Origin of the sequence: Anaerozeibacter quisquiliarum (assembly GCF_051162045.1) — a bacterium.
GTDB lineage: Bacteria > Bacillota > Clostridia > Christensenellales > Aristaeellaceae > Anaerozeibacter > Anaerozeibacter quisquiliarum.
Map to the genome: position 1 here is coordinate 1 of NZ_JBISDI010000033.1, position 42,112 is coordinate 42,112.

A 42,112-nucleotide genomic window follows, 5' to 3' on the forward strand; every position below is an offset into this window, starting at 1 on the left:
CCCAATGGATCAGCACGGATGACTTCTACAACGAGGACTTCCGCACCACCATCCCACCGCTGATCACCGAGGTGGCCATCGCGGGTGAGAACGTGAAACTGAAGGACTTCGGTCCCATCGTCGACCAGACCATTGCGCCCATCCTGGACAACCTGTGGCTAGGCAGCATGACGGTGGATCAGGCGATCCAAGAGTGCTACACCAAGACGGAAGGCATGTTCAAGGGATTCTAGTCTCCGACAATTTGACGGCCAGGGCAGCGCGCTGGACGGCGCTCTGCCCTGGTATCTGGATGGAGGAATGGACATGGCGGGTGCAAGACCTGCGCGGCGGGGAGGACGCATGTCCGCATCCGAGTGGCGGGCGGCGCGGTGGGGCTTTTTGTTCATCGCGCCCGCGCTGATCGGGCTGCTGGTGTTCTACGTGGGGCCGATGCTGTTCAGCCTGGTCATCGGCTTCTTTGAGTGGGATATGATCCGCGAGCCGGCGTTTGTGGGCGCGGCCAACTATATGAACATGTTCACGCAGGTGAACTCGCTTGTGCCCCAGGCGCTCAGGGTCACCCTGAGCTATTCGTTTCTGACGGTGCCGCTGATCACCTGCGTGTCGCTGTTTCTGGCGGTGCTGCTCAACACGAAGGTGCGCTGCATGTCGCTGTTTCGTACTATCTTTTACATCCCGTCCATCGTGCCCGCAGTGGCCAACGCCGCGCTGTGGATGTTTCTGTGCAACCCCATGTTTGGGCTGCTGAACACGGTGCTGAAGGCGTGCGGGCTGCCGCCCAGCAACTGGATCTACGACGCGAATGCGGTCATTCCCACACTGTCGCTGATGGCGGTGTGGGGATCGGGCAACACTGTGATCATCTATCTCGCCGGGCTGCAGGGCATCTCGCGCAGCCTGTATGAGTCCGTGGAAATCGACGGCGGCAACGCGCTGCACAAGTTCAAGAACGTCACCGTGCCCATGATCAGCCCGGTAATCTTCTACAATATGATTATGGCGATCATCAACTGCATGCAGACATTCACCCAAGCCTACATCATGACCGACGGCGGGCCCAGCAACGCCAGTCTGTTCTATGTGCTGCTGCTGTACCGGACCGCGTTCAACAACCAGCAGATGGGCTACGCGTCGGCGATGGCCTGGATTCTGTTCATCTTGGTTGCGCTGCTGACGATGATGGCGTTCAAGCTGTCGGGCAAGTGGGTGTTCTATGAAGGGGGGAGCGGGCAATGACGGGCGCGCACCGCCAAAAATACCGGGCCTCCTACATGCTGACCTACGCAATGTTGATCTTCATGATTCTCGTGTGCGTGTTTCCGTTCTTCTGGCTGCTGAGGAGCGCGTTCATGAGCTCGGGCGAGATCTTTGCGATGCCCATGCGCTGGCTGCCGGAGCGGATGCGCTGGGAGAATTTCTCGGACGCGCTCACATCGTTTCCGTTCGCGAGTTATTTTGGCAACACGCTGGTGCTGGTGGCGCTGAACATGGCGGGCAATATCTTTAGCTCCAGCTTCGCGGCGTTCGGATTCTCTAGGATCAGTTTCAAAGGCAGGGACCTATGCTTCGCACTGGTGATCGCTACGATGATGATTCCATCGTCGGTGATCCAGATCCCGCAGTTCCTGATCTGGCTGAATCTGGGGCTGTACGACACGCTGGTGCCGCTGTGGCTGCCCTCGTTCTTCCTGAACGCGTTCTTCATCTTCATGGTGCGCCAGTTCTACATGACAATACCGCGCGACTACGACGAGGCCGCCACGATCGACGGTGCGGGCTACCTGCGGATCTACGCGCAGATCGTGATGCCGCTCAGTAAGCCCGTGATGGCCACGGTGGGTGTGTTCACGTTCATGTGGACCTGGAACGACTTCTTCGGGCCGCTGATCTACCTCAAGAGCAAGACCAACTACACGCTGGCGTTGGGGCTGCAGTCGTTCCTGGACCGTTACGTGAACCAGTGGCACTACCTGATGGCCGCGTCTTCCGTGGTCATCCTGCCGATGATCCTGCTGTTCTTCTTTGCGCAGAGGTTCTTCATCGAGGGCATCACATTTTCGGGGATCAAAGGATAAGGAGACAACTGCATGCAGTGCTACCTGAAGGCAACATCGGGCAGGATCTCGCCATTTTTCCGCGCGACGGCCGCAGACGCCACCGAGCCGGGCAACTGCCGGCTGTCGGAGGAGCTGATGTACACCCAGTCCAACGCGCGCGTGCTGCTGGGTCACACGCCAGGGGGCCAGATGCGGTTCCTTTCGCTGCCCACGGTGGTGTATCCCGTGCCCGTGATGCACAGCGAGCGAACCGTGGCCATTGACTACTACCCGGGCACCTACTATCAGTGCGACCAAGTGCTGTTTCTGGGCAACTTGCGCTACGAGTTGGAACTGGAGGATGGCGAGCGCGTGTCCGCCATCGAGCGCGGTTGGTCAAACCATACCGGCTACATATCGGACGCACTACCGGTGTCGTTTGCCGGACACCACGGTCTGGAGATTCGCGTGAGCAGCTGCGCACCGGTGGCGCGCGAGGGCAAGGCGATGATGGCCTCCGCGCCTCTGCCGGGCCCCACGGGCGCGCTGTTCACGATGCATGTCAAAAACACTTCGAGCGAGCGGCGCGTACTGCGCGTGCACCTGCGGTGCGATCCTATAATGATCGACACCTACCGTTTTGAGGACAAGCCGCTGCCGCCCCACCCGGGCGAGCCCCAGCGGTACATCCGACAGGAGACGATGATCTTCGTCAAGCCGGAGGGCTGCGCGGGCATCCACATGCGCCACGGGCAATGGACGGGGACCGAGGGGCAGCCCGACTGCGTGCGTCCGCTGGCGCTGGAGTCCGGGGAGGAGGCGCTGGTGGAGGCACAGGTGGCGCTGGCGAAGGAGTACCACGAGCTGATGCCCGCAATCTACGAGCTGAGCATGCGCGGCAGCGGCGAATGGCTGCTGGATACAGTGGATTTTTGGGCCTCGCTGTTGGGCGAGCTGAGCCTGGGCGCGGACCCACTGATGCAAAAGGCGTGCGACTTGTATGTGCGCTGCGTGATCGACAATTTCAACTGCCTGCAGTTGAATGGCAAGGGCGATTTGATCAGCCACTGGCAGGGTGCACCCGCGCACAACTGCGGCACGATCTGGGGTATCGACATCGAACCCACGGCGCTGAGCGTGCTGCCTGTGTGCCCGGAGCTGTGCTTTAAGGTGCTGGAGTTCTTCGCAGAGCGTAGCCGCTGCCCCGCGCCGCGCTATCCGGATCACTCTACGCCCATCCTGATCGCGCCGCTGCTGCTAGCAGGCGCGTACTACCGTGCGACTGGAGACGCGGAGGCGTTTGTGCGGCGGCCGGCGCTGGTGCGCGCGCTGGATTCGGTGTTGGAGGAGCTACTGTCGTTCCAGGCGGCGGACTGCGTGCTGTTCTCGTCCCACTATTCCAGTGACGCGCATGTGTTCCGAAAGTACGATCACGGCACGAATGTGAAGGTGCAGGGTGCGCTGAGCCTGTACGCCGGGCTGCTGGAGGCGCTGGGGCAAAAGGAGCGTGCCGGGGCGCTGCTGTCGCTGGCCGCCGACGTGCGCACGGCGCTGTTCGACAAGATGAGCGCTGAAGGTCCATTCGGCACGCAGTTCAGTGGCGGCACGAATCTGGGCGGCGGCGACGAGGACGGGTTCTACCTGCCCGATGGCACGCTGTACTACGACGGTGAGGATTCGGCCAGCTGCATGGCCCCGGTGTATGGCGCGTATGGCTGGAATCAATCCGAATGGATCAACTACCATCGGTTTGCTCGCTCGCTGTGGTGCCCCAACTTCGACGCCGAGTTTTCGGCGGACCGGTGGTTCCACGACGGTGGCCCGTTGGACGGCACTGCGTTTATCTCCCGTGTGGGCGGCAGCCACACGCGGCGCGAGATGCGCGAGGCGCTGGAGGCGCTGTTCGCGCAGGATTGCGACGAGACCGGCAGCGTATATTGGTGGCCGTTGGGCAGCGACGCGTGTCGCGGCATCACGCGATGCAGCCAGGGACAGGGCTCCTGGGCGCAACAGTTTGTGTGGCAGTGGGTGGGCGTATCGCTGGATGTGCCCGCGCGCCGGCTGAGCGTCGCGCCCGCCGGACTGCCTGAAGTGGTGGTGTGGCGCGGTATGAACCTTGGTGGACACCGGTTTGACCTGAAGTGGGAGCAGGCGGGCGGCGAGATACACCTGGAACTTCGTAACCTGGGCGGGTTCGAATGGACGGTGGAGTTGATGGGTGCCGCTCCCGCCGTACTCGCGCCGGGCGGTTCGCTGTCGCTCAGCGCGCCGCTGCCCGTTGTGGAATATGACGGCATCGACGGCGAGGCGGACATCGTGGCGCGTGAGCTAGGCTCGTTCGCGTGTGAGCATGGCATCCTGTTCGACAGCTTCGACAAAAAGCTGGTGCGCCAGCGCATGTGGGACGGCGAGATGTGGTCGCTGGTGCGGCTGGTCGTGGCCTCGGGAGAACCCATCGCGGACGCAAAGGTGTCGCTCGCACTGCCCGAGGGATGGCAGGTAGTGGCAAAGCCCGCGCGGCTGTGGGTGCTGCCCGAGAGGCTGATGGAAACGCGCGCAGAGACCGAATTGGGCGATGTCGAACCCAATCGGCGCGCCGTGGCCGCGTTCTGGGTACGCCCGCCAAAGGCAAGCGGTTTCGAGCCGCGATTCGACGCGCACAGCTTCGCCGAGCGGCCGTCCACGGTGCTCGTGGTCGGCGCTGGTAAAGGCGAGATGCGCGCTGTGCTCAGCAGCACGATGGGCGAAAACCCCATTGTGGGTGAGAAGCTGTGGGCGCTTCAATAATGTGGGAGGATCAGGCGGATGGCAGCATAGCCATCCGCCGTCGATATGTTTTGGAATTGCGATTGTGGCGGGATGCGCCTATAATGGAAGGCCAGAGGGAAGGTGGCGCCAATGGTCGAACGATTCCGGGAGGCGGTACCGCTAGCGCACGAGCGCGTGCGCAGCATGAAGATCCGCGACCGCATCTTTCTGGCGCTCCTGGGTGTGCTGCTGCTGGTGCTGCTGGTTGCGTACACGATGACGCGCCATGCGATGCGCGTGTACGCCGACCGCATCGACGCTGATTTCTCGCGCACGCTGGATATGGTCTCGCTGCAGGTGGACCGCGATCTGCGCGAGCTGGAGCAGCTCTCACTGAGGGTGTTCGGCAACCAGAAGCTGCAGGATGAGCTGTGCGCCATGCGCGAGTTGCAGAACCCGCTGGTCAGACTGTCCCGCGTCAACAAGCTCACCCAGACTATCATGGACAGCGCGCTGGAGTATGACTTCATCAAGAGCGCGGGGCTGATCGACGGGTTCTACCAACTGTCGCGCAGCGGGCTGTACTTGGACAACAATATCTCCGCCGCGCGCATCCGCCAGATTGCTGACGTGGCGCGCGCGGGAAGAGGCAGTTCAGTGTGGTTCGCGCCCGTGAATGGTGAGCGCTATGCGGTGTTCGCACGCCAGATCCGTAAGATCAAGGACCTAGAGCTGACAAACCTGGCCACACTGGTGTTCTTCATCGACATGGACAGCCTCCTACTCAAGACCGGCGTGGAGCGCTTCGCGCGCGAGGACATCCGGCTGCTGGTATTTCAGGGGGACGAGCTGCTTTTTTCATCCGACAACGCCATCGCCGCGCAGGATGCTACCATTGGCGGCAACGGTGCGCGCGGCGAGCAGGTGATCGACGGGCAACGATGGCTGTATACCGTGCGCCGCTCGCAGTACACCGGCTGGCGCTACAAAATGGCGGTGCCCAGGGACTCAGTGTACCGCGAGTTTGACCAGATGAACGCAATGTACGCAGGCATGTTTGTGGCGCTGGCGCTGCTGGCGCTGGCGCTTGGGCGCTGGTTCGCGGGCACGCTGACCAGGCCGCTGGAGGCGCTCGCGCGGCGCATGCAGCGCGTTCAGGGCGGCGACTTTACTGTGGACTCCGACGCCATGGCGCGCGCGGGCGGCGGCGAGGTGGGCAACCTGCAGCGGAGCTTCGAGGTGATGATCCGCGCCATCGACAGCCTAGTGATCAAGGACCTGAAGCAGCAAGCCATCACGAAGGACGCGCAGTACCGCGCGCTGCAGGCGCAGATCAACCCTCACTTTCTGTACAACACGCTGGATTCGGTATATTGGCTGGCTCAGGGCGCTGGCGAGACACAGATCGCGCAAATGGTGCACTCGTTGGGCGCGCTACTGCGTGCTACGATTCGCGCCGACGGGCGTGCCGTACCGCTACCGGATGAGCTTCAGGTGCTCGGCCAGTATGTGACGATTCAGAAGATCCGCTATCAGGAGCGGCTGGATGTGGAGATGCGCGTCGATGATAGCTTTGCATTGGCGGGCTGGAAGGTGCCGGGACTGATGCTGCAGCCGCTGGTGGAGAACGCCATCCGGCACGGCATCGACAGCGCGGGTGGCGTGGGACGCATCGTGGTCAGCATCGAAGAGCGATCCGGGCGGCTGCACATCACCGTGGAGGACGGCGGCGCGGGCATGGATGAGGCGCTGGCGCAGAAGCTGCAGCGCGGTGAGGTGGTCCCGAAAGAGGGCGGGCTGGGACTCAAGAACATCATTGAGCGCCTTCAGATCCTGTACGGTGGCGGGTTCTCGCTGGAGATCGGCAGCCGCAGGGGCGAGGGCACGCGGGTGCACATCATTCTGGAACGCTTGGAGGGCGAAACATGATTCAGGTGCTGCTGGCAGATGATGAGCGCATCATGCGCGAGGGCATCGCGAACAACATCGACTGGGCGGCGCTGGGCATGGAGCTGGTGTTTTCGGCGGAGAACGGTCGCGACGCCATCGAGTACCTGAGCGCGCACGAGGCGGACCTGATCATCACTGATGTGTGCATGCCGCGCGTGAACGGGCTGGAGCTGATCGAGGCCGCATCGGATCTGCGTCCGCACGCCGAGTTCGTCATCCTGTCGGGCTACGATGAGTTTGAATACGCGTCGCAGGCGATGCGCATGGGGGTCAGACACTATTTGCTCAAGCCTTGCAGCGTGGAGGAGATGACGCGCGTGCTGTCCCAGGTGAGCGAGAACATCCGCCGCCTGTCGGACGAGCGCGCGGTGCAGACATGCAACGAACAGGAACTCAAGCGGCTGCTGCCCCAGGCGCGCATGAGCTACCTGCGCGACCTGTGCCTACGCCAGCTGGACTTCCGCGAAATCGAGGTCGACGACCGCCGCTTGATGCGGCTCGGCGAGGGGCTGTGCCGCGTTGCGCTGGTAGAGGCGGAGAGTTCGCTCGACGTGGCGCGCGTGGCTGCGCTGAAGGCGCTGCTGCAGGATCATATGACCTGCCCGCTGGAACTGCTGACGCGGATCTCCGGCCGGGCGTTGCTGGTGCTGGGCTGTGAGGCACAGCAGCAGGACGAGCTGATCTCTGAGCTGCACGCTGTACAGCAGCGCTGGTACTCGTTCCGCTGCGAACGCATCACCGTGGCGCTCAGCGGCGTTGGCGGCTATGACGAGTTGTCCACGCTGTATGACATCGCCAGTCGCTGCATGGATCACCGGTTCTACTTGGGCGACGGAGTCATCATCACGCCCGATCTGCTTCCCAGTGGCGTGCCGCTGAACGGACGCATCGCGTTCGACATGTCGCGCGTGCTCAGCGCGGTCAGCAGCGGGGATACCGCCACGCTGAGTACGTTGCTGGACCAGTTTCGAGTCCGACTCAGCGATGGGCGATTGGATGCTGCTGCCGCGCGCGGATACTGCCTGGAACTGCTGATCGACATTCTGCGGCAGGAGGATCCTGGTCGGCTGGGCGAGGCGGTCGTGAAGTGGGCGCAGGGCGGCGCGTCCACGCTGGAGCAAATGGTGGCAGACATCCACCAACTGGCTGAATCCGCCGCCGAGCGCCACTATCAGGCGGCCAGCGAGTGCTACGGCGCGATCGTGGAGCGCATGATCGAACTGACTGAGCAGATGCTGGGCCGCGAGGACTTTTCGCTGACGCTGCTGGCGAGGGACGTCATGTTCATGAACGAGGACTACTTGGGGCGGCTGTTCCGCAAAAGGACGGATACCAAGTTCTCCCACTATGTGATGAACCTGAGGATCGAGCACGCCAAACAGTTACTGCTGGCGAACGCGGACGCGCGCGTGTTTGAGGTAGCGGAATCAGTGGGCATGGGCAATAATCCCCAATACTTCTCACAGCTGTTCAAGCGCATTACCGGCCAGACCCCGCAAGAATACCGCCAAAGTGCCAGTTCCAGCACGTTGTGATGTGAAGATGCCTTTTTGACGGGAGGCTTCGTCGATCTTGCCAGCAGTCTCTCGATTAGGAAACGGATGCGGGATTTCTTATCGAGCAACTCTCTTCATTTCAAAAGGTGGCTCGCCTTCACACACTTCGTTCACGCCCCGACCGCCTGCCGGAGGGTGTCGTCTAGGTCGCCCTCGAATAGGCTGATGTACCTGTCGAGCGTAACCTGCGTGCTGCAATGGCCCAACAATCTCGAGATTGCCTTAACAGAAACGCTCCGAGCAAACAAGTTGGAGGCAAAGGAATGCCTCAATGCGTGCAGGCCTCGGTGCTCGCCCCCTGTTGCCTCGCCAGGCCTTCTCCATCATGGCCAGAAGATTCCGGTAGCTCAGGTGCTTGCCGGTCTGGGTGGCGAATACGCAGGGGCATCCCGCTAGGCTACCTTCAGTCCTATGTAATGTCAATACTTGTGATAAGGCTTTTCCTCTACAAGCTTATCAACGAATTCCACAAGGTAATTATTAAATATTGAAACGGCGAATTGACGCGAGGATCGAATTAGACGAGGTACGATCAAGTGGCAGATAAAGTCCGGGGCGGGATCGGTCAGCGATTGGATGACGAGATCGGAATCGTTTGAGACAAAGCGTTCCGCCACGGACGCTGGCGCCATCAACCAGAAATTTGGGTTCCTGATAAAGCTAAAGCAAAGCGATACCGAGAAATCACAGGTGATACGCGGCTGTATATCCGGATTCCACCAGTGATTGTGCCACATGCGATAGTCGGACAGGTGATTCCATTCGACCTCGTAAGCGGGATCGAGCACCGCGGGTGATATGGGCTTGTCGCTCACCCATTCGGAGCTTCGCTCGCAGACCAGCCGAAGGGGATCCCGAAGAATGGGCGTCGTCTCGATGCCCTTGAATGCCTGAGGATTGCAGACAAACCCCACGTCGACCTCCGCGTTATTCATCAATTCGTATGTAGAATAGGAAGGGCCGGACTTTACCGTGATCGAGAGGTCCTTCTCATTCCGCATAATATTCCGGTAGAACGGAAGGAAAAGATAGGAATTGAACCATTCTGTACAGCCGATCGCCAGTTGCATGCTGGCGTTTGAATTGATGAATTGCTGCGTTTCATGCCAAACGGACAGCCATTTTTCCGCAATCAACACGAACTGCGCGCCACGGGCTGTGAGCTCGATGGATCGCTGACCTTTGCCACGGCTGATCAACTCGTAGCCGAGGTACGCCTCGAGGTTTTTCAGGCGCCGGCTGATCGTCGACTGTGAGAAGAACAGGAGTTCCGAGGCCTTCAGAAAGCTCCGGGTCTCCACAATCGCCATAAACGCCTGAATATCGCAGAAATTCAAAACGGATTCCCCCACACACATCGCTGCGCACATTGTACCACGGCCCGGCAAATAACGTCAACGCTCTGGGAGAGCGCCAAAACAAAGGGGGAGAAGGCGTCGCCCCCTCCCCCCCTGGCCGCGTCCGAAAGCGAATAACCTACTGCTTCACGTAAGCCTGGCGGAGCAGGTAGCATGAATTATAAGTCGATCCGTTGGGCATGTTGCGGAAGTTCTGAACCGCGGTCTTGTAGGCGAACGCCTGCGGGCGCCAGAGGATGTAGCAGTGCGGGGACTCCTCGATCAGGATTCTCTGGCACTCCTCATAGATCGCCTGGCGCGCCTCGCGGTCGTTGGTCTTCCGGCCTTCGACGAGCAGTTGCTCAAAGCGCTCATTGAAGAAGTGGCCGGTGTTGTAGTTCGCGCCGTCGGCGTACAGCGCGGAGATCCAGTCGGGGTCGGCGACGTTGGCGAGGTAGCCGTTGATCAGGCAGTCGTAATCGCCGGAGCGGAGCCTGGCATTGTAGGTGGACCAGTCGGGCGCCTCGAGCGTCACGTTGATGCCGCATTCCTTCAGGCTCGCCTGGACCGCGATGGCCGACTGTTCAAAGAAAGCGTAGGTCGAGGAGGTCAGCAGCTTGAACTCGATGCCGTCGGGATAGCCGGCCTCGGCGAGCATCGCCTTCGCCTTCTCGGGGTTGTATTCGAAATAACTGGCGTACTCCTCCTTGTAGCCGATCTGGCCGGCGACGAAGGGCGTGCCGAACATGATCGTGCCGCCGCCGCTGAACGCGGTGTCGCGCACATCCTCCCGCCTGAGCGCGTAGGAAATCGCCTGGCGCACGGTCGGGTTGCTCAGCGCTTCACACTCGAGGTTGAAGTTGAGGTACATGAACGGCCCTTCACGGATGTCGCACACGACATTGGGGTTGGCCTCCAACTGGGCGAATGCCGAGTAGTCGACGTATTCGATGATGTCCACGACGCCGGTCTGAAGCGCGTTGACCCGGGCCTGGCCATCGGGATAGAACTTAAAATTGATCTCGTCGGCCATCGGATACTTGGGATCGTGGTAGCCTTCGAAACGCTCGACAACGATCTCCTGGCCGGACAGCCATTCGCCGAACTGGAACGGGCCGCAGCCCATCGGATCCATCGAGATGTCCCCGTTGTGGGCTTCGCACCAACCCTTGGACACGATGACCATGAACTTGTTGGCGAGGTAGTTCACGAATGGCGCCAGCGGGTTCTTGAGCCTGATTTCCAGCGTCTTGTCGTCGATGACGTTCATCTGGTCGATGACTTGCATGTTCTTGTACTCAAACGCGCCCATGTCGGGATCCATAACCCGTTCGAAGGAGTACTTCACGTCCTCGGCGGTTACGGGATCGCCGTTGTGAAATTGCGCGTCGATCAGCTTGAAGGTGTACGCGAGGCCGTCGTCGCTCACGGTGTAGCTGTCGCAGAGGACGTTCGTAACCCGGCCTTCCCAATCATAAGCGAAAAGTCCTTCGTACATGGTCCAGACGACGGCGCGGGCGGCCGTGCCATTGTCAACAGCGGGTTCGAGGTGCGTGGGTTCCGCGGACAGGCCAAAGGTGACCGTTCCGCCGGGGTGTTCGGCTTCCTCTGCTCTGCCAACCGCAAAACAGGAGAAGGCCAGCGTGAAAACCAGCAAGATGGCGAGAAAGTTCCGGCTCTTCATGGTTTATCCCTCCCTATTCTTATGCTTGCAACCCGCGCGTGGCGGGATTACAACGCTCAGTCCCGGTTCAGCCTTGGATCGAGGATGTCGCGGAGGCTGTCGCCCATGACGTTGATCAAAAGGATCAGCACGACGAGCAGCGCGGCCGGATACAGGAGATAGGAGGCGTTGGAGTAGAGAAAGCTCTGTGCGTCTCCGATCATCTTGCCCAGCGACGGCGTCGGCGGGATGATGCCAAGGCCCAGATAACTCAGGCCCGATTCGAGCAAAATGGCGTTTCCGAAGGTTAAGCTCATCTGCACCAGAATGCTCGAGGAGATATTGGGCAGCACGCCCGTAAACAGGATCCTGAAAAGCCCCGCGCCGGCAGAAATCTGCGCGTCAATGTATTCAAGCTTCCTGACCTTCAGCGTGGATGCATAGGCAAGCCGCGCGAAGGTCGGCATGTAGACGATTGCGATGGTGACGATCAGCGTGGGGATGCCGGAACTGAAGAAGCACACGATCATAATGGCCAGCAGCATGGAGGGAAAGCATTGAACGATATCGGACGTGCGCATCAGAAGCTGCTCGCCAATCTTCCCGGAAAACCCCGCGACCATACCGGCCATCGTGCCGACAACCATCGCGATCAGCGTCGCGAAAAGCGCAATCGTCAGCGTAGGCCTGAGCCCGTAGAGCATGCGGCTCAGAATGTCCCGGCCAAAGTTGTCCGTACCCAGCGGGTGGCCGGACGACGCCGATTGCATGACTTGGGTGGAATCTATGACGAGCGGGTCGTAGGGCGCGATTTGCTCCGCGAAAACCGCAAGCAGAACAATGACCACAAGCCCGGCGAGGCTGATCGCAAAAGATGGACTGTAAAAAAGTTTTCTCATCATCCGCACCCTCCTTACCGCCGTACCCTTGGATCGATCACGCGGTAGATGAGATCGACCAAGAGATTGATCAGGATGTACGTCGCGGCGATGACGACCACGCAGCCTTGCAGCATCCGGTAATCGCGGTGATTGACGGCGGTGATCAAAAGCGTGCTGAGCCCCGGCCAGCTGAATATGTTCTCTATGACCACCATGCCGCCGATCAGGCTGCCCAATTGAAGCCCGATGACCGTTACGGTCGGAATCAGCGAGTTTCGAAGCCCATGCTGATAGATGACGCGGCCCTCCCCGAGACCCTTCGCGCGCAGCGTCTGTACGTACTCGCGGTTGATCTCCTCGAGCATCGACGAACGGGTGATGCGCGCAACCGTCGCGGCAAAGCCGAGCGCAAGCGTAAGCGAGGGAAGGATCGCGCCCTGCAGATGCTTGATCGGGCTCCGGGCAAACGACGTAAAGCCGCTCGACGGGAGCCACCCAAGGTTGAGCGAAAACAGGATAATCAGCAGCGCGCCCATCACATAGCTTGGAATCGAAACCCCCAAGACCGTAATGCCTGAAAACAGTCTGTCGATCAGCGTGCCCCGGGCGCGCGAACAGGCGACGCCCACGAGGATGCCCAGGAGCGACGCGACCACGACCGCCACGACCGCCAACTCAAGCGTGTTCACAAACCGTTGCGCGATCAGCCTGGAGACGGGCTGTTTATAGTAGTAGGACTCACCGAAATCCAGCGAAAACAAGCGCGCGACCCACTCTGCGTACTGCGCGGTCACCGGCCGATTGAGGCCCAGGTTTTCCCGAAGCGCCATGACGGCCGCCTCATCCGGCTGCGTGCCGTTGGCCTCCAACATCAGCACGGCCGGATCGCCCGGCATGATCTGGAGGATCAGGAACACAATGGTCGCGACCACAAAGATCTGAAGGATGGCCGTGGCAAGCCGCTTGAGGATGTACAGAATCATGATTCCGGCCTCCTTTCGGCGGGCGAGCCGCAAAAATGGCAGGCAGCCCGATGCGCGGGCGACAGCGCCCCGAGTTCAGGACGCTCGCGCCGGCAAACGGCTTCGGCGTAGGGGCACCGGCTTGCGAACAGGCAGCCGGGCGTGACCGATATAGGGCTTGGCGGATCGCCGGAAAGCACGATGCGCTTTTTGCGATCGCCGCCCAGCTCCGGAATCGACGAGAGCAGCGCTTGTGTGTACGGATGCGCCGGATGATTGTAGAGTTCCTCCGCCTCGGCGACTTCCATGATACGCCCCATGTACATGACCGCGATAAAATGGCTCATATACCGGACGACCGACAGGTTGTGCGAAATAAACAGGTAAGTAAGGTTGAGATCCTGCTGGAGTTCCTTCAGCAGATTCAGGATCTGCGCCTGGATGGAGACATCCAGCGCCGACACCGGTTCGTCGCAGATGACCAGCTTCGGGTTGAGCGCCAGCGCGCGCGCGATGCCGATGCGCTGGCGCTGCCCGCCTGAGAATTCGTGCGGGAAACGCGCGCCCGCGGAGGCGTTGAGGCCGACGCGCTCGAGAAGCTCCGCGACCCGCCGCTCGCGGGATGCCGTGTCGCCAAAGCCGTGAATCGTCATCGGTTCCGCGATCAGCGCGCGGACACGCATCCGGGGGTTGAGGGATTCGAATGGGTTTTGGAAGACCATCTGTACTTCGCGGCGCAATGCCTTGAGTTCCCGTCCCTGCGCCTTGTGGATGTCGTTACCCTGTATGCGGATGCTTCCGTCAGTCACATGCTCAAGGCGCATGATGCAGCGCGAGAGCGTGCTCTTCCCGCATCCGGACTCGCCGACAAGCCCGAATGACGCGCCGCAGGGGACGGCGAGGGACACGCCGTCGACGGCGCGCAACCAAGCCTGCCGCCCGAGCGGGCCGCCCTGCTTGACGGGAAAGTACTTCCTGACGTCGTTGAGCTCGAGGATCGCTTCACGCATTGTCTTCACCCCGATCTTCGAAGCGGTGGCAATAGACGATGTGGCCGCCGGCTATATCCGCACGGGCGGGCGACGCCCTGTGACACGGCGGCTGCGCGTCCGGACAGCGCGTCGCGAAACGGCAGCCTTCGGGCATGTCCTTAAACTCGGGCACCGTTCCGCGGATTGTCGGAAGCGGCCTGTCCTTGTCCATGCCGCTTTGCACCACCGAGCGCAAAAGCCCGCGCGTGTAGGGATGCGCGGGTGAACGCATCAGCTCGGCGGTCGGCGCTTGCTCCATCAGCTTTCCGGCGTACAGGATGACCACGCGGTCGGTGATCTCCGATACGACGCCGAGGTCATGCGTGATCAGCACAATGCTCATGTTCCGCTCCTCGCGGATTTTCAGCAGCAGCTCAAGGATCTGAGCCTGCACGGTCACATCCAGCGCGGTGGTCGGTTCGTCTGCGATCAAAAGCTCCGGCGAGCAGACCAGCGACATGGCGATCATCACGCGCTGGCACATGCCGCCCGACAATTCAAACGGATAGGAGCGCATGATCTTTTTGGGATCAGGAAGGCCGACCGACCGAAGCATCTCCATGCCGCGTTCGGCCGCTTCCTTCTTTCTGCAGCGCTCGTGCCTCAGGATGGTCTCCGTGATCTGAAAGCCGCAGGTATAGATCGGATCCAATGCCGCCATGGGATCCTGAAAGATCATGGAGATCTTCTTGCCCCGGATGGCGCGCATGGCCGCATCGCTTTTTTGCAAGAGATCCTCACCCTGGAAAGTCACGCTCCCGGAGCAGATTCTCCCAGGCGGTTGCGTAAGTCGCATGACCGCAAGCATCGCCTGGGATTTCCCGCTGCCGCTTTCGCCGACTATGCCCAGGATTTCGCGCCGACCGACCTTCAGGCTGATTCTGTCGACCGCCGTGAGCACCTGGTTTTTGAGAAAAAACCCGACGGATAGATCCCGTACGTCAAGTATGTTTCCGGCATAGCTCATTTCTCAGCCTCCTTCGGTTCAGCGTTTGGGGTTACAAGGAGTATCCGTAGAGCGCGCGAGCCTGGTCAGAGGATACCTTGCCATCATCCAAGTCGCGCGCGACGAGCGCTTTGGCGCGCTCCAGCGGATTTCCGAATCCGCCGCCACCCGGCGTACGCACGCATATCCTGTCATCTCGGCCAACGACGACCTGATCACACATCGATGGAAGCCGCTCGGGCGCCCGGCCTTCGGACAGCAGGAAGAATCCGCCAACCGCCCCGGGAAGACCGTTTGCCTGTCCCCAGGCGCCCATACGCATCCGGCCGCCGTGGCCGGTGAAGGTGACGCCGTCCGCCAGGAAACCAAACACGCGCTCAATCCCAAGACCGCCTCGATGTTTTCCGGCCCCGCCGGAATCCCGGATCAGGGAATAGCTTTCGATGAGGATCGGATTTTCGGCCTCGAGCGCTTCGATGGGCTGGTTGGAGGTGTTCGTCATGTGCACCTGAATGCCGCTCATACCGTCGCGATACGAGAAAGCGCCTTCGCCGCCCGCAATACCCTCCGGATAAATAAACAGATCGTTTGTGCGAGGGTTTATGCCCGACAGGTTGACGGATGTACCGCCGTCGTGGCTGCAAGCCGGCACTCTCCCCGGCATCGCAGGGTATAGCGCCCCGAAGATCGCTTCGACGACGCGCTGACAGGCACTCATGCGCTCGCCCAGCGGCGCGGGCGATAGGGAGCTTACGATGGTCCCGGGTGTTGCGATTACATCAAAGACCCGGAAAATACCTGCGTTGGAAGGGATTTTCGGCCCAATCAATGCTTTGAGCGCATAGAACACCGTCGTCATGAGTGCGCCATAGGTGATGTTGATGTTCTTTTCCACCTGGCGGCTAGACCGGCTGAAATCAAGCGTCATATGCCCTTTTTCGACCGTAATCTCGACGTCGATCGTGATTTCACCGTCCGCCGGCGGCTGGGGCGGGTCGTCCACATACTCCGTAAAATGATAGGTACCCTCCGGAATTCTGGCAATACCGGCCCGCAATGCGTTTTCCGCGTAATCCTGAAGATCGCTCGAGGCGTCGAGCAGCACGTCCGCGTACTTTGCGTAGGCCTCTTTGACGCGCTTGATGCCGGTGATGTTCGCGGCAACCTGCGCATTGAGGTCGCCTGTGCGCTGCGCGGGCGTGCGGCAATTCCCGACGATAATGTCAAAGATGTCCGGAATGATCCGCCCATCCCGACAGGCGTAGATGGGCGGCAGCCGCAATCCCTCCTGGAAGATCGTGGTCACTTCTCCGGAGGTGCTGCCCGGTACGATGCCGCCGATATCGGAATGATGGGCGATATTGGCCACCCACATGATCAGTTTCCCATCCGCGAAAACCGGCGCGGCAAACACAATGTCCGGGAGATGGGACCCGCCGCCGTTGTAGGAATCGTTGGCAATGAACATATCGCCCTCGCGGATATTTCCGACGCCGAATTTGTCGATGATCGAAAGGATGCTGTCGGACATGGAACCCAGATGCATCGGAATGTGCTCCGCCTGCGCGACGAGATTGCCCGACGCGTCAAACACGGCGGTAGAGCAATCCTTACGCTCCTTGATGTTGCTGGAATAGGAGCTCTTGATGAGCGCCACACCCATCTCTTCCGCGATGGAAAGCAGCAGATTTCCGACGATCTCCACGGTAATCGAATCGATCGCTTTTCTTTTTATCATATGGCGTTTCCCTCGCTATCCTCGGAATGCATGACGATGTTGCCCCATTCGTCGATTTCGCAGCGCCAGCACGGCGCGATGACCACGGTGGTATCCATTTGTTCGACGACCGCGGGCCCGCGGAACACAGCGCGCAGAGGCAGTGAATCCTTGTCGTAAATCGGGCAGTCCTGAAAGCCCTCGCGCGTGAAATAGACTTCGCGCCGTGCCTTGGGCGCAAGGCGATGTGCCGCTCGGTTCGAACGCGTAAGCGCGGGTTTATCGCGAAGGCCGATGGCGGACAGTCTAAAGTTGACCAACTCAATCTCCTGTGTCCTGTCGCAGTGCCCGTAGTTCTTTTCGTGCTCCTCATGGAATGTCCGGCAGATATCTGCAAGCGACGCCTCATCCAGCTTTTCATCGGACGCCGGGACGGTGAGCTCGTAATTCTGCATCCGATAGCGCGCGTCGATCCGGCGAATATAGCGGCGGCTTTGCGCGGGGACGCGCTCGTTCGCGAGAAACGCTTCGCCTTCCCGCTCCAGTTCCTCAAAGACCCGGTTGATCGCGTCGAGGTTTTCCGGCGAGGCCTTTACGATGTTGGTTTTGACATAGTCGTATTTCACGTCGGCAACGAGCAGTCCGAGCGAACAAAACGTACCTGGCGACGAAGGGATGATGATACGACGCACGCCCAACTCCTCGGCGATATCGCAGGCATGCAGCGGGCCGGCGCCACCGAAAGCCACCAATGCGAATTCGCGGATGTCAAAGCCGCGCTCGACGGATACGACCCGTGCAATGCGCACCATGTTGGCGTTTATCACACTGACGATGCCCTTCGCGGCTTCAAGAACGTCAAGACCTGTCTTTGCACAGATTTCGCGCTCGATTGCGAGCTTCGCAAGGGAGGCGTCGATGCTCATCCGGCCGCTCAGCAGCTTTTCAGGATTGAGCCGGCCCAGCAGGATATTGGCGTCGGTCAAAGTGGGTTTCGTTCCGCCGCGCATGTATGCGGCCGGGCCGGGTACGGCGCCGGCGCTTTCGGGACCAACTTTTAACGCCCCGCCGTCATCGATATGGGCGATGCTCCCGCCGCCCGCGCCGATCGTCTTGATGTCGATCATCGGAATACGGACCGTGTAGCCCTCGATCTCCTTTTCGGACGCGAAGCTCGGCGCATCCTTTGACAGCAGGCAGATGTCGGCGCTGGTGCCGCCCATGTCGAAAGTGATGATCTGCTCGACGCCACAGAGCCTGGCGACGTATTGTGCGGCAACCACCCCGGAACTCGGCCCCGACAGCGCTGTGCGGACAGGCGCCTCGACCGTTTCCGAAATGGAAATGATGCTGCCGTTGGATTGGGTGATATAGGGTTGCGTCGCGATGTCAAGGCTGCGAACGGCGCGTTGGAAATTGTTTACGTACGTTTTCATGACCGGACCGAGGAACGCGTTGACAACGGTGGTGCTCATGCGGGGCACTTCGCGAAACTCCGGCGTTATACGATGGGAAACGGAGACGAAGGCGCCGGGGAACCGCTCGTGGATAACTTGCTCGATTCTGCGTTCATGCTCAGGATTGACGTAGGAAAACAGCGTACACACCGCGATGCCGTCTACGCCCTCCGCCTTCAGAAAATCGACGACCGCTTCCACATTTTCGACATCCAGTTCGCGGCGGACTTCTCCGTCGTACAGAATGCGCTCGTCCACTTCGCAGAGGTACTTGCCGCGGACGATCGGGGAGGGCTTCTCCTGCGTGGAGTCGTATAGGCTGGGGCGGGTCTGGCGGCTGATCTCGAGCAGATCCTTGAACCCTTTCGTGGTGATCAATGCGGTCTTGCCGCCCTTTTTTTGAATCAGCGCGTTGGTGGCAACGGTTGTCCCATGCGCGAGGTAGGAGATCCTTCCCGGATCAATATCGTGAAGCTTCATGATTTCCTGAATGCCTTCTATGATTGCCCGGGAGGGATCGTCTGGCGTTGAGCTGAGCTTGTAGTGATTGAGCCGCTGGGTATCCGTCTCAAAGAATGAAAAATCAGTAAACGTGCCGCCCACATCAATCCCGAACCAATAGGACATAAGCACTTCTCCTTTTCGGATGCCCTCGCAAGACATCCTGTCCATACCCACCGGTGTTGCCATAAGTATAAACCCGTAGGAATACGTTGTAAAGCGAATAATTTAACACATATATATCCGTATTGTGCATAACAATGGCATATTGAGCCTCGATCCACAATTGAAAATTATGGAGATAACGGATAATGGCCGATGATCGTGGCATCGGTTCTCAATAGAAACCAGCCGCCTCCACCGAATGGCGACAGCTTTGCGAGAATCGTATTTCGCTGGCTTTGGGCAAGTTCCGGTCATACCCGCGTTGGGAGGCAGGAACTGCGAGCTCTTTGGGGCGAAATACTTCGACGCGGGCAGCGAGACCTGGTGCTGCGGTGGCAACACCAGGTCCGAGTACTATGCCGGCTAATACCGCTTTACCATACTGACCGCCGCAATTACTGTCAAACAGGGATCATGCTATAAGCCATTCCATTGCAAGGACTTGATCTACACTTTCACACCCCGGATGTAAAGATCGGCAAGAGAATAACGGAATCCGTACTGCACGAATGAAACACATCTATGAGTATCTCGCTTTATGCCCCAACTGCCTGCCGGAGCGTATCGTCAATCTCACCCTCGAAGAAGTGGATGTACCGGTTGTAGGTGATCTCCACGCTGGCGTGGCCCAGCAGCTTGGAGATTATCTTCACCTCCACACCCCTAGCGTACAGGTTGCTGGCGAAGGAATGCCGAAGGGCATGCAACCCCCGATGCTCTACCTCTGCCGCCTCGCAGGCCTTCTCCATGGTGGCGAGCAGATTCCGGTAGCTCAGGTACTTGCCGGTCTGGGTTGCGAACACGTAGGGGCATCCGTGAACCTCCTGTGCCTTTAGGCGTTGGATGGCCTCCAAAGCCCGGCCGTTGAGGGGAATCGTGCGCTTGCCCGAGTCCGTCTTGGTGGTGCGCTGGACGGTGTTCTTCCCGTCCACCCGGATCATGTTCTTCGTGACCTTCAGCGTGCGCTTCTCCTCGTCGATGTCTCCCCATTCCAGCGCCAGCGCCTCACCCGCGCGCAAGCCTGTCTCCAAGATAAGGACGGCTCCCCATCCGTAGCGGAATCGGAGCCGTCCGTTTTTTTCCTCGGTAAAGGCGGCCGCTAGTTTCTCCTGCTCATCCTTTTCGTAGGGGAGAACCACCTTGGTGTTGTGGGTCATGGGCGGCATCTGCACGCCTTGTACGGGGTTGCGCTGAATCACCTCAGTCAGCATCGCGTGCTCCAGTACCTGGCTGAGCAGCAGCTTTTGCTTCTTGATGGTGGACGCGCTCATGTCCTCCAGTCGATTGACGTACTCCTGGACATCCTCCAGCCGAATCGCCCGGATGTCCATCTGGGCGAGTTCGTCCTTGCAGAGAAGTTGAAGGCAAAACTGGTATCGCTCGTAGGTGCTTGGCCTGATCTTGCCCTTTTTGAACTTCTCCAGCCAGTTCAGCATGTAGTCGGCCAGCGGGATACAATCTTCCGTAGGTGCGGTATAGGCGGCGGGCGCTTTGGCTGTGGCTTTCGTGCCTGCATCTGCTTTTGAGCGCCCGTGCTTTTTCTCAGGACTTCTTTCTTGTGCCGGTTGAAGCGCCTGGAACCGCTTCAGCACTTCCTGCTCCGAGTTGCAGGTGATGAATTTACGCTTCCCGTCAACATCACGGTACCCCGCCTGGTACCGCCCGTCGGAGCGTTTGGTGATCTTGCCCAGCTTCAAGTGAACGATCGTCACGGTTTTCCCTCCCGTTTTAGCGTTGCCATCCAGAGAACCAGCGACATGGTAAATCGTTCGCTCCACAGTATCAACTCCATTTCGGATCATAATTGGCGTTTCGGGGAGAGAAAGAAACCGCCGGGATTTGTCCCGTATCCACAAGACAATCCCGGCGGAAAATGGCGAGTGAATGGCCTTGCTGGTGGCTAACTGGGCTTCTGGCTGCTGCCAGGTCTATCGCTATTGTCACCCGCACCTTCGTGCTCGTCCCGGAGTTTGGTTAGCGCGTTGGTCAGAAAAGCGGGCAGCTTCACACCCATCTCGCCGACGTTCTCCAGAACCGATAACGCGTCATTTGCAATAAAGAAGAACGCCGTCGAGGTGCGGAACACACCCGCCGCGTTGCCAGTGATCCGATCGAGTTGTGCAGCCAGGATGACGATCAGGAAGATTGAGCCTTTCTTCATCAGCCCGTCAAAGCCAACGGAAGACTTCAGCGTCTTGGTCTTGAACGCCGCGGCGACACCGGTGATGTAGTCCATGATGATGAAGATGAGCAGGATCTCCAGGCTCTTGTCCCAGCCGCCCAGCAGCGTCGAAGCCACGCCCGCGCCAATCGCGGCCAGGGTGGAAAAGAAAGTGTCCTTCATATGGATGCCTCCTCCGTGTATTTCGTACTGATCCAGCAGATCTCGTCTCCAAAGAGAATCGGGACCCAACCGTTCGTGTCCGCCAGCGTCAGCACCGAGCCCTTGTTCACTGCTTTCACGACGTCAAACCCGGCGCCGGGACCCGAGCGGATGTTGACCGAGTTTCCCGTGACGCGGACGCTCTTGGGTGGATCAGCCAGCTCAGCAGGCGTCGTCTCATCTGGCATTTCCGTGGGTGATTCAGCAGCAGGCACGAGCCCCAGCGCAGCGAGTGTTGCAGCGTCGCCCTTCCCAGTCACCGGAAGGCCCGCCGACTTTTGGAAAGACTTTAATGCCGCCTGCGTCTTTAATCCGAACTCGCCATCGCCGCTCAGGTCGGCGCCATGCTTGTTCAACGCCTTCTGGAGCGCAGCCGTGCGGTAGCCCTTGTGTCCCACGATCAAATCACACGCTGGATTGTACCGCGTCAGCGCGCAGACTTTCCCGGCATAGTGCGTCAGGCTGTCCAGCCGAACGCCGTACGCCGAGCCGCGCGCATGGACGATCTTCGACGCGGACGCCACCATCGTGACATGCGTGATCTTGTTCGCCCGGCTGGTTTTCATGGTGTTCAGGAATTGCAGGTCGCCCGGCTGGTTGGCCTTGGCGATCACGGACGAGCCTCCGAACTTCTTCCCGATCTCGGCGTAGGTCGCCGGCCAGAGCAGTTCGAAGTCATCATCATAGACCTCATTACAGGACAGCGGGACCTTGCCGCCATACTTCCACGCCTTGCCCATCGCGCTGTACGCACGAGCGACGAGCGACGAGCAGTCAAAGATGTTCTCCTGCGTGCGCTTGGCCTGGCTGTACTTGCAGCCAACCTTCTTGAGCGCCCAGTCCCGCGCGCCCTGTGCGATTTCCGCATACTTCATGGAATCCTCTCCTAACAAAAATAGCGCCACCAGGCGCATGAAAACAGCATCAATTGGGCTTACAATGCAATTGTGCATCGTGTAAATTGCACACTTTTTACTGTAGGCGCAGCGCATTGCGCCGGGCCGTCATAAGCGGCGGCCCGGCAAAAATCGCGCCCCGGCGCTTGGAAACAGAGTCCCAGCCGCCCGCTATGCATAGTCTCCAATGGAGATCCAATGAACATCGCACGCGTTGTTGCTGCTTGAAGCGTACGTGAGCGACCATGTGAATCCAGTGTTGGAAAGGGCCGTAACCGCCAGCTTCATAGGCCTGTCGTATGACCCCACGATGCCACTCAACGTAAGCTGCATGTTTGGTGTAGTTCCGGCCGCATAAGGGACAGAGAACGTAACCGACCCTGTCCTTGTTCCGTTGTTCGGCAGAGTGGTCGCAACGATCCCGCGCTGGATGCCCAGCGCCAACAGCCCCTCGCCGTCGCCGTAAGCATAGGTGGCCTTGACCGCTCCGGCAGGGACCGACGCAACCTGAGTATTTGTCCAAGCCACCGTCAAGCCCGACATATACGGCGGCGACTTAAAATCGACAACCCCGACAGTGTCGTACGTTTCCGTTTTTTCAACGTAGACGTCCCACACGCCTGCCGCCGTCCGGTTGATATAGGCGCTCTTGATCTTCCCCGCGTACGTGAACGATCCAAGCGCCGGATCGGTCCCATTCAAATTGGCAAAGAAGATGAACAGCCGGCTCGGCATGCCCAACCCCCGCTGAGAGATACCGATCTCAATCGGGCAGTTTATGTACGCAGCGGTAATGGTCAGCCGGCAAATCTGAATCCACCCAGCGCTTCCCCCGGTTCCGCCCGCGGAATGGACATAAAACCCCTTCCGCATCTGCGCCGCTTGGTCGTAGTTCGACTTAAGCCCCACGTCGAACAGGCTCGCGGTCGATGCGACCTTGCCGATGGCCATGCCCTCGCCGGAGGAATGCAGGTCGAAATAGATCTTCTTGCCCGGCAGTTCCGCCAGCACTTCCGGCGCCGTGGCGTACCTATCCGCCAGCGTCACCGAAACGACATAGCTGCCGGAGCCGATGGCGCCGCTGCCGATGACGCCGGTGATCATGAACGAGTAGACCGTAGCGCCGGCTGACGCCATCGCCGAATCCAGCGAGATCGCCGCGGAGTACGAGCCGCCCGCCGCCTTGAACTTGATCGAGCCGGCCTTCGTGTTCTTGTTCGCAATCGCCGCAAAGGAGCAGGAGAGCGTGAACTTGATGTAGGCCCCGTCATTGGACAGCGAGCCGTCGGACAGCGCGCGCGCCAGCGAAAGCCCGGTGACCATTGGCGTGAAGTACGAATTGACCGTGACCGCCGAAGCGCGCGTCAGCGTCGCCTTCTGGCCGCGCGTGTCGGTGACCTCAATGACCGCCGTCAGCGCGCCGGTCGCCGCCAGCACGTCCGTCGTGATCGAGAACGGATTGACCGCCGTCTCGCCGGCCGCGGCCGTGTACGTTTTGCCGCCGATGGTCAGCTTGTACTCCTTGATCGGCGCGCCGTAGCTTAGCGTCACATTGATCGCGCAGACCGCCCGGCTCCGCCCCTGCACATAGACGCCCACCGTGTCGCCGGCCGGATTCGAGAGCGTAAACGTCGTGCTCCCGCTATTGATGACCGGCACATACGACGCCGGTACTTTGAGCGGATAGTCAAACGAAAGCGTCGAGGACAGCGCGCCGTCCAGATACGATTCGAGCGTCAGCCGGACCGTGCCAACCATACTGTCCTTGATTTCGTTTGCGAGCGCTGCAGGCGGAGTCCAGCTGATCGTACCACCTGCGTCCACCGCCACGCCGCCATTCAGCGCGCCGCTCGACGCCCCGATGGAATACGACACCTTGTGCGTCAAGCCGCTGCCGGCCGTACCGACCGTGATCGCGGACGCAGCGCCGATGGTGAATTCACCATTCGGAACGGTCAGCGTCGCCTCCTCGTACTCGATGACCAGACGCGGCGAAGAACTGCCCGTTCCGCCGGAGAATTCGCAGTACGAGTTATCGCCGGAGCCATGCCGCACGTGCATGTACCACGTGCCGGCGTACCCCTGCAAGACCGCCTTGTACGCGGTCAGGTCCCACTCTTTGGTGTTCTCGCCGCTCGAAACCGAGATCGACAGCGTGAAATCCGTCTGCGTTTTGGTATCCCAATCAGCGTCCGGACGCGAGCCGACCTTCAGCGTCTTGGAGGAATACGAGTCAACGCGCTTCATGCGCAGCTTGACCGACTTGATGTACCACGACTTGTTGATCGCAGGGAAACCGAACCGGCCGTAATAGGTGGCCGTCCCCGACTTGCCGACCTTCAGGTACTCGGTGCTGCTGGAAAAACCGGAATCGCCCCAGCGCGGACCGGTGCTGGTATTGATCGTTACCGTTGGCATCCCATCACGCCCTCCTGCAGGTCAGATTCCCGGTTCCCGCCGTGTACTCGAAAAGGACCTCGCCCAGACGGAGCCGCGGCGACTGCGCTGACTGGCCCACCTGCAGGTACGACGCCGTGATCGTCTGGAGCAGGCCGAACACCGCAACCACAATGGCGTCCGCACCAAGCCCGGCGAGGAACTCAAGCTGCTGCGTTCCGAGCCGCGCCGCGGACTTCCCGCTTACGCTGGTGATGGTCAGGCCGTTTTCGCCAAAATCCATCGACTTCGCAAGGTTGTCGAGCAGGTCCTGCTTCGCCTGCGTCGCCAGTTCGCCCAGCACGCCGGCGTTCACCATGACGTTCTGGAACGTCTCGTTCTCGATGGTTCCTTGCATCAGCGCCTCAATCATGGAGGCCGCGCCGGCGTAGTCGGCGATAATCTCCCACTCGCCCGCGTCGCCGCCGGAGCCGGCGCGCCAGATCTTCAATACATAGGTTTCGGTGTTCAGCCACATCAGGCCGTCTGTGGGGTTCTCCGGCGGGTTGGCCTGCCGGACCGTATCGCTGGGCGCGACGACGGTGATTCGGCCGGTATTGTTCAGCCCCGACACGGTGCAGGTGAAGGTGGCCTGACGAAAAATATCGGCTTTCAGGACTGCAACGGATTTCACGCCCTGATGCGCTGTATTCCAGGCGGCGTCGCCGACCCCGTCAAGGCTTGACCGCGCCCAGGAAAAGAGCGATGGAGCGTAGTTGGCGGTCAGGTCGGTGGCGCCGCGCAGTACGCGGGCGGTCAGAACCGTCTCCGGGACTTCCGCGGTCAACACGGTTCCGCGAGAGGCATCAATGGTAACTGTAATGCCCACCGTCTGCTCCGCGACGCCGATGACGCTATTGTTGGCGGAGAGGTCGAGCGCCTCCACCGATTCCGGCTCCAGCTGCGCCGCCGAGATGCTCTCCATGGCGATCTTTCGGCCGGAGATGGTCGAGGGCAGCTGCCATGAGGCGACCGCGGTCTTTCGCATGTCCTGCCGGACGGAGCCCAGCTCAATGGACCGGAACTTCTCGTTCAGGCAGTCGAACTCAACACGGTTGACTTCGGTCAGCACATCGAGATGGATGCCCGGGTGTTTCACCCGAATCCGATCATAGAGGAACACATCCTCGAGGCTCCGGTACTGGGCGTATTCCTCGGTGTCGCCCAAAGAGAGGAACTCCACTTTCAGGGACACCTTGGGCAGGTCGGCGTCGTTTGCCAGCGCGGCCAGCGCTTCCCGGATCATGCGCACTCGGACCATGGGTTTCGTGACGGTCTTGGTCTCTTTGCACTCGCCGGAGCAGGTGATCGCCTGCACATGGGGTGTGGGGTACAGGCTGGCCCGCGGGCTGTCGATCCAGGTCTGGCCCTCACCAATTGTGTACACGATGCCGTCCACGTTATAGCTTCCAGGCGCGAGCAGCAGGTCCTTGCCGCTCTTGTCTTTGCCGACCGGCACGATCCGGGTGACTACATCGGATGCGTCCACCTCACAGGAGACGCCCAGCAGGTTCTTCGCGTATTCGATGCGAACCCCGCGGTTGAGCCCCGCGTCCCGGAGCAGGAAGAAGTCGCAGTTGTCGCGGACGAGTTCCGCGCCCCACAGCGCCGCAACGCCGGTCTCGGGGTCCAGCAGCGCGCTGACGGGATTGACCCGCGTCCAGCCGTCGGTCACTCGTTCGCCTCCGATGTCGGTGAATCCGGAGAAGGGCGTGGGCGCCAGGCAGTTCCCCAGGATGCCGTCCACCGCGTCCACGCAGGAGGTCCGCCCGGCGGGGTAGGATGTAAGGTTGTTCAAGAGGTCGTAGAAGATGTGCCGGGCATAGGCGGTGACGCCGTCGTCGCGGAGCTCCACTTTGTAGATTCGGAAGAGCTGATCCGCCACGATCCATGCGGGTGCGACGGTTTCAATGGCGGCGGGATCATTTGGCCAGTCCTCGGTCAGCGTGTACTGAATGGCGGACTTCGCAATCCAGCCGTAGCAGGTGTAGGTCTTCCACACCCATTTGCCCTTGCGCCGTACCTTTTTCTTTCCGGTAAATACCGCTTTGTATCGGTTCTCGCCCTTGAAGATGATGGGGAGGTGCATGCCCACCGGCAGGTTCTTCTTTCGGACCGCGTCGCCGGTGGCATGATAGTAGAGGTTCCGCTGAGCCTTCGTGGTGCCGGTGCGGATGGTCCAGACCTCGTGGGCGGTGACGAGCGTCCCCTCCGGTGTGATGGGCGGCACGGTGCGCACGGGCACATCGCACTTCAGGATGTAATCATTTTGCAGGAACGTCCAGCGCCCATTTTCGTCGATGGGATGTTCCAGCCGGATCTCCGAGAGGTCGTTCTTCGCCTCGGTGTGCACGCAGGATGTCGGGGATAGCGCGCCGCAGAGGCCCATGGTGTCGAAATCCTCGGCGTCGGGCGCATAGATGTACACTTCGCCCATCAGAGCGCCCTCCAGTTGGGGGTGATCGTGATCCGAGAGACGTTCCCCGTCCAGGAGATCGGGGTGGTACCCACCGGCAGCGTCGGCCATTCGTCCCCGGTCAGCAAGCCGGTCAGGTTGATGCCGTCATGGTACGCCAGCCGCTGGGGCACGTCGATGGTGATCGAGGACGCGAGCCCGGTAATCCCCAGCGTCACCTCGCCGATGATCAGGTCGATGTCGCCGATACCATCCACCGTGATAACGGGTTCCGCGAACACGGTGCCCTGGTTCACGACCGGACCGGGCGCGGTCAGCACGATGTCCGGCATGTTCAGAAGGTACAGGAACGGTTGGCAGCGGAAATTGACGGTGAATTTCCGGTGGGCCCGCCCGCGCACCACCGTCTCGAAGTCTATCTGGTTAGAAACCCGGGCGTGGTAGTAGCCGGTGGGCCGGTTCCCGAACATCACGACGCCTGGACCATGCAGCCAGGCGGAGAAGGCAGGGATGGATGCCGGGTTCGGCGCGACGCATTCGCAGGAGGCGATGAACTCGTCGTACACGCAGTCGCCTTCCGTGATGGTTAGCGTGCCGCTGCGCCCCGGTACCGCCTGCGTCGTCACCCGCTCCTTGGGCCGGCAGATGGCCGGGTGGGTCAGCACATGAATCCCGTAGTCGGTACACTTCACGCCGTTCCAGGCGAACCAGTCGGCCATCACTTCACCCCCATCCCTGCGTACTGGGTTTTGTTGAACTGCGCCAGTTCAATGGCGAGGCTGCGCACATCCTTTTCATCCCGGACGTAGAGCTTGTCCACCTGAACGGTCACGCTCTGGTCCTGATGATAGGTGCGACGATTATCGTAGGAAGAAGTGCTGCCAGCGCCCGCCTGCGCCGCGCCAGTCAGGTATCGGGCAGCGTTCCGGATGATTCTTGCCTGGACTTTGCTCTCGAGAATCGTGCCCTCGCCGATGCCACGGACCATCATCCGGCCGACCTCGTCCCGGAACACCTTTGATGGCGACTGAATCTTGAGCTTCGCTTTCGCAGCGCGCACAGCGGCTTCGGCCACAATCCGCATCGCGTTCACGACGAGGTTCTGGCCGCTCAGGATACCTGCCGCCATGCCGACCATGGCGTTCTTGCCGATGGGCTTCATCGTATCCGCAGCGAGTTCAGTGGATAGAGACGACTTTGCACTGGCGGCAACCACCCCAGCCGCGGAGCCGAACCCATAGCCCATCATGCCGACGGCAACGCCTGCGGACAGGTCTGCGCCGATGGGCCGCGTCATTGCGGAAGGAGAATGGGTCTGTGCCGCTGCGCGCAGCGCCGTTTCAATGGAACTGGCGACAGTGGCCGCATCCCCGGTCCAGTCATAAGCGGTGAGGCCGCTCGCGATGCCGGCGGAGATGTCGTTGCCGACGCCCAGGTATTCGTCCGCGGTCTGAACGACGGTCAGCAGCGCGTTCAATTGCTCCCGCACCTTGGCTTCGGTTTCTGCGTCCAGCGCGCCGCTCTCGAGCGCCGCCATCGCCTGTGCGATGCAGGTGGAGATGTTTTCGAGTTCCTTGGGGTTGAGGCTATGCAGCTGCTCCAGCACCACCGATTTGCCCTGTTGCGCGCTCAGCGTTTCGCCGGCCGCGGCCAGATCCTCCACGCCCTGCACGAGGCTGGTGATGGAGGTGACTTTGTCGGCGGTGCTGGACTTGAGCCAGTCCGGCAGGAAGTTCTGGGGCACCGAATTTAGGCCCGCCTCGGCGTTCTGCACCCCCTCGGGCGAGCCGATCTTGGGCAGCACCTGCACGTGCAGCACGCCGTTTTCGTCAGTACCCAGCACCAGATCGGCGGCCTTGATCTGTGCCGCCGCCTCGGGCGTGACCGGGATCGGGACGCCGTGTTCGTCGTAGAGCGCAAGCAGGCCCGCATCAAACTTGTCCTTGAACGCCTGTGCCGCGCCCCCCACCATGCCGACCTTCATGACCTGGCCGTCGAGGGACACGGGGTTCGCCGCGCGGAAATCGGCCGCGGCCTGGGCGTCGATGGGCGTCAGATGCACGGTGCCAGTGACGGTGGCGGAGAGCATCGTGGTCAGCGACGACGTGTCCGTCTTGAACTGCTCCCACGCTGCAGAAGCGCTGGTCAGGTCCAGGTCCACCAGCACGCGCTTGACCTCGTCCGGCAACGCCTCATTGAACATAGCGGAAAGGCCTTCGAAGGACCCGGCGTTTGCCTTCAGGAAATCGGCAATGGACGCATACCCGCCCAGCACGTCCTTGATGTTGAGGTTGGGGAACAGCTTCTGCGTCTCTTTCGGTGTAAACCCGCCGGAAGGTCCGGCCCCGCCTGCTTGCACCGCATCCTGGATTTGGGTGAGAATCGCCAGGTAGGAGGCCAGTTCCCCCTCGTCCATGCCCTTGGTCAGTTCGTCCAGCTGCGTCAGGATGCCGGAGGTGTTGCCGCCCTGGGCGGACGCGATCTGGAACTCGGACAGCAGGCCCACCAGCTTCTGCAGCTTCTCGTCCGCGCCGCCCAGCTCATCGCTTTGCAGCATCGGCCCCACCAGCTGCGATAGGGCCTCGGCATACTTCTTTGCTCCGTCGATCTTCGCTTGAATATGCCGCTCGTTGAGGGCGTCCAGCGCTTTCTGCTTGTCCGCGCCGTCTTGCATGGCGGCGATGACCCTGTACTCGGCGGCGTAGGTTTCTTCCAGCGCGGCATTGTACTCTGCGCTGCCCTGGGCGGCGGCTTTCATGGCGTCGGCGTACAGGTCGATGGACGCGGCGCCGCCTTCGGCTTCAAGCCGCGCCTTTTCGGCTTCCACGCCCTGCAGGATCTTCTCGTACCCGCCGGATTCCCCCAGCGCGTACTCCAGCTTGATCTGCACCCGCTGGGTGACGATCTCCTCAAGCCGCGCCTGGTCTTTATCGGTCAGCTCGCCGTTCCGGCGCTTCTTCAGAAGGGCCTGGACTTCCTTGTCGTAGGCGTCGAGCTGCTTCAGCGCCTCATCCGAGCGCGTATCCTTCACGCCCAGCCCGGAGAGGATCTTCTGGCGCTCCTCCACCGCCTGCCGAAGTTGGTCGCTGTCCGCCTTGAACTCATCCACATAGGACTTGACGATCTCGGAGGTTTCCTTCTTGCCATCGGTCCATGTGGTGTTGAGCCGGGAGAGCCAGTCCTTCGATTCTTCGATCCCGCCGAAGCTGTCCGGGGTCAGGCCGAAGCGAGATAACGCATCATTTCCGGTATCAAACACGGTGGTTGCCTGCTGCTCAGACCACGCCTTGGCGGTCTCGGCCATGCCCTGGAGCGCTTCGCGGGCTTCCCTGGCGCCGGAGGCGTAGTCGATCCAGCGGTATGCGCCGTACAGCGCCGCCGCTGCGACCGCCGCGATGCCTACAGGCCCCAAGAGGCTCCCGCACGCGGCCAGCACGCCCTTCATCCCGCCGCCCGCGGAGACCGCGGTGGTGATCAGCTTTCCGAACCCGGTGGAAATGGTACCGACAGCGGTATTGAGCTTTCCCAGCACCAGAATCCCCGGCCCGATGCCCGCGACCCACGCGGCCGCGGTGATCAGCGCCTGCCGCTGGCCTTCATCCAACTCCATGAGGCTGTCCAGCAGGTCGTCCGCGCCGGAGATCATCTTCCCGATCGTAGGCGAGAGGTCGTCACCGATCGCCTGCCCGAAAAGCTTCACCTTGTTGCCGAGGATGGTAATACGGCTCTGGGTGGTGGCGTAGCGGGTGGACGCTTCCTTCGTCAGCGCCGTATTGCGCTTCCACTCGTCGTTCGCCATGATGAGCGCTTTGCCGAACAACTCGTTGGCGTTGGTCGCGCGGAGCAGTGTATCCCGGAGCCGGACTTCGGTGATGCCCATGCCCTGCAGCGTCGCGATCGCGCTGATGCCTGACTCGTCCATCCTCGATAGGCCCACAATGAAAGCCTGGATGGCGCTCGCCGCGTCGGTCTTCCACGCCTCACGGAATTCCGAGGCCGTCATACCGGCGACCTTCGCGAAGTCGGACAAGCCGTTCTTGCCGGTCTCCGCGGCCAGCTGCATCTCAACCATGATCTTGCTAAACGCGGAGCCGCCCGCTTCGGCCTCGATGCCCACCGACGCCAGCGCGGCCGCAAAGCCCAGGATCTGCGACTCGCTGAGGCCGACCTGCGTGCCCGCGGATGCGAGCCGGGTCGCCATGTTGACGATGTCCCGCTCCGTGGTGGCCATGTTGTTGCCGAGCTCGACGATGACCGAGCCCAGGCGCCCGAAGTTGTCCTGGGCCATGCCGGTCACATTCGCGAACTGGGCGAGCGCCGTGGCGGCTTCCTCAGACGCCAGGTTCGTCGCGTTGCCCAGGTCGATCATGGTCCGGGTGAACGGCGTCAGCGCGGAATTCCTGATGCCCAGCTGACCCGCGTTCTCCATGACGGCGGCGATGGCGGTGGTGTCCGCCGTCACCTGCGTGGACATGGCCTTCACATCAGAGGCGAGGCGTTTATACTCGCCTTCGGTGGCGTCCACGGTCTTCCGCACGCCGGCGAACGCTTCCTCGAAATCGATGGACGCCTTGGCGGCGGCGACACCCAGCCCGGCGAGGGGTACGGAGGCGAAGGTGGTCAGCTTCTGCCCGGCGCGCTCGAGCGCCTGGCCGGCGACCGTGGCCTTCTTCCCGAAGGACTCCATGGCGGCGCCCGAAGCGAACCACTTCGAGCGCGCTTTTTCGAGCCGCTGGGCCGTGTTCTGGATCGCCGCTTCGGTTTCTTTCAGCGCGGCCTTGGCGCTATTGAGGTTGGTTTCCGCCTTGGTCACCGCGTCGGCGGCGTTCTGCATGGACTTCCGGCTGGCGCCCAGCTGGCCTTCCAGCTTCTTGATCTCCGCGCCGGTGGCCTTGTACTGTTCCTCAAGGTCCAGCAGTTCCAGCCCCAGCCGGTTGGATTCCTCGCTGTTGTCGCCGGTCGCCTTGACGCTGGCCTGGCAGGCCGCGCGGGTCTGGTCGATCCGGTTCTTGAGGTCGGAATACTTGGCCTTCGCGCCATCCAGCGAGGATTTCAGCTCGTCATTCTTCCGGACGGCGGCGGTGAGCTTGGTATTGGCGGCGTCCAGCGCACGCCGGTACTGTTCCACGGCCTTTTCCTGTAGCTGAAGCTTCACCCGGAGCGTGGAGAGATTCGCGCCCAGCCCGGCGGCGGATTTCTCGAACCCGGTGACGCCGGCGCCGGCTGCCTTGAATCGGCTCTCCGCCTGCTGAATCTGCTTATTGATGCTGCCAAGGTTTCGGGAGAAGTTGTCCGAGTCCAGGGACAGCGACACGACGAGGTCGCGCAGGGTTTCGGCCAAGGGTGTCACTATCCTTCCATATGGAATCGGAAGAAAAATCAGCGTGACCGCATCTGTGGCCACGCCTCGTCGATGAACCTTCGTTTGGGGATTTTCGCGCGTTCCTCGCGTTTCGCGTCCCACGCGCGGACAGAGAGAAAGCCGGGCATGTCCATGCCGTCGATCTCGGTCATGGTCCATCCGAATTTCAGGAGTTCGTTGTAGGTTGCCAGGATGTAGTCGTGCAGCGTCAGGATGTCTTCGTCTCCTGCGCCGCCGGAATAGGGAATTCGGAGAGCACGGAAGTGGTTTGCGCCTGGACCGCCATCATCGCAAAGGTGATGTCGTGGATCAGGCGGTCCACCGGGTAGTGGTCGAACACGTCGTCGGGAGAGAACTGGTTGCCGAACAGAATGCAGAACCAGCGGACGAGCACGTCCATGGCTTCCTCGATGCTGGTTTCGTCGGTGACGGCGTTCCCTTCCAGCGCGCTCCTGGCAAGGCCGGTGATGTGCGCGTGCATTTTCGCGGCGGGGCCCATCTCCCGCAGCGCGCGGCCGGACACGAAATCAATGGAGTACTTCTTCTCCCCCAGGGTGCAGGCGATCATTTCTGATGCTCCTTTCTATGGCCGGAATCAGGTGCCGGTCGTGATCACCGGCGTGTACACGCTAGACAGGAACGTGGCAGCCATTTCAGGCGTGAACCCGTTCTGTCCCTCATCGGCGACGGCCTGATAGAACCCGTCATGGGTGCGCTTGATGAACGACCACTCAAGCTTACCCGTCTGCCGGGTCAGGGTCTTGCCCTCCTTTGTGTGGTATTGCTCGGTCGTGGGCTTGGCGCGGCCCTTGAACAGCCACACGTAACGGTACGTGCCGTCCGCCTTTTCGCTCTTGAAGCCGAGCGCGAAGTAGGGCGGCGAATCCCCCGCAGCGCGGAGGAGTACGCCGTTGTCGTCAATGGTGTTGCCCAGGATCATCTCCTGGAGCGTCAGCGGGATGTCCGCCATCTCCATGGTCAGCTTGACGTCGGGGTCGGGGTATACGACGTCGCCCTCGACGTCATCGTAGTATTGCACCTCAGGATCGGCATTTTCCGGGGCGATCTGCGCGTCGATCGCGCCGGCGAGCAGCTGAAGTGTGCCGTAGGCAAGCAGCGCTTCGGTATCGGTGGTCAGCGGCGCGATCACCACATTTTTGAGGCCGACGGTGCTGGACACCGCGGGGGAAGCGGTCGGTTCAGGCATAAGTTGTTCCTCCAATCTTCAGTCTGGGGTATAAAGAAGCCCCCGTTTATCGAGGGCTTCGTTCAGGAGTATCTTCAGTTCTCCATAGGCTTCTTCCGCCCTGGCGTCAAAGGCCGGGCGGACGAAGGGGTGGGGCGGCGCGGGATGCGGGCCGCCGTGGCCAAATTCCACAGGATTTGCATACGGCGCGCCACCTTCAGCGGCATGGACGCCTATCGTCACACGAGCGCAGCGCCGCCCGGATGCTTTCTTGATCCGGAGCGCACCGCGCAGATTTCCGGACCGTGGGCGGGGATCACTGCTGGCGTTCTGGATCATCTGTTCCAGAATTGGCTGAGCGGCACTTTTTAGAATTTTGGCAGTTGTAGTGCCGTCGTTACTAAGCGCATCCGCCATGGCGATTAGGTCGTTTTTCAGATCATCTGCGCCGTTCAGTTGCATGCCCACGAATCACACCTCCCCCGTGCCCACCCACGTCCAGGAGACGAGGTACTGGCGCGCTTCTTCATCAGGCGAGACGCGCTCGTTTTCCTCTATCATTGCATAGCCTGCCGCGCGCATGGCGGCGCGGACGGACAGGATAGCGTCGGTAGGGTCGGGGTCGCTCCAGAGGTTCAGATAGACATAGGTGCGATAACGCCGAGGGCCGTCGTCCCAATGTTCATCCTCGGTGGTCATTGTCGTGTAGACAATGTATTGCGCCGGCGCAGTCGGCTGCGATGCGGTGGGCTTCCACGCGCCGGGGAATGCAGGGATGCCGGTGGGCTTCAGCGCGTCCTGTACCTTTTTCATCAGCCCACCCCGCTGGATGACGCCGTGGTCAATCTGAGGTACCGGCGTTTGAAATCATACTCGCCCAGCTTCGTGATCCCGTACTTCTCGTCCCGGAATCGCACCCACATGCCGGGCTGAACGTCGCCGCGCCAGCGGATGATGAAGCACAGCCCGCGCTCTGCGGTTTCGGCGTCTCCGGCGATGAGGTACCGCGAGGAATCATCCTCAACGGCGGCCCATACCCGGCAGAAAACTTCGTCCGCTTTCACAGGGTAGCCGTTCTCGTTGGCGGTGGTCACGGTGCGCCCGATCTCGACCATGTGTCGGAGCTGGCCCGGATGTGGAATGCTGCGCATGGGCCGACCTCCTTCAATACGCTAATAGGTGATCCTAAAACATCTGTTCAATGGCGCGGTGCGGATAGAGCAGCGCCCGGAACGCGGCGGTCATGACATGGTAGCCAGTCTTCTCCGAACTGTCCCGGCATTCATAGAAATGCGAGGCCATGAGCAGCACAGCCAGCCGCACGGCCTGCGGCGCGTTCTCGCCAAATGACGTGCGGCAAAAGTCCTCGGCGGCTGCCTGCGCCTGCCTGAGCAGCGACTCGAGCAGCGCGTCCTCCTCGTCATGCTGGATGCGCAGGTGCGCTTTCAGCTCGGGTACGGTGACAATCATTCCGGCATCGTCTCAGGCGCCATGAGGCCGGCGGCGCGGAGCGCGCTCAGCAGGGCGTTGAAATCCGCGCGGAGCGCGGTGACGGTCGTGGCCTCGCTGTTCGGGAGGAAAGGCGCCTTCGGCAGGGTAAGCGCCTCGCCGAGCCCCGAAACCTCCGCGCCGGGCAGGAAGGTCAGTTTTCCGCCGATGACGGTCTCGCGCCCGCCGTGGGCGGTGTAGTTCCTCGTCTGGTAATCGTCCATTGCGCTTCCTCCCGTTAGGCGGCCTTCTGCGCCAGCACCTTCACGGCTTCGGGCAGAACCAGCTTGCCATCCACACGCTCGGAAGCCAGGAATCCTACCTGTCCCGTCGCGGCGTACAGTTCGTTGAGCCGCTTGAACGAGCGGCCCTCACGATCCGCTACCCAGTAGTAGGAGAGGTCGCCGAAGAGAATCGCCTTGTTCCCCGCGGCAATGGCGGGCATAAACGCGGAAGTGTACACGGGCCTGCCGAGGATCGTGTCCGGCGCGTTGGCGACGACGGAGGGCTGCCAGAGATAGTCGCCGTTGCCGTTTTTGAGCTTGCGAAGCGCCTTCACGGTGGAATCATTCATGAGGAACACGGCGTTTCTCCGATAGGGTGCGCGCAGCGAGTAGTACAGGTCCATGACTTCGTCCATGGTGACAGCCGTCGCGCTCGCCGCCGTTACGCCGGTTTGCGCGCCGCCGTTTTCGGCCAGGATCCCCGTGGGCTTGCCGATACCGGTCCCGGTGAAGAAAGCCTCTTCCTCCGCCGCGCCGATGCGGCGGGCGAACTCCCGGGCGACATAGGACGCGATGTCGAACACCGAGTCGTTCAGCAGTTCTTCACTGACCTTGATCATGGTAGCCAACTTGTACGCGCCGATGGAGATCTGGCCGAAAGTGTCGTCGCTCTCAGGGTAGGCGGCGCCCTCCTCGATCCATGCAGCCGTTCCCTTGCTCGCCACCACCGGGATCTTGCGGTCGCCGGAAGAGGTGGCGATGCCCTTGGCGAGCTGGCGGAAGATGTTCTGTTCTTCGAGTGCTTCAATGAGCGTCCTTTGAAACTCATCCGGGGCGAGATAGCCGCCGTGGTCATCCTCGCCGATCTTGAGTGTGTTGTACACATCGTGAGAGACGGTTTTGTTGCGCATGGCCTGCCAGAACGCGGCTTTATATGCGTCGGACGCCCTGCCGGTCTTTTCCTTTTGCTCAGGAGCGCCGGGCTTGTCAGTAAGCGGCGATGCGGTGGGCTTACTGAGTTCAAGATCCAGCGCTGCCTGCCGCTCCAGGCGCTCGATCTCCTTGCCGAGGCTCACGACTTCGGCTTCCATTTTGTCATACGTGGCGGCGTCTTCGGCGGAGATCAGGCCGTCCGCGCCGCGCTTCTGGTCCAGGAACGCCTTGGCAGCGTCCCACGCCTTGGCGCGCTTCTCGCGCAGAGATAGAATCTGGTTCATGAAAATCCTCCAATCATTTCAAAAGCGCCAGCCTCTTTTCGAGGCCGGAGGCCGGCACCCTGTCTGACGCTTTTACTCGGGGCTGTTCGGGTTTGGGGATTCGGGCTCTTACCTTATCCAACAGGCTGTTGGTGACGGCTCTTCGGGAGAAGGCGAAACTACGCTCCAACGGTTCGCCGGGCGGCGCATCCTTAAACATGATCTCATCGCAGAAGCCCAGCTCCAGCGCCTTGTTCGCGTTCATCCATGTCTCGGCGTCCATGAGGTGGGACAGCTTCGCCCGCGACAGGCCCGTTTTGATCTCATAGGCGTTGATGATTGACTCCTTGTACTCGTCGAGCATCTGTATCGCCTTACGCATTTCCTCGCTGTCGCCAATCGCCACGGTGAGCGGGTTGTGGATCATCATGGTCGATACGGGCGACATGAGCACCCGTGTTCCGGCCATGGCAATGACGGAGGCGGCTGAGGCCGCGATGCCGTCGATTTTGACCGTCACGTCCCCCGGATACTCCATGAGCATGTTGTAGATCTGCGCCGCTGCGACGCAATCGCCGCCCGGGCTGTTGAGCCAGATGGTGATGGGGCCAGAGCCTGCCAGGAGTTCTGCCTTGAAGGCTGCGGGCGTCACATCATCCGCAAACCAGCTCTCCTCGGCGATCACGCCTTCCAGGTACAGCGTGCGTGTGCCGTTGTCTTCATTTTTGATCCAGTTCCAGAATTTCTTCACAAATCATCCTCCGTTTCTTGATTGGCCGAACCGGAGCGGATGCCGTCCAGCCGGATCATGTTGCCGTTGACCAGGTACAGGTCTCCGCCTTCTTCCGCAGGGATGCGGTCGAGGTTCTCCAGTTCACGGATGTCGTTGGCGCTCATCCAGCCGTTCTGCCGGGCGATGGAGTAGCCGGTCATCCGGCTTGTGTAGTCGCCGCGGAGCAGTCCCTCCACGTTGAACCGCACAAAAAAGCGCTTCTTTTCGTCCGGCGAAAAGAGCGCACGCTGCATGGCTTGTTCCCACCGCGCGATCCACGGCGAGAGGGTGTATTTGACGAATTCCAGGGATTGTTGCTCGATGTTGCTGAATGAGGACTGTTCCAAATCGCCGACCATGTGGGGCGGCACCCGGAAGATGCGCGCAATCTCGTCGATCTGGAACTTCCGCGTCTCGAGAAACTGCGCCTCCTCCGGCGATACCGAGATGGGTTTGTAGGACATCCCCTCCTCTAAAACTGCGACCCGGTGGGCGTTTCCGCTGCCCTGGTAGATGGCGTTCCAGCTGTCGCGCACGCGCTTGGGGTCCTTCACGACGCCCGGGTGCTCCAGAACCCCGCCCGGCTGCGCGCCGTTCTGGTAGAAGGACGCGCCGTACTCGTCGCAGGCAAGGCCCATGCCGATGGCGTTCTTGGCCATGGCGATGGGCGAGTATCCGACCAACCCGTCAAATCCCAAGCCCGGAATGTGCAGGATGTCCGGCGGGTGCAGGAGCACGGTGCTCTTACCGCCGAAGGTGTGCGCGTCCGCGTCGGAGCGTGTGTACTCGTAGTAGATGCGCCCGGCGACATCCCGGTCCACGGTCATGCGGTCCGGCATGAGGGGGTAGAGCGCCAGCACCTCGCCCCGGCCGTTTCGGATCACCTGGGCGTAGGCGTTGCCCCACAATAAAAGGTGGGTCATGAGCGTCTCCCGGAAGGAGAAGGACGACATTTCCGGGTTGGGCTCGTCATGGAGTAATAGGTATAGCGGGTGCAGAACCGCCTTCTCTTTGCTGCCGGCCCGGCTCGGGTCACCAGTGTCGTTGTACCGGTACACGTGCAGCGGCAGCGACGCGATGGCTTCTGCCAGGATCCTTACGCACGCGTACACCGCCGTCATCTGCATGGCGCTTCTTTCGTTGACCACCTTTCCGGAGGTCGTGCCACCGAAAAAGAAAGCATACGAACCGCCATTCAAGCTGTTGCGGGCCGCGCGCCGCCCGGGCTTGTCCCGTGCCCGGAACAGGCCTGTCAAGGGATTTTTCAATCGCTCACCTCCAATTCAGGCATGAAAAAAGAGCATCCGATCAGATGCTCTTAAAAGATAGATTCAGTATCTTGGCAGCGCGTATAGTTCATCAACACTCATACCGAAGCGTTCATGAACATACTGCTCGAATTGCTCAAGTGGTACATAGTATAGTTCCTTCTCCTTTGTGCCGAGCGCGTCGTTGAACATCCGATGTACAGTGTCCAGGTCGGGTTCTTCCCAACCTTTATCATCTGTAGCGGGATAGTACTGGTAAGAACAGCCCACTCCGTCCTTCTCCAAAGATATCAGATACTCACCCTCGCTTGCATGGTAGGTGATACGCAGGCTGTAGCCGTTTATGTCCGTATCAATAAACTCAATGTTCCAGTCACTGTCAAACTCACCCCATTCAGGTCTTGCAATAGCGATGGATTTATAGTGTGGCTCACGATCTTCGTACACGGCGCATACGCCGGCCTCGTCTAGGTCGAAGCCAAGCCATGCGAGCGATCCCTCCGCGACCGTGGCAGCCACCGTAGCGTCGCCCCCATCATTCGACTGTTCAAACGGCAGCGCGAACAACTCTGCAGCAGTCATACCAAAGGCATCATCAAGGGCAGCGATATGGAAATCGATCGGGGCAAGCAATACGTCTCCGTCAACATCGGGGAATATTTCGCGGACAACGTTCTCCAAACTCTGCCTGTCAATTTCACCAAAGCTGTTCTCGGCGCAAAAGTACAGGTAGTTGAGCACAAAATCACTGTCCTTGTATGCCTGAACCACATACGTGTCATGCTCCGGATAGTAGCCAATATCCACTTTGTACTTGTCCGTTCCGAAAACCGTTCGGATACAGTTTTCCGCTCCCATCGCAGTGGGCGTACCCCATTCGATATGGTTGATTCGCACGGACACCTGCTCACTGTCAAAAACAGCCTGCTTGCCGTCACCGTCCATGACAAATCCAAGCTCGGCAAGCGAGGACGGCGCGGGAAGGATAACAAAATCTCTGTCCTCAAGAGCGGGGTAAATATTCGCTATAGGTGCATAGTCCAAATCACAGCCCTCTAAATACAACCGTTTCAAGTTCGTCAGCGAAGCCAACGGCGTCGCGTCGGCGATTGTCGAGCGTTCCAACGCAAGATACTCAAGACTGGTAAGATTCGCAAGCGGGCTGTAGTCCTGCGCCGCACAGTCAGACATCACCAGCACCTTGAGCGCAGACAACGCATGAAGCGGCGTGATGTCTGTGACCGGATTGCCGCTCAGCACCAGTATCTTGAGTTTTGTGAGACTCGCCAGTGGCGTTATGTCGGCTATCTCGTTTAGAGACAGGTCAAGGCTTTCAAGGTTCTTGAAATGCTCAAGACCGCCTATGCTCTCAATGGGCGTTGCTCCGGAAACGTACTGCTGCCACTCAAAGCTAAGGTCCAGCTTTGTCACAGCTTCGGCTTCCGCCACGGTGATCGCGCCATCCGGTTTACCCATCGCGGCGCGCACCATCGCTTCCAGTACAGGGTCGTTAAACGCGACCGTTTCTGGCACTGTCCCTCCCTCTGCCGCGCTTGTGGGTACGACACAGACAACAAGAGAAAGGATCAAAACCAACGTTGTAAGCAATGTGGTAATCTTCCTCATGGCAATGTCTCCTTCACATGTGTTCTCCCCGTAAGCATATTCTCGTGTCCTGGACAGAAAGCCCCGCTTATCATTTAACTGATTATAACACGAGCATAAAAAATGCACAACTATATTTGCAGCAACCCCCTTGTATCATACACGCTCCCGCTTGTCTCCCCGCCGTGCCTCAGCGCCCGGTCCAGCGCCATGATGGTCGCCACCGCGCCGTCGATCTTCTCGGTCGATTTTTCCTTGTCCGGCTTGATGTTCCCCGCCGGGTCGGTGCGGATAAAGATGTTGTCCATCATCCAGCGCAGCACCGGGTGCCCGCCGTGGGCAATCCGGCCTTCCAGCGTCAGCTTCATGAGCTCCTTTGTCGGCGGGGACATGTCCTTGAAGCCCTGGCCAAAGGGTACGACGGTGAATCCCAGCCCCTCCAGGTTCTGCGTCATCTGCACCGCGCCCCAGCGGTCAAAGGCGATCTCCCGGATGTGGTACTTCGCGCCCAGTTCGTCAATGAACCGCTCGATAAACCCGTAGTGGACTACGTTGCCCTCCGTGGTCATGAGGGATCCCTGCTTTTCCCACAGGTCGTAGTTCACGTGATCCCTTCGCACACGCAGGTCGATGTTGTCCTCCGGGATCCAGAAATACGGGAGGATTTCATACTTGCCTTCTTCATCATCCGGCGGGAACACCAGCACGAACGCGGTGATGTCGGTGGTCGAGGACAAATCCAGCCCGCCATAGCAGGTTCGCCCTTCCAGCCGCTTTGCGTCCACCGGGAATGCACAGGCGTCCCACTTCATTATGGGCATCCAGCGCACAGACTGCTTCACCCACTGGTTGAGCCGCAGCTGACGGAAGCTGTTCTCCTCGGCGGGGTTCTGTTTCGCGCTCTCGCAGGCGGCTTTGACTTTGTCGATGCCGACGGTAATCCCGAGGGACGGGTTCGCCTTCTTCCACACCTTGGGATCCGTCCAGTCGTCCTCCTCCGCCGCGCCGTAGATCACCGGATAAAACGTGGGGTCGTGCTTTCTCCCTTCCAGGATGTCCAGCGCTTTCTGATGGGTCTCGTAGCAGATGGACTGGGTGTCCGTGCCCGCCGTGGTGATGAGGAAGTACAGCGGCTGCATCCGCGCGTCGCCCGAGCCCTTTGTCATGACGTCAAAGAGTTTCCGGTTGGGCTGGGTGTGCAGTTCGTCAAACACCACGCCGTGGATGTTGAACCCGTGCTTGGAGTACGCTTCCGCGGAGAGCACCTGGTAGAAGCTGTTGGTGGGCAGGTAGATGAGCCGCTTGGTGGAGGCGAGCAGTTTCACACGCTTGGAGAGCGCCGGGCACATCCGCACCATATCCGCCGCCACCTCAAACACGATGGACGCCTGCTGCCGGTCGGCCGCGCAGCCGTACACCTCCGCCCGCTCCTCGTGATCCGCACAGGTGAGAAACAGCGCCACCGCCGCGGCAAGCTCGCTCTTGCCCATCTTCTTGGGAATCTCCACATACGCGGTGTTGAACTGCCGATAGCCGCTGGGCTTCAAAACCCCGAACAGATCGCGGATAATCCGTTCCTGCCAGTCGATGAGTTCAAAGGGCTTGCCCGCCCAAGAACCCTTGGTGTGACGCAGCGCCTGGATGAAGGCGACGGCGTAGTCCGCGGCGGCCTTGTCGTACACCGAATCCTTCGCCATGAACGGCGTGGGCGTGTACTTTTTGAGCTTCCGCGTGGTCGTCACCTCCCAAAAAGAAAAAGCCTCAAAGGCTTGCTTGCTGATATACGGGGAATAGCCCCCGTGTGGGAGCGTTCCGGTCGGTTTGGTCTTAAGGTTTCAGTTCCGGGTTCGGGGTGTCGCCGTCCCACCGGATGGTGTAGCGCACCTCGGAGGGCTCGCCCGGCTCCCGGGTGATCACCCGCAGGTCG

General features: G+C 60.6%; 34 protein-coding genes and 1 pseudogene. 6 read left to right on the forward strand and 29 right to left on the reverse strand.

Annotated elements, in window-relative coordinates; all coding sequences use genetic code 11:
• The 6 genes from ACH6CV_RS13665 to ACH6CV_RS13690 all read left to right on the forward strand — a co-directional run.
• Positions 1-233: hypothetical protein (locus tag ACH6CV_RS13665; protein ID WP_456358762.1), on the forward strand; the 233-nt coding region annotated here is incomplete at its 5' end.
• Positions 234-342: 109 nt separating this feature from the next.
• Complete coding sequence (locus tag ACH6CV_RS13670) at positions 343-1,239, forward strand: carbohydrate ABC transporter permease (protein WP_456358763.1); 897 nt, start codon at positions 343-345, stop codon at positions 1,237-1,239.
• The gene (locus ACH6CV_RS13675) at positions 1,236-2,078 is read left to right on the forward strand and encodes a carbohydrate ABC transporter permease (protein ID WP_456358764.1); all 843 of its coding nucleotides are present in this window, start codon (positions 1,236-1,238) and stop codon (positions 2,076-2,078) included. The genes ACH6CV_RS13670 and ACH6CV_RS13675 overlap by 4 nt, the downstream gene beginning before the upstream one ends.
• Before the next feature lie 12 nt (positions 2,079-2,090).
• Positions 2,091-4,826 (forward strand): hypothetical protein, encoded by a 2,736-nt coding sequence (locus ACH6CV_RS13680; RefSeq protein ID WP_456358765.1) that lies wholly within the window; start codon positions 2,091-2,093, stop codon positions 4,824-4,826.
• A 111-nt stretch (positions 4,827-4,937) separates the two neighbouring features.
• Entirely contained in the window at positions 4,938-6,716 is a 1,779-nt protein-coding gene (locus ACH6CV_RS13685; protein WP_456358766.1) for a sensor histidine kinase, read from the forward strand.
• The gene (locus tag ACH6CV_RS13690; protein WP_456358767.1) at positions 6,713-8,272 is read left to right on the forward strand and encodes a response regulator transcription factor; all 1,560 of its coding nucleotides are present in this window, start codon (positions 6,713-6,715) and stop codon (positions 8,270-8,272) included. Before ACH6CV_RS13685 ends, ACH6CV_RS13690 begins: the two co-directional genes overlap by 4 nt.
• 131 nt (positions 8,273-8,403) lie before the next feature.
• Here ACH6CV_RS13690 and ACH6CV_RS13695 read toward each other — a convergent pair.
• The 29 genes and pseudogenes from ACH6CV_RS13695 to ACH6CV_RS13835 all read right to left on the reverse strand — a co-directional run.
• Positions 8,404-8,601: pseudogene (locus ACH6CV_RS13695) on the reverse strand (tyrosine-type recombinase/integrase); the annotation flags it as partial.
• 111 nt (positions 8,602-8,712) lie between these two features.
• Positions 8,713-9,630, reverse strand: a complete 918-nt coding sequence (locus ACH6CV_RS13700) for a LysR family transcriptional regulator (protein WP_456358768.1) — start codon at positions 9,628-9,630, stop codon at positions 8,713-8,715.
• Between the two features lie 139 nt (positions 9,631-9,769).
• Positions 9,770-11,314 (reverse strand): ABC transporter substrate-binding protein, encoded by a 1,545-nt coding sequence (locus tag ACH6CV_RS13705; protein WP_456358769.1) that lies wholly within the window; start codon positions 11,312-11,314, stop codon positions 9,770-9,772.
• Between the two features lie 56 nt (positions 11,315-11,370).
• Positions 11,371-12,195, reverse strand: coding sequence for an ABC transporter permease (locus ACH6CV_RS13710; protein WP_456358770.1), 825 nt, complete (start codon positions 12,193-12,195; stop codon positions 11,371-11,373).
• 11 nt (positions 12,196-12,206) lie between these two features.
• Positions 12,207-13,157 carry an ABC transporter permease gene (locus tag ACH6CV_RS13715; RefSeq protein ID WP_456358771.1) on the reverse strand — a complete coding sequence of 317 codons (951 nt, stop codon included), beginning with the start codon at positions 13,155-13,157 and terminating at the stop codon, positions 12,207-12,209.
• Entirely contained in the window at positions 13,154-14,146 is a 993-nt protein-coding gene (locus ACH6CV_RS13720) for an ABC transporter ATP-binding protein (protein ID WP_456358772.1), read from the reverse strand. Before ACH6CV_RS13720 ends, ACH6CV_RS13715 begins: the two co-directional genes overlap by 4 nt.
• A complete protein-coding gene (locus tag ACH6CV_RS13725) occupies positions 14,139-15,134 on the reverse strand; it encodes an ABC transporter ATP-binding protein (protein ID WP_456358773.1) in 996 nt (331 codons plus the stop codon). The genes ACH6CV_RS13720 and ACH6CV_RS13725 overlap by 8 nt, the downstream gene beginning before the upstream one ends.
• 31 nt (positions 15,135-15,165) lie before the next feature.
• Complete coding sequence (locus ACH6CV_RS13730; protein WP_456358774.1) at positions 15,166-16,851, reverse strand: hydantoinase B/oxoprolinase family protein; 1,686 nt, start codon at positions 16,849-16,851, stop codon at positions 15,166-15,168.
• Positions 16,848-18,914 carry a hydantoinase/oxoprolinase family protein gene (locus ACH6CV_RS13735; protein ID WP_456358775.1) on the reverse strand — a complete coding sequence of 689 codons (2,067 nt, stop codon included), beginning with the start codon at positions 18,912-18,914 and terminating at the stop codon, positions 16,848-16,850. Before ACH6CV_RS13735 ends, ACH6CV_RS13730 begins: the two co-directional genes overlap by 4 nt.
• A gap of 575 nt (positions 18,915-19,489) precedes the next feature.
• Positions 19,490-20,665 carry a tyrosine-type recombinase/integrase gene (locus ACH6CV_RS13740; protein WP_456358776.1) on the reverse strand — a complete coding sequence of 392 codons (1,176 nt, stop codon included), beginning with the start codon at positions 20,663-20,665 and terminating at the stop codon, positions 19,490-19,492.
• 188 nt (positions 20,666-20,853) lie between these two features.
• Positions 20,854-21,297 carry a phage holin family protein gene (locus tag ACH6CV_RS13745; protein ID WP_456358777.1) on the reverse strand — a complete coding sequence of 148 codons (444 nt, stop codon included), beginning with the start codon at positions 21,295-21,297 and terminating at the stop codon, positions 20,854-20,856.
• Positions 21,294-22,211, reverse strand: a complete 918-nt coding sequence (locus ACH6CV_RS13750; RefSeq protein ID WP_456358778.1) for a peptidoglycan-binding protein — start codon at positions 22,209-22,211, stop codon at positions 21,294-21,296. The genes ACH6CV_RS13745 and ACH6CV_RS13750 overlap by 4 nt, the downstream gene beginning before the upstream one ends.
• A gap of 192 nt (positions 22,212-22,403) precedes the next feature.
• Positions 22,404-24,650, reverse strand: a complete 2,247-nt coding sequence (locus ACH6CV_RS13755; RefSeq protein ID WP_456358779.1) for a DUF859 family phage minor structural protein — start codon at positions 24,648-24,650, stop codon at positions 22,404-22,406.
• Between the two features lie 4 nt (positions 24,651-24,654).
• Positions 24,655-27,105: a phage tail spike protein gene (locus ACH6CV_RS13760; RefSeq protein ID WP_456358780.1), complete on the reverse strand. Its 2,451-nt coding sequence runs from the start codon at positions 27,103-27,105 to the stop codon at positions 24,655-24,657.
• A complete protein-coding gene (locus ACH6CV_RS13765; RefSeq protein WP_456358781.1) occupies positions 27,105-27,803 on the reverse strand; it encodes a hypothetical protein in 699 nt (232 codons plus the stop codon). Before ACH6CV_RS13765 ends, ACH6CV_RS13760 begins: the two co-directional genes overlap by 1 nt.
• Positions 27,803-32,425 carry a phage tail tape measure protein gene (locus tag ACH6CV_RS13770; protein WP_456358782.1) on the reverse strand — a complete coding sequence of 1,541 codons (4,623 nt, stop codon included), beginning with the start codon at positions 32,423-32,425 and terminating at the stop codon, positions 27,803-27,805. Before ACH6CV_RS13770 ends, ACH6CV_RS13765 begins: the two co-directional genes overlap by 1 nt.
• A 38-nt stretch (positions 32,426-32,463) precedes the next feature.
• Positions 32,464-32,598, reverse strand: a complete 135-nt coding sequence (locus tag ACH6CV_RS13775) for a hypothetical protein (protein WP_456358783.1) — start codon at positions 32,596-32,598, stop codon at positions 32,464-32,466.
• 56 nt (positions 32,599-32,654) lie between these two features.
• Positions 32,655-33,014, reverse strand: a complete 360-nt coding sequence (locus ACH6CV_RS13780) for a hypothetical protein (RefSeq protein WP_456358784.1) — start codon at positions 33,012-33,014, stop codon at positions 32,655-32,657.
• A 27-nt stretch (positions 33,015-33,041) separates the two neighbouring features.
• Positions 33,042-33,653: a major tail protein gene (locus tag ACH6CV_RS13785; protein WP_456358785.1), complete on the reverse strand. Its 612-nt coding sequence runs from the start codon at positions 33,651-33,653 to the stop codon at positions 33,042-33,044.
• Positions 33,654-33,671: 18 nt separating this feature from the next.
• On the reverse strand, positions 33,672-34,094 hold the full coding sequence (locus ACH6CV_RS13790) for an HK97-gp10 family putative phage morphogenesis protein (protein WP_456358794.1): 423 nt from the start codon (positions 34,092-34,094) through the stop codon (positions 33,672-33,674).
• A 9-nt stretch (positions 34,095-34,103) separates the two neighbouring features.
• Positions 34,104-34,445: a hypothetical protein gene (locus ACH6CV_RS13795; RefSeq protein WP_456358786.1), complete on the reverse strand. Its 342-nt coding sequence runs from the start codon at positions 34,443-34,445 to the stop codon at positions 34,104-34,106.
• Positions 34,445-34,783 carry a phage head closure protein gene (locus ACH6CV_RS13800; RefSeq protein WP_456358787.1) on the reverse strand — a complete coding sequence of 113 codons (339 nt, stop codon included), beginning with the start codon at positions 34,781-34,783 and terminating at the stop codon, positions 34,445-34,447. The genes ACH6CV_RS13795 and ACH6CV_RS13800 overlap by 1 nt, the downstream gene beginning before the upstream one ends.
• 34 nt (positions 34,784-34,817) lie before the next feature.
• A complete protein-coding gene (locus ACH6CV_RS13805) occupies positions 34,818-35,102 on the reverse strand; it encodes a head-tail connector protein (protein ID WP_456358788.1) in 285 nt (94 codons plus the stop codon).
• Positions 35,099-35,344 (reverse strand): Head fiber protein, encoded by a 246-nt coding sequence (locus ACH6CV_RS13810; protein ID WP_456358789.1) that lies wholly within the window; start codon positions 35,342-35,344, stop codon positions 35,099-35,101. Before ACH6CV_RS13810 ends, ACH6CV_RS13805 begins: the two co-directional genes overlap by 4 nt.
• A 14-nt stretch (positions 35,345-35,358) precedes the next feature.
• The gene (locus tag ACH6CV_RS13815; protein WP_456358790.1) at positions 35,359-36,561 is read right to left on the reverse strand and encodes a phage major capsid protein; all 1,203 of its coding nucleotides are present in this window, start codon (positions 36,559-36,561) and stop codon (positions 35,359-35,361) included.
• A gap of 13 nt (positions 36,562-36,574) precedes the next feature.
• Positions 36,575-37,291 (reverse strand): head maturation protease, ClpP-related, encoded by a 717-nt coding sequence (locus ACH6CV_RS13820; RefSeq protein ID WP_456358791.1) that lies wholly within the window; start codon positions 37,289-37,291, stop codon positions 36,575-36,577.
• Positions 37,288-38,580, reverse strand: a complete 1,293-nt coding sequence (locus ACH6CV_RS13825) for a phage portal protein (protein ID WP_456358792.1) — start codon at positions 38,578-38,580, stop codon at positions 37,288-37,290. The genes ACH6CV_RS13820 and ACH6CV_RS13825 overlap by 4 nt, the downstream gene beginning before the upstream one ends.
• 63 nt (positions 38,581-38,643) lie before the next feature.
• Positions 38,644-40,206: a leucine-rich repeat domain-containing protein gene (locus tag ACH6CV_RS13830; protein WP_456358793.1), complete on the reverse strand. Its 1,563-nt coding sequence runs from the start codon at positions 40,204-40,206 to the stop codon at positions 38,644-38,646.
• A gap of 110 nt (positions 40,207-40,316) precedes the next feature.
• A complete protein-coding gene (locus tag ACH6CV_RS13835) occupies positions 40,317-41,882 on the reverse strand; it encodes a terminase large subunit (RefSeq protein WP_456358795.1) in 1,566 nt (521 codons plus the stop codon).
• Between the last annotated feature and the right edge of the window lie 230 nt (positions 41,883-42,112).

What these genes read in the sequence shown, in the direction of transcription:
- ACH6CV_RS13675 (WP_456358764.1), top strand. Translation starts at nt 1,236, where the DNA reads ATGACGGGCGCGCACCGCCAAAAATACCGGGCCTCCTACATGCTGACC.
- ACH6CV_RS13790 (WP_456358794.1), bottom strand. Translation starts at nt 34,094, where the DNA reads ATGCAACTGAACGGCGCAGATGATCTGAAAAACGACCTAATCGCCATG.
- ACH6CV_RS13775 (WP_456358783.1), bottom strand. Translation starts at nt 32,598, where the DNA reads ATGACCGAGATCGACGGCATGGACATGCCCGGCTTTCTCTCTGTCCGC.
- ACH6CV_RS13755 (WP_456358779.1), bottom strand. Translation starts at nt 24,650, where the DNA reads ATGCCAACGGTAACGATCAATACCAGCACCGGTCCGCGCTGGGGCGAT.
- ACH6CV_RS13810 (WP_456358789.1), bottom strand. Translation starts at nt 35,344, where the DNA reads ATGGACGATTACCAGACGAGGAACTACACCGCCCACGGCGGGCGCGAG.
- ACH6CV_RS13800 (WP_456358787.1), bottom strand. Translation starts at nt 34,783, where the DNA reads ATGCGCAGCATTCCACATCCGGGCCAGCTCCGACACATGGTCGAGATC.
- ACH6CV_RS13735 (WP_456358775.1), bottom strand. Translation starts at nt 18,914, where the DNA reads ATGTCCTATTGGTTCGGGATTGATGTGGGCGGCACGTTTACTGATTTT.
- ACH6CV_RS13795 (WP_456358786.1), bottom strand. Translation starts at nt 34,445, where the DNA reads ATGAAAAAGGTACAGGACGCGCTGAAGCCCACCGGCATCCCTGCATTC.
- ACH6CV_RS13680 (WP_456358765.1), top strand. Translation starts at nt 2,091, where the DNA reads ATGCAGTGCTACCTGAAGGCAACATCGGGCAGGATCTCGCCATTTTTC.
- ACH6CV_RS13725 (WP_456358773.1), bottom strand. Translation starts at nt 15,134, where the DNA reads ATGAGCTATGCCGGAAACATACTTGACGTACGGGATCTATCCGTCGGG.
- ACH6CV_RS13715 (WP_456358771.1), bottom strand. Translation starts at nt 13,157, where the DNA reads ATGATTCTGTACATCCTCAAGCGGCTTGCCACGGCCATCCTTCAGATC.
- ACH6CV_RS13785 (WP_456358785.1), bottom strand. Translation starts at nt 33,653, where the DNA reads ATGCCTGAACCGACCGCTTCCCCCGCGGTGTCCAGCACCGTCGGCCTC.
- ACH6CV_RS13750 (WP_456358778.1), bottom strand. Translation starts at nt 22,211, where the DNA reads ATGAAGTATGCGGAAATCGCACAGGGCGCGCGGGACTGGGCGCTCAAG.
- ACH6CV_RS13760 (WP_456358780.1), bottom strand. Translation starts at nt 27,105, where the DNA reads ATGGGCGAAGTGTACATCTATGCGCCCGACGCCGAGGATTTCGACACC.
- ACH6CV_RS13710 (WP_456358770.1), bottom strand. Translation starts at nt 12,195, where the DNA reads ATGATGAGAAAACTTTTTTACAGTCCATCTTTTGCGATCAGCCTCGCC.
- ACH6CV_RS13815 (WP_456358790.1), bottom strand. Translation starts at nt 36,561, where the DNA reads ATGAACCAGATTCTATCTCTGCGCGAGAAGCGCGCCAAGGCGTGGGAC.
- ACH6CV_RS13705 (WP_456358769.1), bottom strand. Translation starts at nt 11,314, where the DNA reads ATGAAGAGCCGGAACTTTCTCGCCATCTTGCTGGTTTTCACGCTGGCC.
- ACH6CV_RS13765 (WP_456358781.1), bottom strand. Translation starts at nt 27,803, where the DNA reads ATGGCCGACTGGTTCGCCTGGAACGGCGTGAAGTGTACCGACTACGGG.
- ACH6CV_RS13745 (WP_456358777.1), bottom strand. Translation starts at nt 21,297, where the DNA reads ATGAAGGACACTTTCTTTTCCACCCTGGCCGCGATTGGCGCGGGCGTG.
- ACH6CV_RS13780 (WP_456358784.1), bottom strand. Translation starts at nt 33,014, where the DNA reads ATGATCGCCTGCACCCTGGGGGAGAAGAAGTACTCCATTGATTTCGTG.
- ACH6CV_RS13830 (WP_456358793.1), bottom strand. Translation starts at nt 40,206, where the DNA reads ATGAGGAAGATTACCACATTGCTTACAACGTTGGTTTTGATCCTTTCT.
- ACH6CV_RS13670 (WP_456358763.1), top strand. Translation starts at nt 343, where the DNA reads ATGTCCGCATCCGAGTGGCGGGCGGCGCGGTGGGGCTTTTTGTTCATC.
- ACH6CV_RS13685 (WP_456358766.1), top strand. Translation starts at nt 4,938, where the DNA reads ATGGTCGAACGATTCCGGGAGGCGGTACCGCTAGCGCACGAGCGCGTG.
- ACH6CV_RS13730 (WP_456358774.1), bottom strand. Translation starts at nt 16,851, where the DNA reads ATGATAAAAAGAAAAGCGATCGATTCGATTACCGTGGAGATCGTCGGA.
- ACH6CV_RS13835 (WP_456358795.1), bottom strand. Translation starts at nt 41,882, where the DNA reads ATGGCGAAGGATTCGGTGTACGACAAGGCCGCCGCGGACTACGCCGTC.
- ACH6CV_RS13805 (WP_456358788.1), bottom strand. Translation starts at nt 35,102, where the DNA reads ATGATTGTCACCGTACCCGAGCTGAAAGCGCACCTGCGCATCCAGCAT.
- ACH6CV_RS13690 (WP_456358767.1), top strand. Translation starts at nt 6,713, where the DNA reads ATGATTCAGGTGCTGCTGGCAGATGATGAGCGCATCATGCGCGAGGGC.
- ACH6CV_RS13720 (WP_456358772.1), bottom strand. Translation starts at nt 14,146, where the DNA reads ATGCGTGAAGCGATCCTCGAGCTCAACGACGTCAGGAAGTACTTTCCC.